Genomic DNA, 56,712 nt, shown 5'->3' on the forward strand with positions numbered 1-56,712 from the left:
ACCTGCGATCAGATTGTCGGCAATGGCGCGATAGAACGGGGCCGCCACGATCAGCAGTTTCACCGGCTTGTCAAATTTGGGTGTCGGCAGGATGCCATGTTCGTCTTGAGCAGCCATGTTCAGTCTTCCTTCAGGATCGAGCGGGTGCCGACGATGGACAAGCCAAACGCGTCGAGCCCCAAATACACGGTTTCAGGTGAGTCCGTCAGTAGAACCAATTCCTGAACGCCCAGCTTGGACAGGATCTGAGAACCGAGACCCGTTTGCTTGATGGTGCGCGGGCCTTCATCTTCGACCGCATAGAGCGAATTGCGCGGCTGGCGGAACAGGCAGACGACCCCCCGACCCTCTTCCGCGATCTTCTCCATCGCGCGCGGCAATTCGCGCGAAGATTTGGGTCCGAGGCCCAGAATATCCGGTGCTTCATGCAGGGCGTGAGTACGGGTCAGAACGGGCTCTGGCGTGGTGATGTTACCCTTGATCATTACGACATGCTCTATGCCATGAAGCTGATCGGTGAACAGGCGCATTTCCCATTCGCCACCATATTCCGACGTGACGGTCTCGCGTGAGGTTTCGACCACCAGATTATCATTGCGCGACCGATACGCGATCAGATCACTGATGGTGCCGATCTTCATGTCATGCTCTTGCGCGAATTCGACCAGATCCGGCAGACGCGCCATGGTTCCATCAGCCTTCATGATCTCACAGATCACACCCGATGGGTTCAGCCCCGCTAGACGCGAGATATCCACGGCAGCCTCGGTATGGCCCGCGCGCACCAGCACCCCGCCGCGCTTGGCCCGCAGCGGGAAGATGTGGCCGGGGGTGGCAATATGGGCCATCGTATTCTGTTCGTTGATCGCGGTGGCCACGGTCAGCGCCCTGTCTGCGGCAGAGATACCTGTCGAAACCCCCTCGCGCGCTTCAATCGAGACGGTGAAAGCGGTTTCGTGACGCGATGAATTGTTTACCGCCATCATCGGCAGGCCCAGATTGTCGATCCGTTCAGCCGTCATCGGCAGACAGACCAGCCCGCGCCCATGGGTGGCCATAAAGTTGATCGCGTCGGCATCGGCGAATTCAGCGGCAATCACCAAATCGCCTTCGTTTTCGCGATCCTCGTGATCGACCAGAATATACATCCGGCCTTTGCGCGCCTCTTCGATGATCTCTTCAATCGGGCTGATCGCGTCGCGCAGCTGGGCCTCGACCGGGCCCGGGGTTTCAAAGCTCATGGGGCAGCCTTTCACAAGAGCATTTCTGCAACGCGGGATAGACCACACCGCGCCCAAAGGCCAGAGCGCAAACGGCGTGCGCGGGTCAGGACGCGACGTATATTTGCCTCAGGACATCTCGGCCAAGCGCGCAACATAGCGGGCCAGCGTGTCGATCTCAAGGTTGACCTGATCCCCAACGGCGACATCACCCCAGGTGGTCACCTCTTTGGTATGGGGGATAAAGTTGATGCCAAAATCGCACCCTTTGACATCGTTCACCGTCAAGGATGTGCCGTTCAGCGCAACCGACCCTTTGGGGGCAATGAAACGGGCCAAGTCCTTTGGCGCACGCAGTGTCACGCGCGTGCTATCACCCTCATCCTGAACTGCAACGACTTCGGCGACACCATCCACATGACCCGAAACGATATGGCCACCCAGTTCGTCGCCAACCTTCAGGGCGCGTTCCAGATTGACACGTTTGCCGGGTGTCCAACTGTCCAGATTGGTCTTCGACACCGTCTCGGCACTGACCTGAACGTCATACCAGTTATCGCCCAGCGCAATCACTGTCAGGCAGACACCGTCGCTGGCAATCGAAGCACCGATATCAATGCCATCGGTCTCATAGGCTGTCTGAATGCGCGCCCGCAGATCGCCTTGCTGCTCTAACTCAGTAACGGTGCCGATATCCGTGACGATCCCCGTAAACATTCTGTTAACCCTCGATCCCTAACCTGATCCTGACTTCTCTGGCTGAGGTACGACCTTCACCGCGCGTGGGCAAGGACCGGCAGCTAAATTAAGGCATAAATGAGTAAAAAACTGAGACAATCAGGCATAGTTTCGCCCAGAAGATTGGATAATATGACGAGGATGACCCACTCCGCCACCCCATCAAGCGATCGCGTCTTTCTGTTCCTACAGGGGCCACATGGCCCATTCTTCAGCGCGCTGGGGCGTATGCTGCAAGAGGCCGGCGCGCAGGTCTGGCGGGTCGGGTTCAATGCCGGAGATCGGGCGTTCTGGTCTGACACATCCACCTATATTCCGTTTCGCGACAAGCCAGAGCTTTGGCCCGAAACGCTTATCGATCTGATCATCCGCAAGGACGTAACCGATATCGTTCTGTACGGTGACACACGCCCGGTTCATGCCCGTGCTGTTGAAATCGCGCGATCCCGCGGCATAACGATCCATGTCTTCGAGGAAGGGTATCTGCGGCCCTGGTGGGTGACCTATGAGCGTTGGGGGTCCAACGGAAACTCCCAACTGATGTCACTGGATGTCACGGATATGCATCAGGCGCTCGAGCAGTCTGATACGGCATCACCGCCTCCACCGTCACATTGGGGAGATATGCGCCAGCACATCTTTTATGGCGCGTTATACCATTGGTTCGTTCTGTTCATGAACCGCCGCTACCGCAACTTCCGCCCGCATCGCGATCTTTCGGTCGCCAAGGAATTCAAACTGTATTTCAAGCGCTTGGCCCTGATGCCGTTTCACCGGCTCCAGCGCGGCTGGTCCACATTACGGGTACGCCGCGGCGCGTTCCCTTATCATCTGGTACTGCTTCAACTGGGTCACGACAGCTCGGTCCAATCGCATTCCGACTACAACAGCATGAGCGCGTTTCTGGAACAGATGGTCGAAGGTTTCGCCAAGGGCGCACCGGGCCATCACCGCTTGGTGATCAAGGAACACCCGCTAGAAAACCACCGCGAACCGCTACGCCGTCGGGTTCGCGACCTTTGCCGCGAATATGGGATCGAAGGGCGCGTTCACTATGTGCCCGGTGGCAAACTTGCTAAGTTGCTGGATGAGGCGAACTCGGCCGTCACCATCAATTCAACCGCAGGTCAGCAGGTACTGTGGCGGGGCATTCCGCTGCGGATTTTCGGCAGATCAGTGTACGATAAGCCCGAATTTGTCTCTCAGCAGCCGATTGATGAGTTTTTTGCCGAACCCGAAATGCCGGATGCAAAAGCCTATCGCATCTACCGTCAGTTCCTTCTTGAAACCAGCCAAGTTCCCGGCGGATTTTATTCGCGAAGGGGACGCCGACAATTACTGCGACGCGCGGCAGATATGGTCCTGCGTGCTCATGACCCCTATCAGGCGGTGTTGAAAAACAACGAGGCACGCACGCCACAGTTGCGACTTGTCGAATGAAATAAGGCATCCTCTGCTGGATGTTGCTGCCCAATCGGGGTACTTTGCCCCCAACAAAAAAGAAGTTTGAGGATCAGAGGCAGTGCAGCGCTTTTCTACCCGAGCACGACGGGGAGTTACCCTTTTGGCTCTTTGCGGCCTTCTTGCCGCGTGCCAGCTTCCCAAATCCGGACCGAATAAATCAGAGATTTTGGCCGGATCGGTCGAAAATGGTGGTAACGCCTTCGTGGTCGAAGTGGATGACCGCGTCACCAAAGCCACGTCCAGCATCCCGCAATTTGGGTTTTCCTCATCCTTCCGCAGCGCATCGAGTGTTGCGGCAGATACCGTGCGCCCCGGTGACGTTCTGGGCCTGACGGTTTGGGAAAACGTGGATGATGGCTTGCTGTCGGGCGAAACCGGTGCCGCCACCGCCTTGGAAGAGGTTCAGGTCGACAGTGACGGGTTCATTTTCGTCCCTTATGCCGGGCGCTTACGCGCGGCGGGCAATACGCCCGAACAATTGCGTGTGCTGATCACAAACGAGCTAAAAGAACAGACCCCTGATCCACAAGTCGAAGTGCGCCGCGTTGCCGGTGACGGTTCGACGGTTTCGCTGACTGGCACAATCGGCGCGCCCGGTATTTACCCGATCGAACGTCCGACTCGCACCTTGCTGGGTATGTTGTCCCAGGCGGGGGGAGTAGCCGTTGGATCGGACATCGCACTGGTGACTCTGATCCGAGGAGACCAGAAAGGTACTGTTTGGTACGAAGACCTGTTCAAAAACCCCAATCTCGATGTCGCCCTGCGCGGTGGTGACCGCATCCTGGTTGAGGCTGACAGCCGCTCTTACATCGCGCTGGGTGCGACGGGTGGGCAGTCACGGATTGCGTTTGACACTCAGGATCTATCGGCACTGGAAGCGCTGGCGCAGGTGGGTGGTTTGCAAGGTCTCTCCTCGGACCCGACAGGGATTTTCATCCTTCGGAAAGAAGGTCAGGACATCGCCCGCAGCGTAACAGGTCGTGCGGGATTGCAAGGGGATCAGCGCATGATCTACTTGCTGAATCTGACCGCGCCCAACGGTCTGTTCATTGCCCGCGACTTTGTCATCCGCGATGATGACACGATCTATGTGACCGAAGCCCCCTATGCGCAGTGGAGCAAGTCAATCTCGCTTATCGCGGGTGGTCTGACCCCGGTCGCAAACGTTGCTACACTGACCGGGAACTAACCCGTGTATCCAGAAACGGACACCGCAGCCGGGGCAAATCGCACCCGGCTGTTTGTGTATAATGGGGGGTTTCTGACCAACCGTCGCATACGGCGCATCCTGTCGCTTGCCGGCTATGACATTCGCCTGGGCCTGCCCCAACAGGACGATACCATTGGGATCTGGGGCAACAGCCCAACCGCCCATCGCGGCATGAGCATAGCCGAAAAATACCGCACCCCGATCCTGAGGGTCGAAGACGCGTTTCTACGCTCTCTTCATCCCGGGCGCGCGGGCGAGGCACCTTTGGGGTTACTACTGGATCAAACCGGGCTGCATTTCGACCCGTCCGCCCCATCAGACCTTGAAACGCTCCTGGCGACCCATCCGCTGGACGATACGGCGCTGCTAAACCGCGCACGCGGTGCCATTGCGCGGATAAAGGACCTGCATCTCAGCAAATACTCGGCTTTTCACACTGACATCGCACCGCCTGATCCCGGATATGTTCTGGTCGTTGATCAAACGCAGGGTGATGCCGCCGTTACGGCGAGCGGAGGCGACTATGCCCGGTTCCGCGAAATGCTAGTGATCGCGCAGGAAGAAAACCCGGGCGCGCGCATCCTGATCAAGACCCATCCTGAGACCCAAGCGGGCCATCGTCCGGGATACTTCAGCGATCAGGACCTCTCTGATCGTGTCTCGTTCTTGCACCATGCGCACAGCCCGTGGCTTCTGTTGGATGGGGCGGTTGGGGTTTACACGCTGTCCTCGCAACTCGGGTTCGAGGCAATCCTGGCCGGTCACAAACCCCGAGTTTTCGGGCAACCCTTTTATGCCGGTTGGGGTTTGACCCAAGATGAAGTGCCGATCCCGCGCCGATCCCGGAACCTAACGCGCGCGCAACTATTTGCAGCAGCCATGCTGCTGTATCCCTCATGGTACGATCCCTATCGGGATGGGTTGTGTGAGCTGGAAACCGTTCTCGACACGCTGGAGGCCACGACCCGCGCCTGGCGTCAGGATCGGCTTGGCTGGACAGCTTCGGGTATGCGGCTGTGGAAGCGCAAACATCTGCAGCAAATGTTTGGCAGACATCGCAAGGTTCAATTCAAAACCACTATGCCGACGGCCCCCGATCAGCCGCATATGGTCTGGGCCAGTCAATCGCGAGATGCCGAAGGGGTCATTCGTGTCGAAGACGGATTTCTGCGTTCACGCGGGTTGGGTGCAGAGCTGATCCCTCCCCTGTCGCTGGTGACCGATGATCTGGGAATTTACTATGACCCCACGCGCCCGAGCCGTTTGGAAGAACTGATTTCCGAACGCGAGACATTGCGTCCAGATCAGGAACTGCGAGCAGAGCATTTGGTGGCGCAGTTGCTCTCGGGTGGTCTCAGCAAATACAACATCGGACAACCAGCTCCGACCTTGCCCGAAGGGCGTCGCATTCTGGTGCCTGGGCAGGTGGAGGATGACGCCTCAATCCTGTTGGGCACCAGCAACATTCGCACCAATCTTGAACTGCTGCGCGCCGCGAGGGATGCGAATCCGGACGCCGTCTTAGTCTACAAACCCCACCCAGACGTCCAGGCGGGGCTGCGAGAGGGCAAGATTGAGGCTGAAGGTCTGGCCGATCTGATTCTGGACGATTGCGATCCGGCCTCGCTACTGCCGCATGTGCAAGCGGTCTGGACCATGACCTCGCTGCTGGGGTTCGAAGCCCTGCTTCGTGGCGTCAAGGTCACGACATTGGGTGCACCGTTTTATGCCGGATGGGGTCTGACTCATGATCTTGGTACGGTCCCGGCGCGTAGGGGCGCACGGCCATCGCTGATGGGCTTGGTTCACGCAACGCTGATAGACTATCCGCGCTATATGGACCCGCTGACAGGGCAACCCTGCCCCGTCGAAGTCGCGGTTGAGCGTCTGGCGGATGGCGTACCAGCAGCAACAGGACCGCTGAACCGCCTTCTGTCAAAACTGCAGGGTGTTTTTGCCACGCATGCGCGCTTATGGCGCTAAGTCACTGTGTGGATCGTCGCCAGCGGTGCAGGATATCCGGACCAATCGTGCGTGTTTCGATCAGTTCAAACCGTGGTGCGGCCTCAAGTGTCTCAAGACCCAATCGGCCGACCGCAGCAAGCCCTTCGGCGCCAATGGTCAGACCAGCGGTGAAACCGACCAGTTCATCCACCATGTCCGCCTCAAGCAGTGATGCGGCAAGGGCCGCACCGCCTTCGCAGAACACCCGCGTTAGACCGGCCTGACCCAACTGCAGCAACAGATCGGTTGCATCGATATGGTGATCCCGCAGCGCGCAAGGGATCAGACGGGCGCCCAGCCCTTCCCACGTGCGAGCGCGATCCGGATCGGGGCTCGGACCATGGCATATCCAGACGGGAATATCCTTAGCCGTGCGTGCCAATTGGCCCATCAGAGGTAAATCCAGATGGCGCGATACGACAATCCGTGCGGGCTGATGTAAGACGCCCAAATCCCGCACTGTCAGCGAGGGGTCATCCGCACGCGCCGTTCCTGCGCCAACCATCACCGCATCATGGCGCGCGCGCATTGCGTGCACAGCGCGGCGGGCGGTTGGGCCTGTGATCCACTGGCTATGGCCGGTTTGCGTTGCAATCCGCCCATCGAAACTGCTGGCCAGTTTCAGGGTGACAAAGGGACGGCTCTGTTCCGTTTTCAGAAAAAAACCGGCCAGCTCCTGCGCGGCCTGATCGGCCAAAACACCTGTATCGACCTCGATCCCGGCCTCACGCAGCATCGCGAAACCCTGCCCTGACACACGCGGGTCGCTGTCCTCAAGCGCGGCCACGACGCGCGACACCCCGGCCTCGATCAAAGCGGTCGCGCAGGGGGGGGTTTTGCCATGATGGGAACAAGGTTCCAGCGTTACATAGGCCGTAGCTCCCTTGGCCGCCGATCCAGCCTGCGCCAACGCAACAGGTTCGGCGTGGGGGCGCCCGCCCGGTTGGGTCCAGCCCCGCCCGACAATGCGCCCTTCGCGCACGATAACGCACCCGACAGCCGGGTTGGGCCAACACGACCCTTGACCACGCTGCCCCAATGACAGGGCCAGCGCCATAAATCGCTTATCTGTTTCGCTCACTCGTCCGTCGGAGGTTGCGGCGGGCGCAACTCGTGGACAAACTCCTCGAAATCATCGGCCGCCTGGAAATTCTTGTACACGCTTGCAAAGCGAACATAGGCAACGGTGTCGATCCGCGCCAGAGCTTCCATGACGATCTCGCCGATTTTGTTGGACGGAATATCGGTGTCGCCCATGCTTTCCAGCCGGCGCACGATGCCCGAGATCATCTGATCGATCCGTTCGGGATCAACGGGCCGTTTCTGCATCGAGATACGGATCGAACGCTCCAGCTTGTCGCGGTCGAAATCTTCGCGTTTTCCGTTGGTCTTGATCACAACCAGATCGCGCAGTTGCACGCGTTCGTAGGTGGTAAACCGGCCCCCGCAGGCCGGGCAAAACCGGCGTCGACGGATCGCGACGTGATCCTCTGCCGGGCGTGAATCTTTCACCTGAGTGTCGATATTTCCGCAAAACGGGCAGCGCATCCGCCGTCTCCTCGTCCCTTGTTCGGCCTCTTTTGTAAGCACTTCGGCTTACTTATCCACAACTATAGGCCAGCCGCTAGGATTTGGGTAGTCGGAATTTTCAACCCCTAGATAAAGGGTTACCCAAGATGCGCTGCGATCGAGCGACGATGTGGTGCAGAGCGGTGTTCGAAGAGATAAATCCCCTGCCATGTCCCAAGAGACATGCGACCCGCCGAGACAGGGATCGACAGTGAGACGGGCATAAGCGTGGATTTGATATGCGCGGGCATATCATCCGGCCCTTCATAGGTATGGCGCAGATACGACATCGCCGGATGATCCGATGGCGGCACCAGCCTTTCAAAGAAAGCCTTCAGATCGGTCTGAACCTCCGGGTCGGCGTTTTCCTGTATCAGCAGTGAACATGAAGTATGGCGCACGAACAGCGTCAGAACGCCATCCCTCAAAGATGGGCCAAGCCAGCGATGCACGTTGTCGGTGAATTCATAGAGGCCTGCCCCTTGAGTTTGCATCGTGAATTCAGTCTGCATCGAAACTGGCTTAGACCTTATTATCTAAAGAACGGGCGGATATCGCATTTCGCATTTGCCCCTTGGACGGACATGCTGGAGCCTACGGCAAAGCTTGATAAGACAAAGCTGGGTTGTACTGGGGTCTCTGATGGCTCTTTGATTGTAAACTGTACCGCTGTTCTGCGTCCGGTGGTGACGCTGGGGCCATAGCCACGCAGAACATAAATGCGGTCTTGCCAGCCCAAGCCCAGCTTTCGACGCGCAAAATCTGCCGCCGCGCACCAATAGCCATCTGTGAATTGTTGAGCGCGCGGTATGACTTCGAAATCGGTGCTGTTGATCGGCTCGGTCCGATACCCGTTCGGCGCCGCACTTGTCTCAGCCGCCAAGCCAAGGGTTGCAGCCACCGACAGTGCAAATAAGATCGTCTGTTTCATCGTTTTATCTTTTCGTTGTTGCCTATGGGCTTAAGATAGGCCCCGGTGGACCAATAGCTGCTGGGTTCACGATCAATTTAGTCGATTTCATCTGCGTCGTGAACAGGCGTCAGCCAGCCGTGATATCGGATTAGCAGCCCAAGAAATGGGGCCTCAGCGGACACATCAAAGACGTACCTTCCCCGATCATCCTGCATCTCGAACGTCGACGAGCGCGGCAAAAGAATGGTCGGTATAGGCAGCCCCAACAGAGTCAAACGTTGGATGTCGATCTGTAACTTGTCCTCTACAATCACGGGTTTCAGCCAGATGGACACAAGCCCGAGCCTCTCTCGCACGCAACCCATCTTGGGGTCATAGCACAAGCGAGAGCGCGTGACATGGCCCGCAAAATCGCGAATCCAAAGCCAATGTTGGCCATCACGTACCACCGCCACTCGAACCGGCACGTCACGCCCGGTTCGAGGAAACCCGGCAACGTTCAGCAAAATGCTCACTAAACGCCCCTGTCCCCGCTGGACATCGCAGCGCCCCTCATGAACGCCCGGGTAGCTGTGCAAGGTCTGCACTGCTTGCGGCAGGTCTGATTGCGGCGGCAACGCCTGAAGAAACGGGTCCATTCGCGTCAGAACCCCTGCGCCGCAAAACGTGACCGAACCTCTGCATCCGGAACCATGCAACTGTCCGTCCGTCCAAAGATCGCATAGCGATTGCGCGCGATGGCGTGATAGAGCGGGTCTTTGACGAAGCGCGGCAAGTAACGGCAGAGCGACAGGGCGCTCCAAGGGCCAGGCAACTGCGCCATTGCCGCAGCAAACGCATCCAGGCGCTGATGTACCTTCTGGTTCACGATCACCAGATTGGTCTCGAAATCCTGTGTCGGCAGATCAAGCTGTCGGTACAGCCTTTGCCCCAAAGGTGATTGCGCCGTCGCAAACTGAAACACATGCGCCCGGTCATGCCGCAGCATGAACCGAAAGAAACTGGAACACAAAACGCATTCCCCATCGAAGATGATCAGGTTTCCAGCATCCCATTCATTTGAAATTTCAGAGCCTTGCATAGGATGGTTTCTCTCAGTCGAACCGCGCAAGGTAACGGTGTCATGCATCCTGGTGGTGGGCAATGCGACATGAAAGAAAACCGGACGTTTCCGCTCGGACGCATCTGACGGATAAAGAAAAAAGGCGCCGTGTGCCCGGCGCCTTTGACCTTATTGATCCAGGAATGATCGCAGTTTTCGGGACCGGCTGGGATGTTTCAGTTTCCGCAGCGCCTTCGCCTCAATCTGACGGATACGTTCGCGCGTTACGCTGAACTGCTGGCCCACCTCTTCCAGTGTGTGGTCCGTGTTCATCCCGATGCCAAAGCGCATCCGCAGAACGCGCTCTTCACGCGGAGTGAGCGAGGCCAGAACCCGAGTGGTCGTTTCCTTGAGGTTTTCCTGAATGGCGCTGTCCAGCGGCAGCACGGCATTCTTGTCCTCGATGAAATCGCCCAACTGGCTGTCTTCCTCGTCGCCAATCGGCGTTTCGAGCGAGATCGGCTCCTTGGCGATTTTCATCACCTTGCGGACCTTCTCCAGCGGCATCTGCAGCTTTTCGGCCAATTCTTCGGGCGTCGGTTCGCGACCGATCTCGTGCAGCATCTGGCGACCGGTCCGAACCAGCTTGTTGATCGTCTCGATCATGTGCACCGGAATACGGATGGTCCGGGCCTGGTCTGCGATCGAGCGAGTGATCGCCTGACGGATCCACCAGGTCGCATAGGTCGAGAACTTGTAGCCTCGGCGGTATTCAAACTTGTCCACCGCCTTCATCAGGCCGATGTTGCCTTCTTGAATAAGGTCAAGGAATTGCAGGCCACGGTTCGTGTACTTTTTGGCAATCGAGATGACCAAACGCAGGTTGGCTTCGACCATTTCCTTCTTGGCCTGCCGCGCCTCTTTCTCGCCTTTCTGAACCTGCTGCACGATGCGGCGGAATTCTGAGATATCAAGACCAACATACTGACCGACCTGAGCCATATCGTTGCGCAGTTCTTCAACCTTGTCAGTCGAGCGTTCGATGAACATCTGCCAACCCCGACCCGGCTTTTCGGCCATATCGGTCAGCCAATTCGGATCCAGTTCACGCCCACGATAGGCGTCGATGAACTCACGACGGTTGATCCGGGCCTGGTCGGCCAGTTTCACCATCGAGCTGTCTAGCGACATGACGCGGCGGTTGATGCCATAAAGCTGGTCAATCAGCGCTTCGATCCGGTTGTTGTGCAGGTGAAGACCGTTCACCAGCTCAACAATCTCGGCGCGCAGCTTTTGATAGGTCTCTTCGTCCTTGGCACTGAACGTGCCATCTTCGTTCAGAGTGGCCGAAATCCGGCTATCCTGCATCTCACTTAGCTGAGCGAAATCGGTCGAAATCCGCTCTAATGTGGTCAGAACCTGATCCTTCAGCGCGGCTTCCATCGCGGCCAGCGACATGTTGGCCTGATCGTCTTCGTCATCGTCATCATCACTGGCGATGGGGTTGCCATCCGCATCCAGCTCCGGGCCAGTATCTTCTTTTGGCTTGGAAGCCTGTACCGCAGAGGTATCAACGACGGGTTCCTCAACATCGCCGTCCTCGTCCATCTGGTTGCCAAAGGTGGTTTCCAGATCGATAACATCGCGCAGCAAAATGTCTTCGGACAGAAGCTCGTCATGCCAGATTGTGATCGCCTGGAAGGTCAGCGGGCTTTCGCAAAGCCCTGCGATCATCGTGTTTCGACCTGCCTCGATCCGTTTGGCGATCGCAATCTCGCCCTCGCGGCTCAGCAACTCGACACTGCCCATTTCGCGCAGGTACATGCGTACGGGGTCGTCGGTTCGGTCCAGTTTTTCGGTGGCGGCACCGGCCAGCGCGACCTCACGGTTGCTTTCCGTGGTGGTTAATTCGGTCGAGCCTTTGTTCTCTTCTTCTTCGGCTTCTTCATCTTCGATGATATTGATGCCCATCTCGGACAGCATCGACATAACGTCTTCGATCTGTTCCGAGCTGACCTGATCAGGCGGCAGAACCTGATTGAGCTGGTCGTAGGTGATGTAACCTTTCTCGCGGGCCTCGGCGATCATCTTCTTGACCTGGGCCTGGCTCATGTCCAGCGAGATTTCCTGTTCCTGCTCGTCGGATTTGCGGTCTTCGTTCGTATCCTTGGCGGCCATTCAATGCTCCTGCAGGGATGGGTGATTCGTTGAAACCGAATCATTAGCGCGTGAAAGTGATTCGGCCACCCGTTTACCCGTTTTTCTTTTCCAGTGCTTTATGAAAACATCACTTTATCGACGTTTCCGCTCGAATTTGATCCCGGACATGATTGCCTCGAACGCGTCCTTCTCGTCGCGGTTGATTCGCGCGCCGTTGTCGGCGATGTCGAAAAGGGCTTTGTCCTCGTTCTGGCTGCGGCTTGCGCGGTTACGCTCTTCGGCGGCCTGACCCACCCGATACGTCAATGACTCGTCAGCCAAGTCGGACATCTCCTCGGTCGCTTCGGCAATCTCAGCATCCAGCCCCCGGAGCGCTTTGATCTTTGCGAGTTCTTCGGCCAGCGTCATCTGAGCCTTTTCAACGTCGCCTGGTTTGAACACACAGGGGATCACAGCGACATGGCGAAGGCCCAGAAGGTTTTCAAGGGGCTCGGGTCCCAAAGTTTCAACGATGTGGTCTTTCAGGTTGTCCGGGTCGTTGATTGCATGGCGCAGAATGGCCTGGCGCAGCGCCGCATGATCCGGGTCATGGCAATCCATGTCTTCCAGCTGCGTTTCAAACTGAACCACGACCTGTGGATTCAGAACGGAGATGGCCAGTATGGCCGCTTCGCGCAGGTGGATATCGGCATTGTCTGAGGACGCAAGGAATGACGATCTTGCACCCGCTGACGCAGGCTGTTTCGGCGGCTGCCACTTGCCGCGCGGTTGCCAGGTCCGGCTTTGCGTCTGACGCTGCGGGCGGAACAGTTGCCAACGCAGGTCCTTGATTTCCTGCCCGTAGTGAGAGCGGATCGATGTGTCGCGGATCAGCTTGATCTTGTCGCGCAGCACCTTATCCAATGCCGCTTTGCGTTCTGGACTGTCAAAGACCTTCCCTTCGGTCTCACGTTGCCACAGCAGCTTGACCATCGGAATGGCGCCATCCAACACCTTTTGAACCGCCCCTGCCCCTTCGGCGCGCAGCAGATCATCCGGGTCCATGCCCTCGGGCATCAGCGCAAAACGCAGGGATTTCCCGGCCTCCAACAAAGGAAGGGCCAAATCAATTGCCCGCATCGCGGCACGCAGGCCCGCCGTATCCCCATCCAACGCGATGATCGGTTCGTCGGAAATGCGCCAGAGAAGCTGCAATTGATGTTCGGTTATCGCGGTTCCCAGCGGAGCCACAGACGCGCCGAACCCGGCCTCAGCCAGCGCGATCACATCCATGTAGCCTTCGGCCACAATCAAAGACTGCCCCTTGCCCGCCGCTTGCCGCGCGGGGCCGTGGTTGTAGAGGCTGCGGCCTTTGTCGAACAACGCAGTCTCGGGTGAGTTCAGATACTTCGCGTTGTCATTCGGGTCCATCGCCCGAGCGCCAAAAGCGATACACCGCCCTCGCGGGTCGCGGATCGGATACATGATGCGGTTGCGGAACGTATCATAGGGCTTTTTGCCCTTGTTTGATGGTTTGGCCAGCCCGGAGTCCAGGATCAAGTCTTCGGCCACGTTCTTAACACGCAGGTGATCCCACAACGCTTGCCAGCCGTCAGGGGCAAACCCAATCTCCCAACGATCCAGCGCTTGCGCATCCAGCCCGCGACCGGACAAGTAATCGCGTGCCGCGCCACCTGCCCCGGTCTTTAGTTGCAAACGGAAGAACTTCACCGCCTGTTCCATCACCTCGGCCAGTTCTGCGCGGCGATCCTGCTTTTCCTGCGCTTTTGGATCGCGCTCGGGCATGGGCATCCCGGCCTCTTGCGCCAGTATTTCAACCGCTTCGATAAAGGAAACGTTTTCAGTCTCCCTTACAAAGGTGATGGCGTCACCTTTGGCATGACAACCAAAGCAGTAGTAGTACCCCTTCTGATCATCCACATGGAATGAGGCCGTTTTTTCATGATGGAACGGGCATGGCGCCCACATATCCCCTTTGCCCTGATTGGACTTGCGCTGATCCCACATGACCTTGCGCCCAACGACCTGAGACAGGCTGAGCCGGGTGCGTAATTCATCCAGAAATCCGGGGGGCAAAGACATCTATCAAACCTGCCAGAAATGAAAACGCGCGCCAAGGGGATGGCGCGCTTATCCACAGCGAATTGATCCGGCTGTGGATTATTGCTGCAGGCACAGCTCCAGCCAAGCCGCGCCAAGGTCCTTTTTGCGAACATCCCGCATCTTCTGTTCATACACCCACGGCGTGATCAATGGGACCGCTGCGTTATAGTTTTCGGGCCAGGTGGGGCTGCTATCGGCAACCGCTTGTGGTACGTCTCGCTCTTTCACCCGATCAAGGCGCGCCTGCTGGATCGCGGCCACCACATCTGCCTGATACTGGCAGCTTTGTTCTTTGGTTTCTGCCGCAGCCAGAGGTGTGGCAAGAACGGCGGCAGCGATGGCGATACGCAACATTGAAGTCTCCGGGGAATCGTTGAACTGGCGGTAGCTTACCCGCCCTACTCCGGACCTGCCATTGCCCATTTCGGGCCGGTCCGACAGGATGGGGCGAGAAGCCCGCCCCATCCAAATACATTCAAAGACCTTTGGCCCTATAACTGTTCGCAACGCGGTCAATCGCAACGATATAGGCCGCAGTCCGCAGATCCTCGACATCATCGCGGCTATGCCAGACTTCGCGCATCGACTGGTAGGCAATCCGCATGGTGTCATCCAGGCCAGACCGGACCAGCTCCAGTTCATCCGCCCCTTTGAGATATTTTGTTTTGAAGTCCGGAGACATCGTCCAGGCATCACCAAGATAACGGTCCAGCCGCTCCAGCTCGCTGACGATCAGCTCATGCCGCGCTTCTTCCTGACGCCGCTGCATTCGACCAAAGCGGATATGGCTGAGGTTCTTGACCCACTCAAAATACGACACCGTCACACCACCGGCGTTGGCATACATATCGGGGATGATAACCGTTCCTTTCTTGCGCAGGATCTCATCCGCACCGGCGGTCACTGGTCCGTTCGCGGCCTCAATGATCAGCGGGGCCTTGATACGCTCAGCATTCTCAAGATTGATCACGCCCTCCAAGGCAGCCGGGACGAGGATGTCACATTCCGCTTCCAGTACGGCGCCACCCTCGGCCGAGTGCGTCGCATCGGGATAGTCTTTCACACCGCCGTGCTTGATGATCCACTGGCGCACCGCCTCGACATCAATGCCGTCGGGATTGTAGAGCGCGCCGTCCCACTCGATGATGCCTACGATGGTCGAGCCGTCTTCCTCGCTCAGGAATTTCGCGGCGTGATAACCCACGTTGCCCAACCCCTGTACCACAACACGCTTGCCGTCCAGCTTACCGGACAGGCCCGCCTTGGCTACGTCTTCGGGATGACGGAAGAATTCGCGCAGCGCATATTGGATACCGCGCCCAGTGGCTTCGACACGCCCGGCGATCCCACCAGCGTTCAAGGGCTTACCTGTCACACAGGCCCGCGCGTTGATGTCGGTCGTATTCATCCGCGCATATTGGTCGGCCATCCAAGCCATCTCACGCTCGCCCGTGCCCATGTCGGGCGCGGGTACGTTCTGGGATGGGTTGATCAAGTCGCGCTTGGCCAGTTCATAGGCGAAACGACGGGTGATCTGTTCCAACTCATGCTCTTCGTATTTTCTCGGATCGATGCAAAGCCCACCTTTCGAACCACCAAACGGCGTTTCGACCAGCGCGCATTTATACGTCATCAGCGCCGCCAGCGCTTCGACCTCGTCCTGGTTCACCGCCAAAGCGTAGCGAATACCGCCTTTCACCGGCTCCATATGCTCGGAATGAACCGAGCGATAGCCGGTGAAGGTATGGATGTCACCCCGTAGGCGCACACCAAAGCGAACTGTGTAGGTTGCGTTACAGACCCGTATCTTCTCTTCCAGCCCCGGGGGCAAATCCATCAGGGACGCCGCCCTGTTGAACATCAGATCAACACTCTCACGAAAGCTGGGTTCTTTGATACCGGTCATAAAATCCTCCATACCGGGAACTGACAAACGTCATGACGTTTTGTCGCACCACTTGCAGCGGGCTGCAATCTTCAAGTGCACTTTTTTTCACCACTTTATGAACGCAGGATTACCGAGCCCGCCCCTGAGTCGGCCCGTTAAGACTTTTGTCCAAATTGTCCACACGGGCGAAACAAAGCCTCACGACACCCCAAAACTGAGGCCGATTTTCATTCAATAATAGCATCATAGTGACGAAGGTGCCCAAATCTCGCCACGTTCCACGTCTAAAAAATTAAAGTTGGGAACGACTGGAATCAGTGTGCCTGACCGGTAGAGGAACGCGGTATGAAGATATTTAAAGCGAAGTCGATTCTGGGAAAATCAAAGCGAGCGGACGCATGTCGTTTGCCGGAGCACAGTTTCGTCCGGTCCGAGGATGGCACGATGACCATCTTTACCTTAGGCTTGATTATGGTCGTTTTTGCGGTCGGTGGTTTCGCGGTGGATATCCAGCGTTTTGATCATGAACGCGCACGACTGCAGTATTCGCTAGACCGTGCGGTGCTTGCGGCCACCGATCTTCGGCAAGATCTTTGCCCGACCGTCGTTATCAAAGATTATCTCGAGAAAGAAAACCTGGCCCAATATCTGATCGAGGACGAAATTGTTATCGAACCTGCCAATCTGTGTGGTTCGAGTGCCGTGACCATCGAAGGCTTCCGCCGTGTGCAGGCGCGCGCGGAAATGGATGTGGCGATGCACTTCATGCAGTGGTGGGATGTGGACTTCATCACGACCTCAGTATTCAGCGCTGCAGAAGAAGCTCTGGGCAATGTCGAAATCTCGATGGTTCTCGACGTTTCGGGCTCGATGAACAGCAACAGCCGATTGACCACACTAAAGCTTGCCGCGCAGGAATTCGTGCAAGAAATGGTCGACAAATCCGAAGACGGCAAAATGTCGATCTCGATCGTCCCTTACGCGACCCAGGTTGCCCTGCCCGACTCGATGATGGACTATATCAACACGTCTGGTGTGAACCCGCATGCCAACTGCATCAACTTTACCAGCAGCCAGTTTCAGGACGGCGAATTTGATCTGAACCTTGTTTATGATCGCACGCTTCACTTCACCGCTTGGGGCGACTACGACCAGCGTCCGGTAAACGACAACCTCGTCTACAGCGAAATCTGTGAGTCAGACGAGAACCGCGAAGCAATGGTGTTTCAGAAGGACGCCGATCTTCTGAAAGACAAAATCGCGTCGTTCCAAGCGGCGGGCAACACGTCGATTGACCTGGGCGTTAAGTGGGGCATGGCGTTGCTTGATGACAGTATGCAGCCTGTGATCGCCCAGATGGCAGCCGCGGGTGACGTACCAGCCGAGTTCGCCACGCGCCCGGACAACCCGCACAGCGGCGACACACTGAAAGTCATGATCCTGATGACTGATGGCGCGAATACGACTCAGTATTGGACCAATGACCCGTATCGCGACGGTAAGTCTGGGGTTTGGTGGAATGAGCGCATCAACGACTATGTGTCTTACGCCGAGCTTGATTCCAATGATGAAATCACAATCGAGTTTGGTACCGACTACATCTGGCCAGATGTGGACATGATCGAGTGGGACTCGTCGGATGGCGGGAACTACTGGGTCAGAGACCAATTCCAACCTAGCGGGTATGGCAACACGATTGTCAACAACGCCACCGTCACCTACGAAAACGTCGCCAGCGTCGACGAGGCATTGGTTGGCGACCCGACAGGTGACTATGTGCGCGGGTACATTCAATATCGTTGCCTGTCGTTCTCTTCTGGTACCTGCTACAACGTTGATCGGGATACCAAACGCGTCAAAACCTATCTGGAGCTGGACGTAGAACCCTCTGAACACCTGACATGGGCGGATCTTTGGGAGCGGACCACGCGCTACGAGCTTTATCAGCAGTTCTATGACCGCTACGGTTCAAGCTGGGCGTATGACTTCTACTATGATGCCGTTGAGTCAGCCGGTCGTAGCATCAAGGACCCGCGCGTAAGGTCGATGTGCGACTATGCAAAACAGCAGATGGGTGTCGTGATCTTTACGATCTCGCTGGAAGCGCCATCCGCTGGCCGCGCTATCATGCAACACTGCAAAACAACCGACGCGACCTACTACGAGGCCAGCCCAGACGATTTGCCTGATGTCTTTGCTTCGATTACGTCGAGCATCCGGAATCTGAGGTTGACGCAATGATCAGACGCCTGACCCAAAAACTGCGCCGGTTTCGCCGTAACGAAGATGGTATGGCCACGATCGAGTTCGTGTTCTGGTTCCCGATCTTCATGATCACCACCTATTCAGGCGTCGAAATCGGCATCGTGGCCTACAACCACGCAAACCTTGAGCGTGCTTTGGATGAAACCATCCAAGATGTCCGCATGAATCGGATCGAAGTCTATGATCAAACGCCCGGCGCGCAGTGGACTCATACTCTGTTGAAGCAGGTCGTTTGTGATAAGGCCGGCGCGATCCCGAAGTGCTTTGACAATTTGGCAATCGAGATGACCTCGATCAATCCATTCGCCGCCAGCACGGTTCTAAACGGCAGCTTTCAGCAGCCCTATTGCGTCGATACGCCCGAAGAAATTCGTGGTGGTGATGATGATGAGCCATTTTTTGATCCCGGGACCTCAAACCAGCTGATGATCATCCGGGCCTGTGCTGAAATCGATCCTTTGTTCTTTGGAACGACTTTGGGCCGTTTGACCCGGTTTGATCCGATTGATGACCAGTATGAACTGCATGTAGCAACGGTGTTTGTCCATGAACCGTTTTAACTTATCCCTGCCCCGTACCGCCGCCAGTTGGCTTGGTCGCTTTTGGCGTAAGGAAGACGGCGTCGTCAGTATTGAAGCGGTCATGGTTTTCCCGCTTCTGTTCTGGTCGATGTGGACATCTTACACCTATTTTGACAGCTATCGGCAAAGCGCCAGCAACCTCAAAGCTGCATTTGCTGTTGCGGATATTATCTCTCGTGAAGATCAGCAGATCACGAAGCAGTACATTACAAACCTGTACGAACTTCAAAAGTTCATGATCTCTGACCGCTCGGCAGTATCGATGCGTATCTCATTCGTACGGTATGATCAGGACCAAGATCGCCATTTTGTGCTTTGGACTTGCCCGCGCGGCGAGAGCTTTGAGAAACTCGACAATGCGACACTGCTGAACGAATACAAAGACAGAATACCTGTCATGGCCGACAGAGCGGTGATGATCCTTGTTGAAACAAAAGACTGGTACACTCGTCCGTTCAAGATCGGCTACGGAGACCATTCCTTTGCGATTAACAAATTCATGTTCACTCAGCCGCGTGGGCTGACCAATATCACAGTGGCCGACCCAGACGACTGCTAAGTCTCGTCCCTCTCAAGCAATAGGGCCGAGAGTATCTCTGACATAAACTTGGCCTCAGAGGCGGCAGTCATGCCGCCTACGCCAACGCGGCGTCCGAGGCGCCACCAAAGTCCCGGCGCCCAGCTGTTCGATTTTTTTGCCCGCGTACGCACTAGAAACCCGTTCGACGGTTTGAAGGCAAACACTCCCCGGTCGACAGCCTCAATCTCTTCGACAAGCGCAATCAGACACCCTGCCCCTGTGCGCAGTTCCGTGCGCGTCAGCTCGATCCGATCTTGGGTCGCCTGCCAGACACTATAGGCCAGCCAGAGCGCCGCCCCACCGACAACAATCAAAAACACCTGCCAGACCAGCTCAGGCGGCGTGGACAGCGCAACGTACAGAACCAAAACGCCAACCGTACCAAGCATAAGAACCCCGATCCAACGTCTTGGCGCTGAGGCCTCAATTGTGGCCAGTACTTCGTCCTGCATTCTTGTCTCCTGTCAGCCTGGGCCTTCGTTTATCCGCTTTCTGCGCTGAACAACAGGGGCTGAAACCTCTAAACAAAATTGCACAAAGCCGGTGAATCCATGCGAATTGACCACTACCGAGCAGAGGTTACATGCTGGGCAAAGGAATAGGAGGCACCCATGTCCCTGAGACCCACATTGGAAACCCGCAAAGCCATGCCAACAATGGAGGGCGCTGGCGTCAAACTACACCGCGCGTTTGGCTTTCAGGATCCGTCCGAACTGGACCCGTTTCTGTTGTTTGATGACTTCCGCAACGAACGCCCACAGGACTATCAGGCCGGTTTTCCCTGGCATCCCCATCGCGGGATCGAGACGATCACCTATGTGCTGGCCGGATCGGTCGAGCATTCAGATTCGCTGGGCAATAGCGGCACGCTAGGCGCAGGAGATGTGCAGTGGATGACTGCCGGGTCCGGTATTCTGCATCAGGAGATGCCACACGGAAACAGCACAGGCCAGATGCACGGTTTCCAGCTTTGGGGGAACCTGCCCTCGGCCCAGAAAATGACCGCGCCGCGCTATCAGGACGTGCAAAGCAAGGATATCCCCGAGGTCATCGATGATGACGGTACAATCGTGCGCGTGATTGTCGGAGAGTTCTGGGGCAAAACCGGCCCGGTGGATGGCATCGCGGCGGACCCTCAGTATCTGGACATTCAGATACCGGCCGGCGTCAAAAAGACCTTTCGCATAGACACTTATCGCCGCGCTTTTGCCTATGTCTTTCAAGGACAAGCTGCCTTTGCCGATGCCTCACAGCCAACTGGCGTGTTGCTAGAGAAAGAGGTCGCCGGGGAAGAGGTGAACATCCGCGACATGTCCGGGGATCGTACGCTGGTGCGCTTTGGCACAGGTGACGAAGTCACAGTTCAGGCCGGGCCTGAAGGTGTACGTTTTCTGCTGATCTCAGGCGCGCCTATTGATGAGCCTGTCGCTTGGCATGGGCCGATTGTGATGAATACGCGCGCCGAGCTGGAACAGGCGTTCAAGGAGCTGCGAAACGGAACCTTCATTCGTCCGACGCATTGATCACTTGGGCGGCCTGATCCCTGTCAGGCCGTCACCGCACGTCGCACCATGTCCCAATAGACCTGCTCGACCTCATCAAGCGACAAGCGCCCTCCAGCGCGATACCACGTCATCACACCGTTCAGCATGGCGATAACAGCGAGTGTGGCGATCTTGGTGTCCGCAATGGCAAAAAGCCCGGACCGCTGCCCATCACGCAGGATCTTTTCCACCGCGTTCTCATAGCTTCGGCGCAAATCCTCGATCTCTGTAAAATTCTCAGGGGTCAGGTTGCGCAACTCCATATAGGCGATGAAAACCTCATCCGGGCGTTCCAGATGGAAACGGATATGGAAGCCGACAAAGCCGCGCAATGCCTCTTGCGGATCAGAGGACGTATTCAACGCGGCATAGGCCTGCAACAGGTCGTGCATATGCTCGCGCATCAGGCGGAACAGCAGGCTCTGCTTATCCGGCGTATAGTTGTACAGCGCCCCGGCCTGCACGCCGACCTCTTTGGCGATCTGGCGCATCGACACCGCCGCATAGCCGTGGCGGGCAAAAAGCCTGAGCGCCGCGCTGCGAATACGCGGGCCTGTGATGTCGGAATGAGAACCCTGGGTACGTGCCATGGTAAACACCGTATCTGAACAAATGTTCAGATAGAAGCCCGCTTGAACCAATGCGTTAAAACGTGCATCACAGGATCACACTGTGACCGCGCGAGAGCCCATGCCGACCAAAGCCCTGCCCCTGCTGATCCTGACGCTCACCTTGACGGGCTGCGCGGATATTCCTGAGCTGGACGGTTCTGAGTCGCGTTCGGTGCAAAAGGCCGCTTATCCGCCCCTGATCCCGCTGCAGGACTCGCTTGGTACGACGGTTGATCCGGCCAGCGAAGCCACGGAGGTCGAGGAAGACCTAAACGCGCGCGCCGAAGCGCTCAGGAAAAAGGCCGAAGCGCTTCAAAGCGCACCAGTCAACTGACACCCGGGGCCGTGGCGCCGCCGTGACGGATTGCACCCTCGGCCCGAACCCGCTAAGGCAGCGCTGACCGGATGACAGTCCGGTTTCAGAATAGATCGAGCGGAAAGGAACCCACGGAATGACACAGGCGCTGCGGCTTGGAATTGCGGGCTTGGGAACAGTTGGCGTGGGTGTCGTCAAGATCATCCGTCGTCATGCCGATCTGCTGGAGGCACGTACGGGACGTCGGATCGAAATCGTGGCAGTGGCCGCACGCGACCCGAACAAAGACCGTGGTGTGAACCTGTCCGACTATGCATGGGAGACCGATCCGGTCGCCTTGGCCCAGCGCGATGATATCGATGTCTATGTCGAGCTGATGGGCGGCGAAAACGGCCCCGCAAAAGCGTCAGTCGAGGCAGCTTTGGCCAGTGGCAAAGACGTCGTCACCGCAAACAAAGCCCTTCTGGCCATCCATGGTCAGGCGCTTGCCGAACAGGCCGAAACTGCAGGCCGTGTGATCCGTTTTGAAGCGGCTGTTGCAGGTGGTATTCCCGTTATCAAATCCCTGACCGAGGGTCTGGCGGGCAATGAGATTACACGCGTTATGGGCGTCATGAACGGCACCTGCAACTATATCCTAACCCGGATGCAGTCTCAGCGTCAGGGCTATAACGCACTGTTCGATGAATGTGCCGAACTGGGATATCTTGAGGCCGACCCGAACCTGGATGTAGGTGGCATCGATGCGGCGCATAAACTGGCGCTACTGTCGTCAATTGCGTTTGGCACCAAACCGAATTTCGACGGGATCGAGATTGAAGGTATTCAACAGATCAGCCTGGATGACATAGATCAGGCACATGACATGGGCTTCCGCATCAAACTGCTGGGTGTGGCGCAACGCACCGCGCGCGGCCTTGAACAGCGGATGCAGCCTTGCCTAGTGCCCAGCGACTCGCCGCTAGGGCAGCTGGAAGGTGGCACCAATATGGTGGTGATCGAAGGCGACGCAGTGGATCAGGTTGTCCTGCGCGGCCCCGGCGCCGGTGAAGGCCCAACTGCCAGCGCGGTGATGGGCGATGTCTGCGATCTGGCACGCGGCCTTCAGATTTCGACCTTTGGCCGACCGGCAAGCTCGCTTGAAGCCGCAACCCCCGCCGTCACCGGCCTGCCTGCGCCCTATTACCTACGCCTGGCCCTGCTGGACAAACCCGGTGCGCTGGCCAAGATTGCCGCCATTCTGGGCGACGCGGGTGTCTCGATCGATCGGATGCGCCAGTATGGGCACAGTGAAAGCACCGCACCAGTTCTGATTGTAACGCACAAGACAACGCGGGCGACACTGGACGTGGCCCTGGATGGGTTCCGGGCAACAGATGTTGTTGCGGGCGAGCCCGTCGCGCTGCGGATCGAACAAGTCTGACCCCTTGCAGCCTGCGCCTCTTGCAGGCTATGCCAGACGTAACGTCATTGCCGACCAAAGGAATACATCGCATGAACGCTGCCAAAACCGATTTTAACGACCGCCTGCTGTCACTGGGGCTTGCGCGTGTCGCAGAACAGGCAGCGCTTGCCTCGGCCTCGCTGGTGGGGCGCGGCGATGAGAAAGCCGCAGATCAGGCCGCCGTCAATGCGATGCGTGAACAGCTGAATCTGCTGGACATCGCAGGCGTTGTCGTCATCGGTGAAGGTGAGCGTGATGAAGCTCCGATGCTGTATATCGGTGAAGAAGTTGGCACCGGAAACGGCCCCGGCGTTGATATCGCACTGGACCCGCTGGAAGGCACCACACTGACCGCCAAAGACATGCCCAACGCGCTGACGGTCATCGCCATGGGCCCGCGCGGCTCGATGCTGCACGCACCCGACGTCTATATGGACAAGCTGGCCGTTGGTCCGGGCTATGACGAAGGCGTCGTCTCGCTGGATATGTCCCCGCGTGAGCGTGTGGAAGCCCTGGCCAAAGCCAAAAGCTGTGAGCCAGCTGACATCACAGTCTGTATTCTTGAACGTCCGCGCCATGAGGCGATGATTGCCGAAGTCCGTGAAACCGGCGCTTCGATCCGCCTGATCACTGATGGCGATGTGGCCGGCGTGATGCATTGCGCCGAAAGCGAAACCACAGGCATCGACATGTATATGGGTCAAGGCGGTGCACCCGAAGGTGTCTTGGCCGCGGCTGCACTGAAATGTATGGGCGGTCAGATCTTTGGTCGTTTGTTGTTCCGCAATGACGACGAACGCGGTCGCGCCGCCAAGGCAGGCATCTCTGACCTAGACCGCATCTACACCCGCGATGAGATGGTGACAGCGGATGTGATCTTTGCCGCGACTGGCGTGACCGGCGGATCGCTTCTGCCGCGTATCAAGCGCGAGCCAGGCTGGCTTGAGACAACAACCTTGCTGATGCGATCCAAAACCGGATCAGTGCGCCGCATGTCATACCGCACACCAATGTGGTCACACGCCGACGCCTAAGCGGCTTGCGCCGCGACATTCGACAAGAGTAACTGTAAAGAGCCTAAGAGGCCGGATCCAAGCGGATCCGGCCTTGGCATATGAGGGGCAGGATGAGCTTTCTAGGGGTTGAGCAGTCATTGACAGGTCGCCGATGGGTCGGCCCCTCGCCCGAGGTTGAGCGCGCGACTGAAATGCTGGTGCAGCAGGCCGACTTGCCGCGCGCAGTCTGCCAGGTTCTGGCACGACGCGGCGTGCCTCCGATGGAAGCAGCAGGGTTTCTGGAACCAAAGCTCAAGGAACTGTTGCCCGACCCACGTAGCCTGAAAGACATGGAGATCGCGGCGGCGCGCTTTCTGACCGCGGTGCGCGAACGACAGCGGATCGCGGTTTTCGCAGATTATGACGTAGACGGTGGCAGTTCGGCGGCTTTGCTTTTGGTCTGGCTGCGTCAGATGGGATTGCAAGCGACGCTATATGTGCCGGACCGGATCGACGAAGGATACGGACCGAATGTGCCTGCCATGCAGGAACTGGCGGCAGCACATGACCTGATCATCTGCGTCGACTGCGGCACCCTCAGCCACGAACCCATCGCAGCAGCCAAGGGTGCGGATGTGATCGTGCTGGATCACCATCTGGGCGCGGAAACGCTGCCGGATTGCGTCGCCGTCGTGAACCCGAACCGGCAGGATGAAAGCGGTGATCTGGGCTATCTCTGTGCGGCTGGGGTAGTCTTTTTGATGCTGGTCGAGGCCGGGCGCCAAATGCGCGAGACGGGCCTCAAGGGGCCGGATTTGATCTCTCTGCTCGATCTGGTCGCGCTGGCCACCGTGGCCGACGTTGCCCCGTTGATCGAGGCCAACCGCGCGCTGGTGCGTCAGGGGCTGAAGGTTATGGCCGGGCGGCAGCGGCCCGGCTTGGTGGCCTTGTCCGATGTCGCCCGAATGGATGCCGCCCCAAACAGCTATCATCTTGGGTTTCTGCTGGGCCCTAGGGTCAATGCCGGAGGGCGCATCGGTCAGGCCGATCTGGGCGCCCGGCTGCTCAGCACCGACTCGACGTCCGAGGCCGAAGCACTGGCCGAACGGTTGGACGCACTGAACACCGAGCGGCGCGACATCGAAAACGCCGTGCGTACCGCCGCCTTGGAACAGGCCGAGGATCGTGGTCTGGATGCGCCTTTGGTCTGGGCGGCTGGCGAAGGCTGGCATCCCGGCGTGGTCGGTATCGTCGCCTCTCGGCTGAAAGAGGCGGCAAACCGGCCAGCGATTGTGATCGGATTTGACGGTGACGAGGGCAAGGGTTCAGGCCGGTCAGTCTCGGGCGTTGATCTAGGGGCTTCCATCCAGCGTCTGGTAGCCGAAGGGCTATTGATCAAAGGCGGCGGGCACAAGATGGCGGCAGGCCTGACGGTGATGCGGGATCAGTTGGAGCCTGCAATGACGCGCCTCTCGGAGTTGCTTGAAAAGCAGGGTGCAGGGCAAGGTGGACTAGCTGATGTCAGGCTAGATGGTGCCCTGATGCCCGGCGCAGCAACGGTGGATTTGATTGAACAGATTGAAAAGGCAGGGCCTTTCGGGGCCAGCGCTCCTGCCCCACGCTATGCTCTGCCTGATCTGCAGGTGCGCTTTGCCAAGCGTGTAGGCGAGACGCATCTGAAACTATCCCTGTCGGATGGAATGGGCGGCGGGCTGGATGCCATCGCCTTTGGCGCCTTCGACGGACCGCTTGGGGAACGGCTGTCAAATCATGGCGGTGCACGGTTTCACTTTGCCGGTCGGCTCGAGGTGAACACTTGGGGCGGACGGCAAAATGTGCAGCTTCGGCTGGAGGACGCAGCCGAAGCCAACTGATAAGGATTTTGTCTGCCCTTTCAGCCGTTCAAAAACTTTCACATCCCTGCATTTTTCGGCTTGCGGGGGTCGGGGTGAAACCGTAAAAGGCCCTCCACAAGCCAGCGTGGCCCGTTCGTCTATCGGTTAGGACGCCAGGTTTTCAACCTGGAAAGAGGGGTTCGATTCCCCTACGGGCTACCACTTGTGCTTGCGCCAGATACCAAATGGCCCGTTCGTCTATCGGTTAGGACGCCAGGTTTTCAACCTGGAAAGAGGGGTTCGATTCCCCTACGGGCTACCAATCGGTGAAACTTCTTCGACCTAGTTTAGGCACCTTGCCACGCAGGCTATCCCGACGATGCAACCTGTAGCTTGATCCCCCATTTCGCGATCTGGTCAGCAAATGCCTGCTTCGGCGCGCTGTCCGTGACCAACACATGAACCATCCGTGGGTCTGGCCCAACATAAGGCGCGGACGCATCGAATTTGTGCTGATCCGCTGCCATCACAACGTGATCGGCATGATTGGCAACTGTGGACGCTAAATCAGCCTCAGCCGCGCTTTGGTATAAAAACCCTTTACTGTCCGAGATCGCATCGGTGCTGAGGACCGCCAAATCGTACGCGTAGCGCTGCACCTGCTTGTGCGCGACATGCCCGAACGTGCCGCGTTCATCGCTTTGCATCTCACCGCCTAACAGATGAACCCGGTTACCGTTGACCCCAACCAATGTAAGCCCCACGACGATTGAATTTGTAACGATTGTCAGGTTCTGGGCCTGGCGCAATTCTTCCGCGACAAAGGCGGTCGTTGATCCGACATCCAGGAAGACAGTCATTTGATTCTCGACCATGGTCGCAACATGCCGAGCAATAGCGCGCTTTTCATCGGCGTGCTGCGAAATACGACGAAAGAAACCCGGATCGCCCTGCGCTCCGGCCAAAAACACGCCGCCATGGACGCGCTCGACAGTACCGGCCTTTGACAGGGCTTTGATCGTACGGCGCACGGTCTCTTCCGAGACGTCCAGCATTGTGGCCAGTTCAGTGTTTCGGGCAGTGCCACCAAGACGCTTCAACGCCTCAAGCAATTCAAGTTCCCGATGGGTGTTGAGTGCGTGTTTTTTCACATTCCGCTCCGAAGAATCGAACTGGCGCACAAACTACAAATCAGGGTTGGTAAATCCAGCGTTTTGGCTTTTTTGAGCATTCTAGGCTCAAGCCTTGGTTGTTTTGGCAACAGCAGGATCAACGAGGGTCGTGGTTGATAGCGTGCACCGACCTTGCTGGGTAGTATCGTAGGAATGCGTCTCCACTCCCATCCAGCCGGAAGCAAAATACCAGGTTTTTCAATTTATAATCAATGAATTATATGCACCTCTTTACCATTCCAACCTCATCATTTTTCACATCTCAGAATGCCCGTAGATCAATTACTAAAAATTTAGTTTGACACATACGCAAGAAATCGCTGATGCTTCCCCTCATCCGGTTTGCGCCGGACGCAACCAAAATCTTTGGGAGGAGACAGATGCGGAGACATCTACTTTCCGCAGTGGCGGCGGCTGCCGTCATTGCGGGGCACGGTCCTGCTTGGGCCGACGAAGCCGCAGCACAACGTTGGATTGACGACGAATTCCAGCCATCGACCTTGTCGAAAGACGAACAGATGGCCGAGATGCAGTGGTTCATCGAAGCTGCACAACCCTATGCGGGCATGGAGATTAACGTCCTGTCCGAAGGCATCCCCACCCACTCGTATGAATCCGAGGTTCTGACCAAGGCGTTCGAGGAAATCACCGGCATCAAGGTCAACCACCAGATCCTGGGTGAAGGTGAGGTGGTGCAGGCCGTTCAGACTCAGATGCAGACGGGTCGGAACCTGTATGATGGCTATGTCAACGACAGTGACCTGATCGGAACGCACTCGCGCCTGCAGCTGGCCTACCCGCTGACAGACATGATGGGCGGCGACTGGGCGGCGACAACCTCGCCGACGCTGGATCTGGACGACTTCATGGGCATTCAGTTCACCACCGGTCCGGATGGCAAGCTGTATCAGCTGCCCGACCAGCAGTTTGCGAACCTCTACTGGTTCCGCAAGGACTGGTTCGATGACGAAGCCAACAAGGCCGCGTTCAAAGAGAAATACGGCTATGATCTGGGCGTTCCGGTCAACTGGTCCGCTTACGAGGACATCGCCGAATTCTTCACGAATGACGTCAAGGAAGTCGATGGTGTGACAATCTATGGTCACATGGATTACGGCAAGCGTGCGCCTGACTTGGGTTGGCGTATGACCGACGCCTGGCTGTCAATGGCCGGTGCTGGTGACGTGGGTGAACCGAATGGCGTACCCGTTGATGAATGGGGCATCCGCATGGAAGCGGGCACCTGTAACCCTGTCGGGGCCTCCGTCTCGCGCGGTGGTGCGGCCAACGGTCCGGCTGCGGTCTATGCGATCCGCAAGTGGGATGAATGGCTGCGGGCCTACGCGCCTCCGGGTGCGGCGTCTTATGACTTCTACCAGTCGCTGCCGGCACTTAGCCAAGGCAACGTGGCCCAGCAGATCTTCTGGTACACCGCCTTTACCGCAGACATGGTGAAGCCGAAATCCGAAGGCAATAACACTGTCGACGACGAAGGCACGCCGCTGTGGCGCATGGCACCCAGCCCGCATGGCCCGTATTGGGAAGACGGTCAGAAGGTTGGCTACCAGGACGTGGGTTCGTGGACCTTCCTGAAATCAACCCCCGAGGATCGTGCTCAGGCCGCGTGGCTCTATGCTCAGTTCGTGACATCCAAGACTGTTGACGTGAAGAAGTCCCATGTGGGTCTGACCTTCATCCGCGACAGTTCGGTCAATCACGAGTCGTTCACAGAACGCGCACCCAAGCTGGGTGGTCTGGTCGAGTTCTATCGCTCGCCTGACCGTGTGGCATGGTCGCCGACCGGCATCAACGTTCCGGATTATCCGAAGCTGGCCCAAATCTGGTGGCAGCAGATCGGTGACGTGAACTCGGGCGCGTTTACGCCGCAAGAGGCGATGGATCGTCTGGCCGAAGAGATGGACATCACCATGTCCCGCATGCAGGCCGCAGATGAGGCCGCCAACGTCTATGGCGGTTGTGGTCCACGCCTGAACGAGCCGCAGGATGCTGCCTTCTGGCTGGAAAAGCCGGGCTCGCCCAAAGCCAAGCTTGAGAACGAAAAGCCGCAAGGCCAGACCGTCAACTATGACGAACTGGTTCAGCGCTGGCAGTCTCAGTAAGCTCGAAAGAACTGGGGGTGCCGTTTTCGGCACCTCCTTCCCAAGACCAGTGCGTGCACTGAAGGACCGGAACCCACGGACATGATCGAACTTCAAGACGCCACCAAACGGGTTGGCAACACCATCCATATCAAGCCCACGACCCTTACGTTGCGCACCGGCCATTTCAATGTGCTTTTGGGGGCGACCGGATCGGGCAAGACCTCTTTGATCAAGATGATGGCGGGGCTGGATCCAATTGCCTCGGGCAAGGTCTTTATGGATGGGCAGGACGTCACTAAGCTGAACACGCAAAAGCGGCAGATCAGCTTGGTTCATCAGTTCTTTGTGAACTACCCGCATATGACCGTTTTTGAAAACATCGCCTCGCCTTTGCGCGTGGCTGGCATGGCGAAATCCGAAATCGAAGGCCGCGTGGAAGAGGCTGCTGACCTCTTACAACTGCGCCCGATGCTGCACCGCCGCCCGCATGAGCTGTCGGGTGGCCAACAACAACGGACCGCCCTGGCGCGTGCGATTGCGAAAGAGAGCCGGGCTGTGTTCCTGGATGAACCACTGGCAAATCTGGACTACAAGCTGCGTGAGGAATTGCGTGAACAGCTTCCTGACCTGTTTGCAGGACGCGGTGCCGTAGTCGTTTACGCGACCTCGGAACCCGAGGAAGCCCTGCTTTTGGGCGGTTACACGGCTTTGATGGAAGACGGTCGCGTCACGCAATTCGGTCCGACCGCAGACATCTATCGCAATCCCGAAAACATCGCGGCCGCCCGCGTTTTCTCGGACCCGCCGATCAATGTTGCCCACATCACCGTATCAGGTGCGCAGGCACAATTGGCAGGCGGCGGAGGCTGGACGGTCTCGGACATGGCCGACGGAGACTACATGGTCGCCGTGCGCCCACATCGAGTGACACCGTTCCGCACATCGGATGCTGATGTGGAACTGACGGGTCGCGTGATCGTGACAGAACTGTCGGGTTCCGACTCCAGCGCGCATTTCCAGCATGGCTCGGATGACTGGGTTTCGCTCGCGGCAGGTGTGCATCCCTATGAAGTTGGCGAAGATCACAGTTTCTACATGAACCCGGCCCATTGCCGGTATTTCGGCCAAGACGGCCAAAGGGTGGCCTGACATGGCACAGATCAAGCTTTCCAACCTGCGACACAGCTATATGCCATCGCCGAAAGGCCCCGAGGATTATGCGCTGAAAGAGATCGACGTGACTTGGCGTGATGGCGGAGCCTATGCGCTACTGGGCCCCTCGGGCTGCGGCAAGTCCACTCTGCTCAATATCATCTCGGGGCTGCTGACGCCGTCTGAGGGGCAGATTCTGTTTGACGGTCAGGATGTTACAGCCCTGCCACCCGATCAGCGCAACATCGCGCAGGTGTTCCAGTTCCCGGTGATCTACGACACGATGACCGTGGGCGAAAACCTGGCTTTTCCGCTGAAGAACCGAGGCGTCGATGCCGCGACGATCAAGCGCCGCGTCGATGAGATTGCCGAGATGCTGGACGTCAAGGATATGCTGAACACCCGCGCCAGCGGCCTCAGCCCGGACAATAAGCAGAAGATTTCGATGGGGCGCGGTCTGGTCCGTGATGACGTGAACGCGGTGATGTTCGACGAACCGCTTACCGTCATTGACCCGCATCTGAAATGGAAGCTGCGCTCGAAGCTCAAAGAGCTGCACCAGCGCGTCAAAGCGACGATGATCTACGTGACCCACGACCAGACGGAAGCCCTGACCTTCGCCGATGAAGTTGTGGTGATGCAGGAGGGTGAAGTGGTGCAGATTGGCACGCCGGTCGAGCTGTTCGAGCGCCCTCAGCACACCTTCGTTGGCCACTTCATCGGCTCTCCCGGCATGAATGTTCTGCCCTGCGAGACCAAGGGCGACCGGGCCGTGTTTGAGGGCCATGAAGTGATGCTGGAAGGCCCTACCCATGGCGACGGTGGTCGCACTGATCTGGGTATCCGCCCCGAATATGTGGGCTTTGGCGACACTGGCATCCCGGCGCAGGTGACCAAAGTGTCCGACATCGGTCGCCACTACGTCGTCAGCGCCATGGTCGGTAACACCGCCCTTAAAGCCGTGACCGAACATAATGCACCCAATCCGGGCTCACAGGTCTTCCTGCAATTCAAACCAGAACAATCCCGCGTTTACCGCGACGGCTGGATCGCAACCGAGGAGCGCAGCTGATGAGAACAGAAAACCAAAAAGCCTGGTTCTTTGTCCTGCCGGTGTTGGCACTGGTTGCGTTCAACGCGCTGGTGCCGATGATGACGGTGGTCAACTACTCGGTGCAGGAAACCTTCGGCAACAACCAGTTCTTCTGGGAAGGTCTCGGCTGGTTCGAACAGATCCTGCGATCCGACCGGTTCCAAGCCGCGTTGGGGCGGCAGTTCCTGTTCACCTTTCTGATCCTGCTGATCGAGGTGCCACTGGGCATCATCGTCGCCCTGTCCATGCCGCGCAAAGGATTCTGGGTTCCAGTCTGTCTGGTCCTGATGGCCCTGCCGATGCTGATCCCGTGGAACGTGGTTGGCTCGATGTGGAACATCTTCACCCTGCCCAAGATCGGCCTGCTGGGCTACTTCCTGAATGATGTTCTGGGCATCAACTATGACATGACGCAACAGCCTTTATCGGCCTGGATCACCGTCATCGTCATGGATGTCTGGCACTGGACGTCGCTGGTTGTGCTGCTGTGTTATGCGGGCCTCGTATCGATCCCGGATGCCTACTATCAGGCCGCGAAGATCGACGGTGCCAGCCCATGGTCGGTGTTCCGCTATATCCAACTGCCCAAGATGAAGACCGTCCTGACCATCGCCGTTCTGCTGCGCTTTATGGACAGTTTCAACATCTATACCGAGCCCTTCGTTCTGACCGGCGGCGGCCCCGGAAACTCGACCACCCTGCTCTCGATCGACCTTGTGAAGATCGCGCTGGGACAGTTCGACCTTGGCCCTGCAGCGGCGATGAGCTTGATCTACTTCGCCATCACGCTGCTGGTCAGCTGGGTCTTCTACACTCTGATGACAAAGGATGACGCGCAATGAAGAAGCGGTCCCTTATCCCGATCCTCTATATCGCGTTTCTGATGCTGCCGATCTATTGGCTGGTGGCGATGTCCTTCAAGACCACGAACGAGATCCTGTCGGGCTTTTCCCTGTTCCCACAGACCTTCACGCTGGAGAATTACATCACCATCTTCACCGACCCGACGTGGTACTGGGGGTATATCAACTCGATCATCTACGTGACGATCAACACGGTGCTGTCGGTCTGTGTGGCGCTGCCTGCGGCCTATGCATTCTCGCGTTATCGGTTCCTGGGCGATAAGCAGTTGTTCTTTTGGCTGCTGACCAACCGGATGGCCCCGGCGGCGGTGTTCGCGCTGCCGTTCTTTCAGCTCTATTCGTCGATCCACCTGTTCGACACCTATCTGGCTGTGGCGCTGGCGCATACGCTGTTCAACGTGCCACTGGCGGTGTGGATTTTGGAAGGTTTCATGCGCGGTATCCCGAAGGAACTGGACGAAACCGCCTATGTAGACGGCTATTCCTTTCCACGCTTTTTCGTGACGATCTTCTTGCCCAATATCAAAGCGGGCGTGGGTGTAGCAGCCTTCTTCTGCTTCATGTTCTCGTGGGTCGAGATGCTTCTGGCCAAGACGCTTACGGCGGTTGAGGCCAAACCCATCGCCGCCGTGATGACTCGTACTGCATCCAGCGCGGGGTATGAATTGGGCTTGCTGGCAGCCGCCGGAACACTGACCATCATTCCCGGCGCCATCGTCATCTGGTTTGTCCGCAACTACATCGCGCGCGGGTTCGCGATGGGACGTGTATGAGGTTCGATATGCGCAAACTTCTTATCATCCTTCCCTTCTTTCCCTCTGTGGCATTTGCCCAGCAGGCGGGTTGGGGCAGCGTTGGCCAACAAGAGGAAAAAGGCTTTTCGTGGACCGACCCCCTGTGGCCCGACTTCTGGATGGCCTGGACACCGGCAACACTGGCCCTGTTCGTCAGCATCTTCTCGGCCATCGCGCTGATCGGCCTACTCGAAGGGTTCAAGTACCGCGACGGGATCGAACGGCGTGGCGTGTTGGGCCTGACAACCACGCTGGGCGATAGGCTGTTTATCACGTTATTGGGTTCGGCCTATATATTCCTCGCCTGGCTCGGGCTGGTCGGTCAGCCCGTCTGGACCCCGCTTTTCCTCTCCATCGGCTGGGGCATCTTCGTCTTCTGGAAAGTTTAAGCTTTGCGAAACAGCGAAAGGATGCTTGTCTGACAGGCAGACCAAACATGACGACACCGAGATCAATGCGTAAGAAAAAGACGACAAACCTGCTGACCGAAGTTGAACTGGAGTTCATGAACGAACTCTGGGCGCTTGGGCAAGGTTCGGTGCGTGATGTTTTGGGTCGCCTGCCCCCGGAACGGAATCTGGCCTATACATCAGGCGCCACGATCCTGCGCATACTCGACGAAAAGGGATTTGTCGAAAGCCGCAAGGACGGCAAGACCCTGATCTACCGGCCGCTTCTGGACAAGGACAGGTATCAGGCACGCTCACTTCAAAACCTGTCGCGGACGTTGTTTGACAACACGCCCGCCTCACTGGTCGCGCGACTGGTGGATGATGAAGGTCTGAGCGAAACCGATCTGGAGGAGATTCGAGCACTGGTAGAGAGGAGACTGCAACATGACCGCGGTTAAACCGGTACTCGACGCTTATCTAGAAATGAATATCGTTTTGGGCCTGTCCGCTGTGATCTGGGTGATCGCACGCGCTGCTTTGGCCCGCACATCACTGCGCGGCGGCTATATCGCTCAGCTGCGCGCGTTCAAGGTGTTGTGTCTCTGCGTTCTGGCCAGCCCGCTGCTGGCGTTTGGCGTGTCCGCCATGGCCAGCCTCATCTGGCCGGATCGGGCTGTAGCACTCGGCGATATTGCGGTAGCCGCCTATCTGCGCGGCGAGATTGCAATGCCCGCTACCCAATTCGAAGCGTTGCTGAACACCCGCGAGCGTTGGTTGGATCAGGTCCTGTCCGGTCAATCGACCGCCATCACCTTTGTGTTGTCCGTATTGGCCTGTGTAGCAGTTGTGCTGGCGCTGCGTGTCACACGTGACGCGCTTGCCATTCGCGCCACGGTCGAGACCAGCTTTCTCTGGCGGCAGTCAAACAAGGTTGATATCCGCCTATCTGATCGTATCACCGTTCCGTTCGCCGTGCGCGGCCTGCGCCGTCGTCACGTGGTGCTTCCCAGCCATCTACTGGATACCCCCCGCGAGTTACGCTTTGCGTTGGCACACGAATTTCAGCACATCCGCGCGGGAGATGTAGAGTGGGAGCTTGGGTTCGAACTGCTGCGTCCACTTCTGTTCTGGAACCCGGCCTATCTGGTCCTGAAATACCAGTTTGATCGCCTGCGCGAGCTGGCCTGTGATCAGTCCGTGGTCGCACGCAAACGGATCGACTCGCGCGAATACACCACCTGTTTGCTGGACTATTGTGCCCGCACCGTGTCAGTCGGCCACCCACGTGTCCTGAACGTTGCCCTGGTCAGCGGCGGCAAAGCCAAACATGTGTTGCGTCAGAGGGTTCTGGCCCTGACCGAAGCGCCGCAGGCCGTGGCCCCCCTGCCCGTTTTCTTCCTGGGTATGACGCTGATCTTTGCCAGTCTTCTAGCCGTTGGGTCGGCGTCCGTTCAGCAAAGGCACGACTGGAGCCATGATCGGCTGATGCTGTCGACCGTTGTGAACCTAGAACGGCTGCAAGCGCGCAATCAGGGGAACTGAGACCCCGCTACCAGCCCCGTCGACCAAATAGCGAATGGATGCGGTTCTGATCCGCGAAGGGCTCGGCCGTTTGTGTCCGCTGCAGGCCGGACACCACGCGCATGACCAGACCCCAGCTGATCACAGCGAAAATGACACCACCGAATGCTTGGCCCAGCAGAACACCAGATGCCCCGGCAAGGCTTGACCCCAGCGTCGCGAATATCCAGGTGCCCACCGTGTGACGACCCCAGTTGATCCAGGTTGAATAAACCGGATGACCCAGATTGTTGAAGCTGGCGTTTGCGACAAAGATGACCCCGTTGAAGAACGATGCGAGGGCCAGCGGGCCGCAGAACAGGTAAATCAGGGTGCGGGTTTCGCCTTGGGCCGCAAATAGATCTGCAATCGGCGCACGCAGCAAGAACAGGATCGCAGCCATACCAAAAACATAAATTGCAGTGAATTTGATGCCCGCCAGATAAGCTGCGCGAACACGGTCGAATTTCTCGGCCCCGTAGTTCTGTCCTATGATCGGACCAATGGCGCCCGACAGCGCAAAAATCACCGAAAACGCCACGGGTAGCAACCGCCCGATCACTGCCATACCGGCGACGGCGTCTGTTCCGTATTGTGCAATCTCGCGCACGACAATGGCATTGCCGATTGGTGTGGCCACATTGGTCAGCACCGCCGGAATCGCAATGGCCCGAACAGGCCGGATATCCTGTACCACTTGTCTCACAGAGGGTCGCGCAAAGGCCTGATGCACCCGCAAGGCGGGCCAAAGGGCGGCGGCCAGCATACATACGCGCGCGATCACGGATGCAATCGCCGCACCATCCAGCCCAAGCCCGACCCCGAAAATCAGGATCGGGTCAAGAACCGCGTTCACGACACCACCATAGATCGTCGCCATCATCGACCGGCGCGCATCCCCGTGCGCTCGCAGAACCGCCATGGATGCCATCGCAATCGACATCACCCACATCGTGGGCAGAATGATCGAGACATAGCGGGTTGCCAGCCTTAGAACCTCGCCCTCGGCTCCAAGCAAAGATAGCAGAAAGCTGATGTTTAACAGCACCAGAGCAGAGACTGCCAACCCCAGGATCAGACCAATCACAGCCACACTGGAGGCATAATTGCGGGCTTGTTCAGGCTGACCAGCACCAAGCTCACGCGCGACAAGCGCGCCTGCTGAAATAGACAGCCCGATATTGATCGCGTTGGTGAAAAACAGCAGCGTACCCGCATATCCCACCGCCGCAGCCAAGGCGTCATTTCCCAGCATTGAAATGAAGATCATGTCGACGAAATCAACGGCGAAAATGGCCATCAATCCGATACTGGTGGTCAGCGACATGCGCGTCACGTGGCGCATCAGACTGCCGTTCAGAAATATTGCCTCACGTGCAGAAGTCTCGGCCAAGGTCCCGTCCTGTTATTGCGGTTTTGTAATCGTGTTCCGAAACACCAGCGATGTGAAACACAAATTCTAATCCGAACCCTCAGTGTGAGGTTTTTACGCCAGCGTGTGACGCGTGAGTGATTTCTACCCAGTCCATCCCACTCGAGGGTCCAGGATCGCAGTCGTCGATCTCAATTTGTTTACAAATTGTTATGGGATTTCTGACCGACCCGCCCAATTTTTAAGGAGCGCCGCCTATAATTCGCCTTAAACAAGCTGTAAGCGTGGCGCTGCTTGGTTGCTTTTGGATGTCATCCCGCAACATCTTAGAGAGCCAAACAATGACAAAGTTTTACCCAGTGGATGAGTTTCAGGTTTAGTCATGGCGAACTATTCATATATCGGCTACGCGCCGGGTGTCATTTCAGTAAATTTTTTCGGCCAGGATACCATCACCTTATCCGCAAGCTATGACCCAGCGACGGATCGCAGGGTCTTTGATGTCGAGGACGCGGCAGGTGGCACCATTTTGAACGGGGGCAACCCGCTGCCTGACACGGGAACCGTGTTTAACGGCGATCGGTTCAGCAACGAAAACGGGGATGACGCGACGCAAACAGGCGTTGTTACCAATCTGGACGGGTCGACAACCTTTGCCAGCGGCGACATCTATCTCGAGGAATCTTACATCCTGACGGTGCCTGGTGGCGGCAGCATCACGGTCTATGCCGTTGAAGTCGAGGGCACCCTGGTCGGATACATCACGTCTGAGCCACTGGACCCGGGCGTGACCTACAACATTCAGGTCGTCAATGTCACGCCAACAAACGCGCCTGATACGACCGATCCAACCTCAATTATCGATGTGCCCTGTTTTGCCGCTGGCACTCTGATTGCAACGCCGTCGGGGCTGAAACCGATCGACTCCCTAAGTGCTGGTGATTCGGTTAGCACAGCTGATCACGGGGATCAGATCATTCGCTGGATTGGGTCAACTCAACTGGATCGGGCGGAGCTGGCGGCCAAACCCAAGCTCAAACCGATACGGATTGAGGCTGGTGCTTTGGGCCGAGGGTTGCCACATCGCGACCTCTTGGTGTCGCCTCAACACAGAATGCTGGTGCGTTCGCCCATTGCCACCCGGATGTTCGATGCCACAGAGGTTCTGGTGCCCGCTCATATGCTGACCGACCTTCCGGGTATCAACCGTGAAGACAACGCCCAGTCGGTCACTTACTACCACATGCTATTTGACCGCCATGAGGTTGTGTTTGCTGAAGGAGCTCCGTCAGAAAGCCTGTTTACGGGCCCGCAGGCCATGGACTGCTTACCCCAAGCTGCGCGCGACGAGATTCTTGAGCTATTCCCCGACCTTAGGCTGCCTGGGTATATGGTAAGATCCGCGCGACACATTCCATCCAAAGGTCGGCAAGTTCGCAATATGGTGCAGCGACACCTTAAGAACGACCGCCCTTTGATCTAAGGCTGACGGGCGTTCTGACCTGCCGCTTGTGCGATCTGAGTGACACCGATCTGGGCCATGGCGATGCTCATCTCATCGCTGAGAACCTGCCACAGCTGGTGCAGCCCCTCTTCACCCCCCGCTGCAATGGCGAATTGCAGGATCCGGCCGAAGAAAGTGAAGTTCGCGCCTGTGAAAAGGGCTTTCAACGCATCCTCGCCGGAACGTAGGCCGCTATCATAGAACAGCGGAAGTGTTTCTCCGACTGCGGCGCGGATTTCGGGCAGGATGGAAAATGGGGCGGGCGCGCTTTCAAGTTGCCGGGCGCCGTGGCTGGAGACCTGAATGGCATCCACCCCGGCAGCCTTGAGAGCAACCGCGTCTTCGACATCCAATACACCTTTGACCACCAGATGCCCCGACCACCGATCCCGAAGGCTTGCCAACGTGTCCCAATTTGCTTTGGCGCGGCTTTCGGTTCGGTCAAACTCGTACCCGTCCATCAGGAAATTGGCCATTTGCGGCTTGCCGTGCACGAGGGTCGACAAGGACCAGCGCGGATGCAGCGCGAAGTCCAGAAACTGACGTGGACCCAACCGGAACGGCATGCGGAACCCGTGCCGCAACTCTCGGGGCCTGCGCCCAACCTCGGGGACATCGACAGTCAGAACAAGTGTGTCGTATCCCGCAGCCTTCGCCCGATCCACAAGCTTAGAGGTTCCTGATCCATCCCCGCTGAAATATAGCTGAAACCAGGCATTGCCCTCAGACACCTCCAGCATCTTTTCCATCGGGGTGGAGGCCACAGTCGATACGCCCAACGGTACGGAATAGCGCGCAGACAGACGCGCCAGCATCAGATCAGCCCCCGGGCCCGACAGGTTGCACATCCCCATGGGCGCAATGCCAAAGGGACGTTGTGCGGATTTGCCAAAGACAGAGCTTGCCAATGAGCGCTCACTCACTTCCCGCAGGATGCGCGGACGCAGGGTCATCGCATCCAGGGCAGCCCGATTGCGCGTGGCCCCGACCTCAGCCCCCGCAGCACCATCGATATAGTCGAACACCATCCACGGTAAACGCCGCCGCGCAAGGCGGCGGGCGTCTTCGGCTGAATGAATGTCGCTTGCGGCCATCAGGCCTCGACAGCTTTCATAAAGCGGTCACGGATCACCACCGGGTCCATCGTGATAACCGGCATCTTGGCGTTGCCGCTTTCACATTTGCTGACGATAATGGTCATCTGTTTGCTATCCAGCGCCTCTTGCAGCACGCGACCCGTATCCTCGGCGGCACATTCGACTACCCGCTCACACCCGGCAGCCTGCGCCATTTTCGTCAGAGAGGTTTTCTGACCCGCATAGGTTGGCTGATCCCCGGTTGAGCCGTAGGAGCCGTTGTCGACGATCAGCAGGATATAGTTATCCGCCACGTTGTTGGCGATCGTCGGAAGCGTACCCAGATTGGTCAGGATCGAGCCATCCCCATCAATCACGATCACCGGTTTAGGCTGCGCTAAAGCCAGACCCAGACCAATGGATGAAGCCAAACCCATGGTGCCCAGCATGTAGAAATTCGTAGGCTGGTCATCGATAGCGTGCAGTTCCTGGCTGGGAATGCCGATGTTGCAGACCACCAATTGATCGCGCAGGATCGGGGCGATTTCTTTCAGAATCTCAGAACGGATCATTGGTCGCCATAGCCTCCCCAAAAGTTCGCATCGGTCAGAATGGCAACCGGTTTGTTGCACATGAATGTGTATTTCAGGATCATGTCGAGCTCTTCGACATCAGATTGATTGTGGAAGTGGTAGGTCGGGATGTTCATCTGTGCCAACAACGCCTTGGTATGCACAGCCATTTCGACCTGACAGGCCACCGGTTCACGCAATTCCCCACGATACGAGATCAGCATGGGCAGTGGCATTCGGTAATATTGGATCAGCGTCGCCAGAGTGTTGATGGTCACACCAATGGCCGTGTTCTGCATGATGATGGCAGGGCGTTTACCGCCCATCCAGGCACCTGCGCACAGGCCCATGCCTTCGTCTTCCTTGTTCGACGGGATGTGAAAAATCTCATCGCGCTGGTCGATTTCTTCTATCACTCCAGCCAATTGCTTGCAGGGGACGGTGGTCACGAACGAGATGTCGTTCGCCACCAGATCGTCAGTGATCTTCTTGTCTATGTTCATGGTCCAGCTTTTGGTCCTGTTTAGGGCGCGGTATGCGCGATTGACGATATTCAGGTTCTGCGATGCACATGCACTGCACAGTGTGCGTGGCGAACGACGCGCGAGGCGGTCGATCCAAGAAAATAGTCGCTCAGGTCCGGCTTGTGCGAGCCGATCACGATGCAATCGATACCGTTGCTGTCGGCATAGTCGATAATGGTGCGTGCCGTGTGTCCTTTGACAATCTCGGCAGTCACATCATCCAGCCCTTCGACCTTGTCCAGCAACTGGCGGCGGGCACGCTCGAACCCTTCGGCGACCAGTGTTTTGTCCAGATAGGCGCTGACCGAGCCCTGAGGCATCTCATAGACATGCAAGGCAACGATCTCGGCCCCGTCTTCAGACAGGGCGCGGGCAACCTCCAGCGTGTGCTGCGAGATGCCGTGATCCAGCGCCATAGGAACAAGAACTTTCTTATACATATCAATCTCCTTTTCAGCCCGGTCTATTCCCACGGGTCCAGGATAATCTTTGGCGCGGTAACCACGCCAGAGCGCAGGTCGCGAAACGCCTGCGCCCCTTCGGACAGAGGGCGCGCTTCGGTCCAGTCTAAGGCACCCAAACGCCCATCGAATATGGCCTGCGCCGTTTGGCGGAAATCTTCGGCGGTGTAGGTATACGTGCCGATAAAGGTGATTTCCTGCAATGTCATGCGACGGATATCTAGCCCGCCTGTATCCTCACCCAAGCCGACATGCGCAATCACCCCACCAGGTTCTGCACAGGCCGACGCCGTCGCGCGCGTGGCTGCATAACCGACCGCATCAATCACAATCGGATAGGTTCCCGCGGCTTCATCTAGGACGCGAAATCCTAGCCCTTGCAAGAATGTGCGTCGTCCAGAGTTCGGCTCAACCAGCGTCACATCCTCAATGCTCATCGCTCTCAAAGCCAATGCCGCAGCCAGACCAATGGCGCCGCCGCCCAAAACCAATGCGCGTTTTTCGCTGGTCGGATGCAATGCTTCAACGGCCAGTCGAACGGTGTGCCAGCTAACGGCCAAGGGTTCGGCCAAGGCGGCTTTGTCCAATGGCACACCATCTGGCACTTCAACCAGATTGCGGTCGGGCATCGACACATATTGCGCAAAGGCCCCTTCGCGTGGAGGCATCGAGATAATCTGGCGCTGCGGGCAAAGGTTTTCCCGGCCCGAGGTGCAAGCCGGACACAGCCCGCAGGACACCAGCGGGTTGATCGTCACGCGCGTACCATCACGCGGGCCGCCGACGATTACACCCGCGGCCTCGTGGCCGAGGATCAGCGGTGCCGGACGCCGGGCATCATGCCCCAGATAGGCATGCATATCCGAGCCGCAGATGCCAACCGCCTGGACACGGATCAGATACTCGTCCGTGCCGGGTACAGCGTCGGGCATATCCCGATACGCAACCTCTTCGACCCCCTCATACACAAGCGCTTTCATTTCGCAGTGAACCCCCCATCGACCATGAGGACCTGCCCAGTGACATAATCCGAGGCTTTCGAGCACAGAAACAGGATCGGCCCGTCGATATCTTCCATACGGCCGTTGCGCCCAGTGCAGGTTTGAGCGGCGTTTCGCGCGGCACGATCCGGGTTATCAAACACAGCCTGCGTCAGCTCAGTCGGGAAGAACCCCGGCCCAATGGCATTGGCGGTGATGCCGTAGGGCGACCATGCCTCGGCCATCGCGCGGGTCAATTGCCCGATCCCGGCCTTGGTCGCGCCATAGGCGATGCCGGCGGGAAAGGCGCGTGTGGTTTGCAGCGAGGCAAAATTCACAATCCGGCCCCAGCCTTTTTCCTTCATCGCGGGCACCATCGCCTGGCTCAGGAAAAATGGCGCGCTCAGGTTCAGGGCCAGAGTCGCATCCCATCCCTGCCCGGTCACATCATCCGCCGCCTCACGGGTATTTACACCTGCGGCGTGGACGATGATATCGGGTGCTCCAAAATGGGATGAGACCTCATTCACAAGCGCGTCCACATTCTCACGATCCGCAACATTCCCTGTTACTGAGGCGGCCATTGGCCCGATCTCATTGCACATTTGCGAAAGGGCATCGCCCCGCCGCGCAACGCCGACAACTTTGGCACCAGCCTGCGCCAGAACCAAAGCCACCCGTCGCCCCAGTCCCGAGCTTGCACCAGTGACACAGGCCACGCGCCCTGTCAGATCAAACAGCGCGCGTGGGTCATCCATCTGCGGTCAGGTCGAATTGCTCATCCGGGAAATACTTGGCCAGACGCACATCAGCGGCACGGGCGTGACCCTCCATCCCTTCCAAACGCGAAATACGCGCCGTTGCGACTGCGATAGGCTTGGATCCTTCGCGCGTTGCCCGCTGCCATGTCACGATTTTCATGTATTTATGAACACTCAGGCCACCGGTATAGCTGGCCGCGCCCGAAGTGGGCAGAACATGATTGGTCCCGGTGGCTTTATCACCGTAGGACACAGTGGTTTCTTCACCCAGAAACAGCGAGCCATAACAAGTCAGCCGGTTCAGCCACCAATCCAGATCCTCAGCCTGAACGGTCAGGTGTTCAGGCGCATAGTCGTCGGAACAGGCCGCCATTTCTTCACGATCCGCACAAACGATCACCTCGGCATAGTCGCGCCAAGCAGCAGATGCGTTTTCGCGGTTCAGTTCCGGCAGGTCCTCAATCAGCGCGGGCACAAGCTCCATCACTTTTTCTGCCAACTCCCGATCATCGGTCACCAGCCAGACGGGCGAGTTATACCCGTGCTCGGCCTGACTGACCAAATCGGTCGCGACCACATGTGCATCTGCGCTGCCATCGGCCAGGATCAAGCTGTCCGTCGGGCCCGCGATCATGTCGATACCGACCTTGCCGTACAGAATACGCTTTGCCTCGGCCACGAACTGGTTGCCAGGCCCGACAAGAATATTCGCGCGTGGCAATCCGAACAGGCCATAGGTCATGGCAGCCACGCCTTGTACACCGCCCATCGCCAAGATGCTGTCGGCTCCGCAGATATGCGCGGCGTAGACGATCGCAGGTGCGACGCCTTCGCCCGGACGGGGCGGAGAGCACGCGGTGATATGGCGACACCCTGCTACTTTGGCTGTGGTTACCGTCATAATCGCACTGGCGATATGGCTGTAGCGTCCACCAGGCACATAGCACCCTGCCGCATCTACAGGGATGGCTTTTTGCCCCGCGACAACGCCCGGCACGATCTCGGTCTGCACATCCGACACGGTGGCTTTTTGCGTTTCAGCAAAGCGGCGCACGTTGTCATGGGCAAATCGGATATCGGCCTTCAGTTTCTCGGGCACCAAGGCGATGGCCGCGTCGATCTCGTCCTGAGTCATCAGGACATTGCCTTCGAACTTGTCGAATTTGGCGGCATATTCCAGCGCTTTGGCGTCACCCCCGGCCTCGATATCGGACAGGATGGTTTTGACCGTATCGTGCACCTCGGACGCATGAGATTGCGCCGTCAGGGTTGCCTTTTTCAGATAGTCACGCGGCATATTCAGCAAATCCTATTGGTAGATTTCAGGGAGCAATGTGGTTGAAACTGCGGGTACATACGCGATCAACAGAACCACAATCAGCATGGTCAAGACAAAGGGAACGGCGCGGGCTGCGATTTTTAGGATTGATTCTCCGGTTATCCCGGAAACAACAAACAGGTTCAGGCCCAGCGGCGGGGTGATGAAGCCCACGCCCAGGGCGGTGATCATCATGATGCAGAACTGAATCTCGTTCATGCCGATATTGTCGGCCAGAGGTTTCAGGATCGGTGCAAGGATCACGATGTTCGGCGTTGTTTCCATCACACAGCCTGCCGCGATCAGGATGCCGATCATCAGCAAGATCAGCAAGTATGGGTCATCGGTCAGATTGGTAACAGATGTCACAAATCCCTGCGGCACACCCATGATCGCCAGCGCCTCGGCCAATGGGGCCGAAAAGGCGATGATCGGCAGGATCACCCCGTTGACCTTGGCCGAGCTGACCAGCATTGACGGGAAATCGGCCAGTGTCAGCGTGCGCAGGATGAAGCCCATGATGATGGTAACGACAACGGCGGTCGCCCCGGCCTCGGTGGGGGTCAGACGGCCTGAGAAGATGCCGTAGAAGATGATGCCCGGCACGATGAAGGCGTACCAGCCGGATTTCAGCGCCTTGCCCAGATTGGCCAGCCATTCACCCATCGTCATCATGCCGCCGCCTTCATAGGCATAAAGGCGGTTCATGATGATATTGGTGATCAGGATCGAGACCAGAATGGCCAGACCGGGGATCAGCGCCGCAAGGAATAGGGTCGAGGCAGATATACCCAGCACGAGCCCGATGATGATGTAGGCAATCGACGGCGGGATCAGGATGCCGGTGCAGGCCCCCGCCGCAACCAGTGCACAGGCATAGGGGCGCGGGTAGCCGCTTTCGACCAGACGGTTGATCGTCATCCGGCCCACGGCAGCAGCACCTGCCGCGTCCGAGCCCGAGATCGCCGCGAACATGCCGCAGACCAGCACGGTGGCCGAGCCGAAGCCGCCCTTGGCGAAACAGGTCAGCGCCTCGGCCACGTCCAGAAACTTGCGCGATAACCCGGTGCGCACGAGCACATCCCCGGTTAGAATGAACAAGGGCACAGCAGTCAGGGCAAAGGCATCAATGCCGGTGAACAGGCTTTCGCCCACGAGGCTCAGCGGCAGGTCGCCGGACATGACAAGCATCAGGATCGCAGCAGACCCGATCGCCGCCCAGACGGGCACTGCCATGGCGATCAGACCCACGAACAGGATCACGGGCAGATAAAAATCCCAGCCCAATTCGACCGTTTGATTGAGGGTATTCCAAAGCATCTCAGATCTCCTCAGTCAAACAGCTTGTCGCCTTCGAAGACGGGCGTACCGTCACGAAGGGATTTCAGGTCGCGCATCAGGGATTGGATCAGACGCCAGATCATCAGCGCAAATCCGGTTGGCACTGCCATCAGGAACCAGACTTTCGATATACGCAGCCCATCAGTGACCGAGCCGAACTTGGCCGAGACATGCACCGCCTCGTATGACCAATAAAGGGCGATGATCGCCACAACGAACATCACCAGATCGCCGAAGATATACAGTAATGCCTTAGGGCGCGGCCCGAGGTAATGCATGATCACATCGATGCGGATATGCGCGCGTTCCTTCACTGCGGCGGCGGCTCCGATCCATGCGAGGTAGATAAAGGAATACCGGACGATCTCTTCGCCCCAGATCGAGGAATAGGCGAAAATCTCGCGTCTTAGCACCTCGATTGCCATGGTGATGACCAGCATCACGTAGAACACCAGCAACAGCCAACGCTCGGCGTCCCGGTCTATTTTCTGAAGTACAGTCATGTCCGGTTCCAATTCTTGGCAGCACTTCAGAATGCGGTCACGGTAACCGCTTCAATATGCTGCTTATTGTGGAGCAAACGGGTGCGCCACGGCGCACCCGCCTAGATCGCATTAGGCGTCGTGGACGTAGTATTTGCCCTGCGTGCCGGCCGCTTCGACCAGTTTCTCGAAGTTGTCCATCGATCCTGCCAGCTCGGTCTTGAACGGATCCCAGTCAGCATTCTGATAGCCGCCTGCGTCCTGCCATTCGGCCAGCTGATCGTCGCTGAGTGAGTGAAACTGGACGCCCGCCTTGTTCAGCTCGGCCATGGCATAGGCGCGTGCTGAAGGAACCTTGGACAGGTTTTGGTGGCTGGTCATTTCCGAACCCCACATGATGCCTTCCTGCACATCGGCGGGCATCGAGTTGAACCATTCCAGGTTACAGGAATAAACCTGACTGTCTGGAACTGCCTGCGTAAAGGTCACATGGCTGAGTATGTCCTTGAAGCCAAAGACAAACAGCGCGCCCACCGATGGGTCAAGCGCATCCGCCACGCCCTGCTTGATGGCCGAGGGGGTCTCGCCCCAGGCGACAGGCGTCGGGTTGGCACCGACCATTCGGTAGTATTGCTGCAGCATCTTCGAGCCTGGCACGCGGAACTTGATCCCACTCATATCGCCGGGCGTGATCACGGCATCGCCGCCTTGACGCACTGCAACCACGCGAGGATCGATGACGACATAGAACAGCGCCTTAAAGCCCGCAGCCTCGACTTTCGGGTGAACCTCATTCTTCCAGGTGTCAGAGTGTACTAGATTGGTAAAGCGCTGGTTCGAGCCGCAGAGATACGGCATGTTGATCAGGTCAACCGTCGAGGCAAACGGCGCAAAGTTCGACAGCGAATGCTGCGCGGCCTGAATGGTTCCACCCTGCACTTTCTGTACAAGTGAGCCACCTGCGCCCAGCTGACCACCCGGTGCTAGTTTCACATACACCTTGCCGTTGGTTGCGTTCTGGATGTTTTCCTTCAGATCCAGCTGCATGATCGGATAGCTGCGGGACGCGCCCAGCACATAAGCGGTTGCAACGGTCATCACATGATCGGCTGCCTTTTCACGCTCGCTTTCTTCCTTGGCGGTTTGTGCTGCGGCCTCGGATGACCAAAGCACCCCACCAGCGCCCGCAACTAGGGCGGCTGTGAACGCGCCACTTGCGCTCAGTTTCAGGAAATTGCGGCGCTCCGCGGACGCCAGTTCGTTTTTGTCGTTGTGCATTAAGTGCCCTCCCAAGCAGAAAATTCAGCCGCCGCTCTCGGTGTCCCGGTCGGCCTCTTTTTTCAGAATTGCGACAACGAACAGGATCGACGCCGCGAACAGGACCAACATTTCTCCGACATCCCCGAAAACTGCAGCATTTGCGAAGGCCCCCAAGGCAACGTTCGCAAAATAGATGACGAACACGACAATTGAGGCTGCAAGAAACATTTCCGGGACTCCCTGTAGAATCGGCCCATCTTCATTTGTAAGCGCTTACATCACAAATGCAAGCGCTTACATTAGCGCTTCCCCAAGGCCCACGAAGAAGATAAAGTTCAAAGAAATCGAAGCTTGAGTTTGAAAATGTCAAAAACCCGGTCAGCGCCTACCTTGGATGACGTCGCCAGAAAGGCAGGTGTGTCTACGGCCACGGTGTCCCGGTGTTTGAACGACCCAAAGCGCGTGGTCGAGGCGACGCGCGCCCGGGTGATGTCTGCGGTTTCCGAACTGGGCTACACCCCCAATTTTGCAGCACGAGTGATGGCCGCAAAGCGATCCTTCACCATTGGTGCAATCATCCCAACTATGGAAAATGCGATTTTTGCCAGAGGGTTACAGGCCTTTCAGGAAGAGATTCATAACCAAGGCTATACCCTACTGGTGTCCAGCTCTGCCTATCAGCCCGAGGCCGAAGAAGAACAGATCCGCACCCTGGTCGCACGTGGAGCAGACGGGCTGTTGTTGATCGGTCATGACCGCGATCCGCGTATCTTTGACTATCTGGATCGGCAGAAAATCCCGGTGGTTGTGGCTTGGTCTTTTGCCCCGAACCAAAGCACCCCGTCGGTCGGGTTTGACAACTGCCAGGCAATGCAGGCGTTGGCAGAACAGGTGATACAACTTGGCCATACGCGCCTTGCGACGATATCTGCGCTGACGCAGGGCAATGACCGCGCGCGGTTTCGGATTGAAGGGATAAGGGATGCAATGCGGGCAAACGGCCTGCCAGAGACATCGCTGAACGTGATCGAAACGACCTACGAGATCGAAAATGGCGCGGCCGCTTTCGAGCAGCTGATGTCCCTGCCTCAGCGCCCGACCGCCGTTCTTTGCGGCAACGACGTTTTGGCCGTCGGTGCAGTACGTCAGGCAGAAAAGATGGGCATCTCTATACCGGACGAAGTCTCGATCACCGGGTTTGATGACATCGAATTGGCGCGGATCATACGCCCATCGCTGACCACCGTGCATGTCCCCCATCGTGAAATGGGCCGCAAAGCGGCAATCGAGCTGATTGATATGATCGAAACAGGCTCAACCGGCCAATCGCTGCGGTTGGAAACCAATGTGATCAACCGAGAGTCATTGGGCCGGGCCACCTGACTATTTACCCATGATCGACTTGCGGCGTTCCTGCATACGCTCGTTCGCCTCAACCGTGCCGTCATGGAACGATCCGAACCATTTATCCCAAGGTATCTCGAGCGAGCCGTAGTTACATTCAAAATACCGGTGGTGCATTTGGTGGTGGAACGTGCCCAAGGCCAACCGGTTCTTGTCTTTGATCACCAACCCCTGAAAGCCTGTATGCGTCGTCACCGCCGTCAGCGTGTAATATTGCAGGTGAAAGATGATATGCAGCGGGTGCGCTCCGACCACAAAGTGGATCAGGACCGAACCAAGGTAGATCGCATGTTCCGCCGGATGCATCGACAGCCCGGACCACGGCCCCACATTGATGTTCCGGTGGTGGACCGCATGAATGTGTTTGTACAGAAACGGGATGTGGATCAGCCTGTGAATCCAATAGAAATAGAAGCTTTCCCAAAGCGGTATCAGCAGGAAGATCGCCACAAACCAGATCGGATTCGCACCCCATGTCACCAATGGGACATAGCCATTTGCCAACGACCAAAACATCAACACTTCGTAAGCCGACCAGAAAAACACCCCTGACCCTAACGTCCAGAACATATTGTCGCGCACCTGCCCGCCCAGGGTAAATTGCTTACCCTTCAGCATCAAAGGCCGAGGATCATACTTTAGCTGGTCCCCCTGCGCCGAGTATTTGTAGAACCACAAATGCAGCAGCCCCGCGATACAAAAGATCAGAACCAGATTTCGAACATAAATCTGCGCGATCCACCCGATCTCTAGCTGCGCCGCCTCCTCTAAGCTGGGGCTGAGCCACAGATAGCAGGCACAGGAGATTGCAAGGATGATGAGCTTCTCAGAAATCAGAAGCCAGGATCCCCAAACCCAGCGCAGCATAGAAAGTGGTCTGAGCGGCCACCTGAAAAAGGGGGAAACCTGTATCGGAACCTCTGGGATATGGTTCCAGCCTTTCAACTTCGGTTCAGACATCTGCGCCATCCCGCTGCGTATGCGTGTCAGTCTGGCACGAACCAAGCCGTGGACAAAGGGATTGTTCGGTTCTGCACCTGCTCTTGCTACGCGGATTCGAGCGGCAAAACGCGAAAGTCCTGTTCGATCCAGCGATATCTGGTGCAGATTGGGTCACAATAGTTTTGCTTGATCAGTTTGCTCAGCACGCGGTGTATCAGCATCGACGTTGAGGACGGATAGACTTCGGTCGTGAACAAAGAGACGGTGCGCGCAAAGTTTCTGCCGGGAAAGGGCTGCACGTTGATGTTATCGTGAAACCTGCGCGCACGCCGAAAGCTGGCGGCGGTGGTCACGGCCCATCCACTGCCTTCGGCAACCAGACCGGCGATAGACTGGTTGCACTCTAGCTCGAACCTGTTGGGCAGATTGATTTTGCTGCGCGTCAGCTGAATTTCGATCTGCTTTCCGATCGTGTAGTCGCGGGAATACCGCAAGAACGGCAAATCAGCATCCGGTTTCAGAACGTCTTCTACCGTGCCGGAATAGGTCTTGGGCAGGATAACCAGGAACGGATCGCGCAGCAGCGGGTATTCGATCAGCCCGTCCGTGCGACCCGGGGGGCGTGTGGCAACACCAGCGTCCAGCTTATGCTCCTGCAACTTAACAATGATTTCATGGCTCGGACGGGTGAAATGCCGAAAGTTACATCGGGGAAGCGTCTGCGCCAGATAGCGGAACAGTTCCGGCGCGACCTGGTTGTCAAAATCATCAACCAACGCCAATCGCAGAGATGTGGCGTGCAGCCAGTTCCCAGACCGGATTTCCGCCTCACCCCGTTTCAGTACGGTCAGCCCCTCACGCACATATCGCGCGAACACTTCGCCTGCAGGGGTAAGGCCCATCGGGCGGCGCCCGTGATCAACCAGATCGATACCCAGCGCGGTTTCCAGACTGCGCAAATGGTTCGAAACGGTACTGATCGACAACCCCGTTTCAGACGCCGTTTGCTGGATGGATCCAGACTTGGCGATCAACTGGAACACCTCCAGCCAGCGCAAACTTAGCGATTTCGACATCCGCGTGTCTCCTCCCGCTTCACTGTTTCGGAAAAACCGAAACAGAGAATCGCAGAGACAGCAATGCGGAAATTGAATTTGAGGGCAAGAAGACGGCCTAAATAGCCAAATTGCGCAATTTAGTGCCTAGCTCTGCATTCGCTCAAACTGTGAATCATAGGGAGATGGCGCGATGATCATTGCTTCGACTCGCGTTCCACACATGTCGATTTCATGTTTAGTGCCGATGTCGGCACAGTCGGGCTCGACAAAGGCATAGGCCAGGTTCAACCCTGTCCGATGCCCCCACTCGCCCGACGTCACCGTCCCGACCACACGCCCCATTTGCATCACAGAGGCCCCGCCATGTGCGGGCGCTTGGTCGGTTTGCACAGCAAGCGTCGCGAGGCATTTGGACGGCCCCTTTTCGCGCCGCTCTACCAAGGCCTCTCGCCCGATAAAATCACCTTTCTGAGGTTTCACAAACCGGGCCAAACCGGTCTCATAAGGATCGAATTCGGTGATCAAATCCGCTTTCCAATGCAGAAAGCCTTTCTCCATTCGCATCGACTCGACCGCGCGCGCGCCGAACAAGCGCAAATCAAACGCCGCCCCAGCATGCCGCAAGGCTAAGTATGCGGCGTAGAGTGACGAATTGGGAACGTGGATTTCATAGGCAAGCTCGCCGGAAAAACTCAAGTTCAGTACCGTCGCGGGTGCAATACCGACAAAACACTCCCGCACGCTGAGCCATGGAAACGCGTCTGCTGACCAATCACCCCGGGCACATCCGGCCAAGACTGCACGAGCATTGGGGCCTGCCAAAACAAGGATCGTCTGGTCGTTGGTCAGGCTTTTGAGCTGCACATCTTCGCCCGCGCGCAGATGCTGGTTGAGCCAATCCATGTCATGGTATTCGCTGGCCGCCGCCGAGCCGTACCAGACCCGCGCAGGGCCGCGATCACTGGCGGGCAGGTTTACAACCGTCGCCTCGGCTTTGATCATTCCGTGCTGGTTCAGCAAGTATCCCAGCCCCACCCGACCTTCACCCTTCGTCACCGTGCCGCAGAACATGCGGTCCAGAAAAGCATGGCGGTCCGATCCGGTGATCTCGATCCGGTTGAACCCATTCACCTCCGCCAGTCCAACATTGGTTTGTACGTTCTGGACCTCGGATGCGACGATGTCGAAGCTTTCGTCAAAGTCGAAACCGAGGGTCGGTTCGAACTCAGGATGGGGTTTGATATAGTCGACGCGTTCCCACCCATTCACCACAGTGAATTCCGCCCCTTCCGCCGCCAAAACCGGGGTCAAAGGCGTGGTTTTGGCCGGGCGTCCCGCCGGGCGATGTTCGTGTGGAAAATGAAATCGGAATTCGTTTTGATAATCCTCAATTGCTTTAAGCGCCGTAAGCTCGGCATTGGCATGACCGGTGAACCGCCGCGGGTCGAGACACCAGGTGTCATAGCAGGCCTCACCATGCACGATCTGTTGAGCCAACAGCCAGCCGTGCCCGCCCCCCTCGCCCAGGCCAGCGCGTAGGCCGATAATACAGAATGCGTTGCGCTTGCCGGGTATCGGCCCAACCAAAGGCGCGCCGTCTATCGTGTAGGTGATCGGGCCGTTTACGACAGTATGAATCCCAACCTCCATCAGGGCGGGCATCCGGGCAAAGGCCCCTTCCAAAACGTCCGTTACGCGGTCCAGATCATCTGGGCACAAGGCGTTGACGAAATTTGGATCAATCCCGTCCATGCCCCAGGTCTTGCAGTCCTGTTCATAGAACCCGACCAGTAGGCCATTCTTTTCCTGACGGCAGTAGTAATCGCTGATCGGACATCTGAGCAGCGGCATCCGGTGGCCTGCATCGCGAATGGCTGCGATCTCTTCTGTCAGGAAATACTGATGCTCCATCGATGCGACCGGGTGCTGAACCCCCATCATCGCGCCGACTTCGTTCACGCGATAGCCGCAGGCATTCACGACGATGTCGCAGTCGATATCGCCATGTTCTGTCTGCACGGTCCAGGTGTCATCGCTGTGCTGGATTAGCCCTGTCACCGGTGTATTGCGATAGACCTCGGCCCCTGCCTTGCGGGCACGCCGCGCCAGAGCCTGACACAGTTGCGCCGGATCAATATCGCCATCCAGCGGATCCCACAGCCCTCCGGCCAGATTGTCGGTCGAAATCAAAGGATGCCTGCGGGCGCATTCCTCAGCGTCGATCACCTCGAAATGCACGTCCATCCCCCGCGCCATCGAGGCGAAATGGCGATAGCCTTGCATCTGCGCTTCGGTATTGGCCAGCCGAATGCCCCCATCGGCGTGGTGGTAGTTGATCGGATAATCCGGATCGTCAGCCAATTCCTTGTACAAACGGATCGAGTGGGATTTCAGCCCAACCATCGTCTGGTTCATGCCGAAATTCGTCACCTGCGCGGCAGAATGCCATGTGGTGCCCGATGTCAGCTCATTCCGTTCAACCAGAACCACATCGCTCCAGCCTTCCTGCGTCAGATGGTACAAGGTGGAACATCCGGCGATCCCCCCTCCGATCACAACGACCTTTGTGCGTGATTTCATCGCGCGCTCCCTCCTGCGTCTTTCAGATGGTGGCGACAAACCCGGCCTGTCAGCAACGCGGGTTTTGCGAGTTTGAAAAAATCGAAACTATGGTTTTAGATTTCAAAAGGCTGATTTCTGGTTTTGCGGGTAGCCATCTCTGAGTTCTACGGTGACCCCAGACAAGACGGAGGAGCGCCCTGCGCATGGCATCGGACGGAAACAGAAGAAGCGGCCGCAAGGCCCGCCATGCGCAACGAGCCGCCAAGCCCGAGGTTGATCCCTGTGCACCGGGACAGGTCGGCGGGTTCTACAAACCGCTGACCGAAGCTGAGATTTCCCGCGTCTATGATACCGCGCTTCGCCTGTTGGAAACGCTCGGTATGGGTGAAGTTCCGGATCGGCTGTGCAGGGATCTACTATCGGCGGGCGCGTTGGAGGCTGAACAAGACCGCGTTTTGCTTCCGCGCGGCATGGTCGAAAACGCAATCGGCACAGCCGCCAAAACCTTTACCCTACATGGCCGAGACGAAGCACGATCCATCGCAGTCGGTGGCGATCGGGTGTTTTTCGGTACCGGAGGGGCTGCGGTTCAGACGCTGGACCTTGAGAGCGGTGTTTATCGCCCCTCAACCCTTGCCGATCTGCATGATTTCACCCGCCTGCAGGACACGCTTGCAAATGTCAGTTGGTTCACCCGCTGTTGCGTTGCGACAGACGTACCCGATGTTTTGGATCTGGACGTAAACACCGCCTATGCGCTTGTCAAAAACACCACGAAACCCGTCGCAACCTCATTCACCCTGGCCGCGCATGTCGCCCCGATTGTCTCGCTTTTGGACATTGCCGCAGGCGGTCCCGGAGCGTTTTCCGAACGCCCGTTCCTGAAAGCCCATATCAGTCCCGTTATTTCTCCGCTGCGGTATGGCGAAGATGCGGTGGACGTTGTCTATGAATGCGTCCGTCACAACATCCCGATGTCCTGCATTACCGCCGCACAGGCCGGAGCAACCGCGCCTGCGACGCTGGCCGGGTTTCTGGCGCAATCATTGGCAGAAACGCTGGCGAGCCTTGTTATGGTCAACACGATCCAGCCCGGCTTTCCGATGGTGTTCTCGAACTGGCCCTTCATCGTCGATCTGCGGACCGGGGCCTTTGCGGGCGGCAGTGGCGAAACCGCCATCCTGAACGCCGCCTCGGCCCAGATCATCAACTGGCTGGGCCTACCGTCGGGCGTTGCGGCTTCGATGACAGACGCCAAGGCGATTGACGCGCAATATGGGGTTGAGAAGGGCATGACCTCGCTGGCGGCGGCTCTGGCCGGTGGAAACCTGATCTATGAAAGCTCGGGCATGACCGCGTCGCTGTTGGGTGCGAGTTTTGAAGCCTTTGTGCTGGACAACGAAATGCACTCTCATACCTATCGCGCGCTGCGGGGGATCGAAGTGACTGAGGAAAACCTTGGGTTTGACGCGATCTGCCATTCGGTTCTGGGTGATGGTCACTTCCTCGGCAGCTCTCATACCTATGAAGCGATGGAGCGGGATTATTTCTACCCCGCCCTTGCAGACCGAACCGAGCCGCGCACGTGGCAAGAGGACGGTGCAAAGGACGCCTGGACCAATGCCCGCGAGCAGGCCATCGAGACCTTGCAAACACATCACCCCACCTATCTGACGCCCAAGCAGGATGCAGAGATTCGCAAGCGGTTTCGTATTCTCTACTGACCGCAAACTATGGATTGGCGACGCGCCGCCAGCCGGTTAGGGTCGCAGGACGCTAAGGATCACTGGGGGCACCATGGCAGACGCATTTTTCCAACCGGTATCGGCGATGGACCTTGCCCGCTTTGCGGGAGTTCCAACCTTCATGCGCCTGCCGAACCTGACACCCGAGCATGAGCGATACAAAGACGTCGATTTGGCGCTGGTCGGCATCCCATGGGATGGCGGAACCACAAACCGGCCCGGCGCGCGGCATGGTCCCCGGCAATTGCGCGATTATTCCACCATGATCCGCGCCATGAACCCGGTCACCGGCATCAGCCCGTTTTCCTTGGTGAACTGCGCCGATCTGGGCGATGTTGCGCCCAACCCGGTGGACATTGATGACACGCTGGATCGCGTGACCAGCTTCTACGGGCGTCTGGTGTCAGATGGCATCACCCCGCTCACCGCGGGGGGGGATCATCTGACCACCCTGCCCGTCCTGCGGGCTTTGGCAGCGTCCGGCCCGCTGGGTCTGATCCAGTTCGACAGCCATACCGACCTGTTCGACACTTATTTCGGCGGCCACAAATTCACGCACGGCACCCCGTTCCGCCGCGCCGTCGAGGAGGGTCTGGTCGATCCCAAACGCTTTGTGCAGGTCGGCATTCGCGGCACCGCCTACAATACCGAGGACATCGAATGGGGCGAGGCGCAGGGCATTCGCATCATTCGCATTGAAGAACTGTTCGACCGCGGCATCGGCGAAGTGATGACCGAGGTTCGCCAGATTGTCGGCACAGCCCCGACCTATTGCACCTATGACATAGACTTTGTCGACCCGACCTACGCCCCCGGCACAGGTACGCCTGAAATCGGTGGGCCCAACAGCTTTCAGGCGCAGCAGGTCATTCGCCAGATGTCGGGCGTGAACCTAGTGGGCGCTGATCTGGTCGAGGTCGCCCCCCCGTTCGATCCGAACGGAGGCACGGCGTGGCTGGGGATTTCGCTGATGTTCGAACTGCTCTGTGTGCTGGCGCAGGCCGTGGATGCGCGGCGCTAGCTGACGTTTTCGGCAATCATCGAGATCATCTCGAACATCACCGCAGCCGCCGTCAGCGCGGTGATATTGTTCGGGCTGTCCTTGGTGGGCATCATACAGACCACGTCTCCTCCGATAATGTTCAAGCCGCGCGCGGCATGCAGAAGGCCCACAGCCTCATCAATATCGAAACCCTTCTCGCCGGGTTCCAGATTGGATACCGCAGGCGCAACGGTCGGGTCGAGGCAATCCAGATCGAAGGTGATATAGACCGGACGGTCGCCCAGCACTTCGCGCGTTTGCGCCAACACATCAGCAAGACCGCGCTGCCGAAACTCGCGCATTGTCACGATGTTATAGCCGTAGTCATAAGATGGCTGGAGCCAGTCCAGACTGCGCGGATGCCCCCGTAAGCCAATCTGCATGGATCGGCTTGGATCAACCTGCCCTTGATCAGCCAAATACGCGCCCCAATGCGCGGCCGATTTCTTGGCGCCCAGGAAGTGATCCACTTTGGTAAATACATCGGTATGCGCGTCAAAATGCAGAAAGCTCACCGGCTCGCCCCCCGCCAGCTTGCCACAGCCTAGCGCCTGAACAATTCCACCGGTGATCGAATGATCGCCACCAATCGAAACCGGGCGCGCACCTGCTGCATCAATATCTTTGTAGAACTTGGTGATCTGCTCGATACAGGCTTCGTTATCATTGGCTCGCGGAAACGGCACATCGCCCAC

General features: G+C 57.7%; 55 protein-coding genes and 2 tRNA genes (2 of these 57 cut by a window edge). 25 read left to right on the forward strand and 32 right to left on the reverse strand.

Translation table 11 applies throughout. The annotated features are described in order from the left end of the window. The 3 genes from ACR0JE_RS02310 to ACR0JE_RS02320 all read right to left on the reverse strand — a co-directional run. On the reverse strand, positions 1-117 hold the 5' portion of the coding sequence (locus tag ACR0JE_RS02310; RefSeq protein ID WP_480540983.1) for a 6,7-dimethyl-8-ribityllumazine synthase. Its footprint begins 435 nt before the window's first position; 117 of the gene's 552 nt are visible here — the first part of the coding sequence; its start codon is at positions 115-117; its stop codon lies off the left edge, out of view. Between the two features lie 2 nt (positions 118-119). Beyond that, positions 120-1,241 (reverse strand): 3,4-dihydroxy-2-butanone-4-phosphate synthase, encoded by a 1,122-nt coding sequence (ribB, locus tag ACR0JE_RS02315; RefSeq protein ID WP_480540981.1) that lies wholly within the window; start codon positions 1,239-1,241, stop codon positions 120-122. Positions 1,242-1,349: 108 nt separating this feature from the next. Next, a complete protein-coding gene (locus tag ACR0JE_RS02320) occupies positions 1,350-1,937 on the reverse strand; it encodes a riboflavin synthase (RefSeq protein WP_480862711.1) in 588 nt (195 codons plus the stop codon). Between the two features lie 162 nt (positions 1,938-2,099). Here ACR0JE_RS02320 and ACR0JE_RS02325 point away from each other — a divergent pair, with 162 nt between their 5' ends. The 3 genes from ACR0JE_RS02325 (at position 2,100) to ACR0JE_RS02335 (ending at position 6,618) form a co-directional block, all read left to right on the forward strand. Next, on the forward strand, positions 2,100-3,398 hold the full coding sequence (locus tag ACR0JE_RS02325; RefSeq protein WP_480862786.1) for a capsule biosynthesis protein: 1,299 nt from the start codon (positions 2,100-2,102) through the stop codon (positions 3,396-3,398). An 82-nt stretch (positions 3,399-3,480) separates the two neighbouring features. Further along, entirely contained in the window at positions 3,481-4,614 is a 1,134-nt protein-coding gene (locus ACR0JE_RS02330) for a polysaccharide biosynthesis/export family protein (protein ID WP_480862713.1), read from the forward strand. Positions 4,615-4,617: 3 nt separating this feature from the next. Further along, on the forward strand, positions 4,618-6,618 hold the full coding sequence (locus ACR0JE_RS02335) for a capsular polysaccharide biosynthesis protein (protein ID WP_480862715.1): 2,001 nt from the start codon (positions 4,618-4,620) through the stop codon (positions 6,616-6,618). Position 6,619: 1 nt separating this feature from the next. Here ACR0JE_RS02335 and ribD read toward each other — a convergent pair whose 3' ends face one another. The 10 genes from ribD to ACR0JE_RS02385 all read right to left on the reverse strand — a co-directional run bounded on the left by ribD (position 6,620) and on the right by ACR0JE_RS02385 (position 16,332). After that, positions 6,620-7,720 (reverse strand): bifunctional diaminohydroxyphosphoribosylaminopyrimidine deaminase/5-amino-6-(5-phosphoribosylamino)uracil reductase RibD, encoded by a 1,101-nt coding sequence (ribD, locus tag ACR0JE_RS02340; RefSeq protein ID WP_480540973.1) that lies wholly within the window; start codon positions 7,718-7,720, stop codon positions 6,620-6,622. After that, complete coding sequence (nrdR, locus tag ACR0JE_RS02345; RefSeq protein WP_050602693.1) at positions 7,717-8,187, reverse strand: transcriptional regulator NrdR; 471 nt, start codon at positions 8,185-8,187, stop codon at positions 7,717-7,719. The genes ribD and nrdR overlap by 4 nt, the downstream gene beginning before the upstream one ends. 119 nt (positions 8,188-8,306) lie before the next feature. After that, positions 8,307-8,720 carry a secondary thiamine-phosphate synthase enzyme YjbQ gene (locus ACR0JE_RS02350; protein WP_480540971.1) on the reverse strand — a complete coding sequence of 138 codons (414 nt, stop codon included), beginning with the start codon at positions 8,718-8,720 and terminating at the stop codon, positions 8,307-8,309. A gap of 20 nt (positions 8,721-8,740) precedes the next feature. Further along, the gene (locus tag ACR0JE_RS02355) at positions 8,741-9,139 is read right to left on the reverse strand and encodes a hypothetical protein (RefSeq protein WP_480547834.1); all 399 of its coding nucleotides are present in this window, start codon (positions 9,137-9,139) and stop codon (positions 8,741-8,743) included. Between the two features lie 77 nt (positions 9,140-9,216). Next, a complete protein-coding gene (locus tag ACR0JE_RS02360; RefSeq protein WP_480540968.1) occupies positions 9,217-9,759 on the reverse strand; it encodes a DUF4166 domain-containing protein in 543 nt (180 codons plus the stop codon). Positions 9,760-9,764: 5 nt separating this feature from the next. Further along, the gene (locus ACR0JE_RS02365) at positions 9,765-10,202 is read right to left on the reverse strand and encodes a thiol-disulfide oxidoreductase DCC family protein (RefSeq protein WP_480862717.1); all 438 of its coding nucleotides are present in this window, start codon (positions 10,200-10,202) and stop codon (positions 9,765-9,767) included. A gap of 150 nt (positions 10,203-10,352) precedes the next feature. After that, complete coding sequence (rpoD, locus tag ACR0JE_RS02370) at positions 10,353-12,341, reverse strand: RNA polymerase sigma factor RpoD (protein WP_480862719.1); 1,989 nt, start codon at positions 12,339-12,341, stop codon at positions 10,353-10,355. 114 nt (positions 12,342-12,455) lie between these two features. Next, positions 12,456-14,405, reverse strand: coding sequence for a DNA primase (gene dnaG, locus ACR0JE_RS02375; RefSeq protein WP_480862721.1), 1,950 nt, complete (start codon positions 14,403-14,405; stop codon positions 12,456-12,458). Between the two features lie 78 nt (positions 14,406-14,483). Further along, positions 14,484-14,780 (reverse strand): hypothetical protein, encoded by a 297-nt coding sequence (locus tag ACR0JE_RS02380; protein WP_170532469.1) that lies wholly within the window; start codon positions 14,778-14,780, stop codon positions 14,484-14,486. Between the two features lie 121 nt (positions 14,781-14,901). Further along, positions 14,902-16,332, reverse strand: coding sequence for a Glu/Leu/Phe/Val family dehydrogenase (locus tag ACR0JE_RS02385; RefSeq protein ID WP_480862723.1), 1,431 nt, complete (start codon positions 16,330-16,332; stop codon positions 14,902-14,904). A gap of 426 nt (positions 16,333-16,758) precedes the next feature. On the opposite strand from ACR0JE_RS02385, the gene ACR0JE_RS02390 reads away from it, so the two are divergent. From ACR0JE_RS02390 to ACR0JE_RS02400, 3 genes are read left to right on the forward strand one after another with little or no spacing between them, the layout of a single operon-like run. Further along, the gene (locus tag ACR0JE_RS02390; RefSeq protein ID WP_480547829.1) at positions 16,759-18,555 is read left to right on the forward strand and encodes a Tad domain-containing protein; all 1,797 of its coding nucleotides are present in this window, start codon (positions 16,759-16,761) and stop codon (positions 18,553-18,555) included. Next, complete coding sequence (locus ACR0JE_RS02395) at positions 18,552-19,139, forward strand: TadE/TadG family type IV pilus assembly protein (RefSeq protein ID WP_480540960.1); 588 nt, start codon at positions 18,552-18,554, stop codon at positions 19,137-19,139. The genes ACR0JE_RS02390 and ACR0JE_RS02395 overlap by 4 nt, the downstream gene beginning before the upstream one ends. Further along, positions 19,126-19,719: a hypothetical protein gene (locus ACR0JE_RS02400; protein WP_170532461.1), complete on the forward strand. Its 594-nt coding sequence runs from the start codon at positions 19,126-19,128 to the stop codon at positions 19,717-19,719. The genes ACR0JE_RS02395 and ACR0JE_RS02400 overlap by 14 nt, the downstream gene beginning before the upstream one ends. Here the strand turns inward: ACR0JE_RS02400 and ACR0JE_RS02405 are convergent. Continuing rightward, entirely contained in the window at positions 19,716-20,192 is a 477-nt protein-coding gene (locus tag ACR0JE_RS02405; protein WP_480862725.1) for a hypothetical protein, read from the reverse strand. The two genes, ACR0JE_RS02400 and ACR0JE_RS02405, sit on opposite strands and share 4 nt — an antisense overlap. 159 nt (positions 20,193-20,351) lie before the next feature. Here ACR0JE_RS02405 and ACR0JE_RS02410 point away from each other — a divergent pair, with 159 nt between their 5' ends. Continuing rightward, a complete protein-coding gene (locus ACR0JE_RS02410; protein WP_480862727.1) occupies positions 20,352-21,263 on the forward strand; it encodes a pirin family protein in 912 nt (303 codons plus the stop codon). A 23-nt stretch (positions 21,264-21,286) separates the two neighbouring features. Here ACR0JE_RS02410 and ACR0JE_RS02415 read toward each other — a convergent pair whose 3' ends face one another. After that, entirely contained in the window at positions 21,287-21,874 is a 588-nt protein-coding gene (locus ACR0JE_RS02415; RefSeq protein WP_480540955.1) for a TetR/AcrR family transcriptional regulator, read from the reverse strand. 82 nt (positions 21,875-21,956) lie between these two features. On the opposite strand from ACR0JE_RS02415, the gene ACR0JE_RS02420 reads away from it, so the two are divergent. The 6 genes from ACR0JE_RS02420 (at position 21,957) to ACR0JE_RS02445 (ending at position 26,807) form a co-directional block, all read left to right on the forward strand. Continuing rightward, a complete protein-coding gene (locus tag ACR0JE_RS02420) occupies positions 21,957-22,229 on the forward strand; it encodes a hypothetical protein (RefSeq protein WP_480862729.1) in 273 nt (90 codons plus the stop codon). Positions 22,230-22,347: 118 nt separating this feature from the next. Next, the gene (locus tag ACR0JE_RS02425; protein WP_480862731.1) at positions 22,348-23,634 is read left to right on the forward strand and encodes a homoserine dehydrogenase; all 1,287 of its coding nucleotides are present in this window, start codon (positions 22,348-22,350) and stop codon (positions 23,632-23,634) included. A gap of 71 nt (positions 23,635-23,705) precedes the next feature. Next, a complete protein-coding gene (glpX, locus tag ACR0JE_RS02430; RefSeq protein WP_480540949.1) occupies positions 23,706-24,689 on the forward strand; it encodes a class II fructose-bisphosphatase in 984 nt (327 codons plus the stop codon). 92 nt (positions 24,690-24,781) lie between these two features. Further along, the gene (gene recJ / locus ACR0JE_RS02435) at positions 24,782-26,524 is read left to right on the forward strand and encodes a single-stranded-DNA-specific exonuclease RecJ (protein WP_480862733.1); all 1,743 of its coding nucleotides are present in this window, start codon (positions 24,782-24,784) and stop codon (positions 26,522-26,524) included. A 108-nt stretch (positions 26,525-26,632) separates the two neighbouring features. Further along, a tRNA-Glu gene (locus tag ACR0JE_RS02440) sits at positions 26,633-26,707 on the forward strand. A 25-nt stretch (positions 26,708-26,732) separates the two neighbouring features. Next, positions 26,733-26,807, forward strand: a tRNA-Glu gene (locus tag ACR0JE_RS02445). 46 nt (positions 26,808-26,853) lie between these two features. On the opposite strand, the gene ACR0JE_RS02450 is transcribed toward ACR0JE_RS02445, so the two are convergent. Continuing rightward, a complete protein-coding gene (locus tag ACR0JE_RS02450; RefSeq protein WP_480827602.1) occupies positions 26,854-27,636 on the reverse strand; it encodes a DeoR/GlpR family DNA-binding transcription regulator in 783 nt (260 codons plus the stop codon). 401 nt (positions 27,637-28,037) lie between these two features. Between ACR0JE_RS02450 and ACR0JE_RS02455 the strand changes: the two genes are divergently transcribed. From ACR0JE_RS02455 to ACR0JE_RS02490, 8 genes are all read left to right on the forward strand, one after another. Next, the gene (locus ACR0JE_RS02455; RefSeq protein ID WP_480540943.1) at positions 28,038-29,777 is read left to right on the forward strand and encodes an ABC transporter substrate-binding protein; all 1,740 of its coding nucleotides are present in this window, start codon (positions 28,038-28,040) and stop codon (positions 29,775-29,777) included. 81 nt (positions 29,778-29,858) lie between these two features. Beyond that, positions 29,859-30,908 (forward strand): ABC transporter ATP-binding protein, encoded by a 1,050-nt coding sequence (locus ACR0JE_RS02460; protein ID WP_480862735.1) that lies wholly within the window; start codon positions 29,859-29,861, stop codon positions 30,906-30,908. 1 nt (position 30,909) lies between these two features. Beyond that, the gene (locus ACR0JE_RS02465) at positions 30,910-31,983 is read left to right on the forward strand and encodes an ABC transporter ATP-binding protein (protein ID WP_480540939.1); all 1,074 of its coding nucleotides are present in this window, start codon (positions 30,910-30,912) and stop codon (positions 31,981-31,983) included. Continuing rightward, a complete protein-coding gene (locus tag ACR0JE_RS02470; protein ID WP_170392846.1) occupies positions 31,983-32,846 on the forward strand; it encodes a carbohydrate ABC transporter permease in 864 nt (287 codons plus the stop codon). The genes ACR0JE_RS02465 and ACR0JE_RS02470 overlap by 1 nt, the downstream gene beginning before the upstream one ends. Next, positions 32,843-33,640, forward strand: coding sequence for a carbohydrate ABC transporter permease (locus ACR0JE_RS02475; protein ID WP_058280831.1), 798 nt, complete (start codon positions 32,843-32,845; stop codon positions 33,638-33,640). The genes ACR0JE_RS02470 and ACR0JE_RS02475 overlap by 4 nt, the downstream gene beginning before the upstream one ends. An 8-nt stretch (positions 33,641-33,648) precedes the next feature. Beyond that, on the forward strand, positions 33,649-34,050 hold the full coding sequence (locus ACR0JE_RS02480) for a DUF2160 domain-containing protein (RefSeq protein WP_480862738.1): 402 nt from the start codon (positions 33,649-33,651) through the stop codon (positions 34,048-34,050). 65 nt (positions 34,051-34,115) lie between these two features. After that, complete coding sequence (locus ACR0JE_RS02485) at positions 34,116-34,511, forward strand: BlaI/MecI/CopY family transcriptional regulator (RefSeq protein ID WP_170533094.1); 396 nt, start codon at positions 34,116-34,118, stop codon at positions 34,509-34,511. Continuing rightward, the gene (locus ACR0JE_RS02490; protein ID WP_480540935.1) at positions 34,498-35,595 is read left to right on the forward strand and encodes a M56 family metallopeptidase; all 1,098 of its coding nucleotides are present in this window, start codon (positions 34,498-34,500) and stop codon (positions 35,593-35,595) included. Before ACR0JE_RS02485 ends, ACR0JE_RS02490 begins: the two co-directional genes overlap by 14 nt. Positions 35,596-35,602: 7 nt before the next feature. Here the strand turns inward: ACR0JE_RS02490 and ACR0JE_RS02495 are convergent, their stop codons facing one another. Continuing rightward, on the reverse strand, positions 35,603-37,006 hold the full coding sequence (locus tag ACR0JE_RS02495) for an MATE family efflux transporter (protein WP_480862740.1): 1,404 nt from the start codon (positions 37,004-37,006) through the stop codon (positions 35,603-35,605). A gap of 361 nt (positions 37,007-37,367) precedes the next feature. Here ACR0JE_RS02495 and ACR0JE_RS02500 point away from each other — a divergent pair, with 361 nt between their 5' ends. Further along, a complete protein-coding gene (locus ACR0JE_RS02500) occupies positions 37,368-38,468 on the forward strand; it encodes a Hint domain-containing protein (RefSeq protein ID WP_480862742.1) in 1,101 nt (366 codons plus the stop codon). Here the strand turns inward: ACR0JE_RS02500 and ACR0JE_RS02505 are convergent. The 11 genes from ACR0JE_RS02505 to ACR0JE_RS02555 all read right to left on the reverse strand — a co-directional run bounded on the left by ACR0JE_RS02505 (position 38,465) and on the right by ACR0JE_RS02555 (position 47,492). Beyond that, positions 38,465-39,583 (reverse strand): alpha-hydroxy acid oxidase, encoded by a 1,119-nt coding sequence (locus ACR0JE_RS02505; RefSeq protein ID WP_480862744.1) that lies wholly within the window; start codon positions 39,581-39,583, stop codon positions 38,465-38,467. The two genes, ACR0JE_RS02500 and ACR0JE_RS02505, sit on opposite strands and share 4 nt — an antisense overlap. Continuing rightward, positions 39,583-40,137 (reverse strand): sulfopyruvate decarboxylase subunit beta, encoded by a 555-nt coding sequence (comE, locus tag ACR0JE_RS02510; protein WP_480498795.1) that lies wholly within the window; start codon positions 40,135-40,137, stop codon positions 39,583-39,585. The genes ACR0JE_RS02505 and comE overlap by 1 nt, the downstream gene beginning before the upstream one ends. Next, positions 40,134-40,640 carry a sulfopyruvate decarboxylase subunit alpha gene (comD, locus tag ACR0JE_RS02515; protein WP_170532433.1) on the reverse strand — a complete coding sequence of 169 codons (507 nt, stop codon included), beginning with the start codon at positions 40,638-40,640 and terminating at the stop codon, positions 40,134-40,136. The genes comE and comD overlap by 4 nt, the downstream gene beginning before the upstream one ends. A 50-nt stretch (positions 40,641-40,690) precedes the next feature. Continuing rightward, positions 40,691-41,101, reverse strand: coding sequence for a universal stress protein (locus ACR0JE_RS02520; RefSeq protein WP_480547813.1), 411 nt, complete (start codon positions 41,099-41,101; stop codon positions 40,691-40,693). A gap of 23 nt (positions 41,102-41,124) precedes the next feature. Further along, positions 41,125-42,102 (reverse strand): alcohol dehydrogenase catalytic domain-containing protein, encoded by a 978-nt coding sequence (locus ACR0JE_RS02525; protein WP_480862746.1) that lies wholly within the window; start codon positions 42,100-42,102, stop codon positions 41,125-41,127. Next, entirely contained in the window at positions 42,099-42,860 is a 762-nt protein-coding gene (locus ACR0JE_RS02530; protein WP_480862748.1) for an SDR family NAD(P)-dependent oxidoreductase, read from the reverse strand. Before ACR0JE_RS02530 ends, ACR0JE_RS02525 begins: the two co-directional genes overlap by 4 nt. Continuing rightward, complete coding sequence (gene hisD / locus ACR0JE_RS02535) at positions 42,853-44,160, reverse strand: histidinol dehydrogenase (RefSeq protein ID WP_480547810.1); 1,308 nt, start codon at positions 44,158-44,160, stop codon at positions 42,853-42,855. Before hisD ends, ACR0JE_RS02530 begins: the two co-directional genes overlap by 8 nt. Positions 44,161-44,172: 12 nt before the next feature. Then, on the reverse strand, positions 44,173-45,501 hold the full coding sequence (locus ACR0JE_RS02540) for a TRAP transporter large permease (protein WP_170532424.1): 1,329 nt from the start codon (positions 45,499-45,501) through the stop codon (positions 44,173-44,175). Between the two features lie 11 nt (positions 45,502-45,512). Next, positions 45,513-46,025: a TRAP transporter small permease gene (locus ACR0JE_RS02545; protein WP_170532422.1), complete on the reverse strand. Its 513-nt coding sequence runs from the start codon at positions 46,023-46,025 to the stop codon at positions 45,513-45,515. 111 nt (positions 46,026-46,136) lie between these two features. After that, a complete protein-coding gene (locus tag ACR0JE_RS02550) occupies positions 46,137-47,282 on the reverse strand; it encodes a TRAP transporter substrate-binding protein (RefSeq protein ID WP_353008037.1) in 1,146 nt (381 codons plus the stop codon). 24 nt (positions 47,283-47,306) lie between these two features. Next, the gene (locus ACR0JE_RS02555; RefSeq protein ID WP_480827611.1) at positions 47,307-47,492 is read right to left on the reverse strand and encodes a hypothetical protein; all 186 of its coding nucleotides are present in this window, start codon (positions 47,490-47,492) and stop codon (positions 47,307-47,309) included. Between the two features lie 135 nt (positions 47,493-47,627). On the opposite strand from ACR0JE_RS02555, the gene ACR0JE_RS02560 reads away from it, so the two are divergent. Next, a complete protein-coding gene (locus ACR0JE_RS02560; protein WP_480862750.1) occupies positions 47,628-48,647 on the forward strand; it encodes a LacI family DNA-binding transcriptional regulator in 1,020 nt (339 codons plus the stop codon). Here the strand turns inward: ACR0JE_RS02560 and ACR0JE_RS02565 are convergent, their stop codons facing one another. The 3 genes from ACR0JE_RS02565 to ACR0JE_RS02575 all read right to left on the reverse strand — a co-directional run bounded on the left by ACR0JE_RS02565 (position 48,648) and on the right by ACR0JE_RS02575 (position 53,248). Continuing rightward, entirely contained in the window at positions 48,648-49,535 is an 888-nt protein-coding gene (locus tag ACR0JE_RS02565) for a sterol desaturase family protein (protein WP_480827613.1), read from the reverse strand. A 179-nt stretch (positions 49,536-49,714) separates the two neighbouring features. Next, entirely contained in the window at positions 49,715-50,686 is a 972-nt protein-coding gene (locus ACR0JE_RS02570) for a LysR family transcriptional regulator (RefSeq protein WP_170532415.1), read from the reverse strand. Between the two features lie 126 nt (positions 50,687-50,812). Next, complete coding sequence (locus ACR0JE_RS02575; RefSeq protein WP_480862752.1) at positions 50,813-53,248, reverse strand: GcvT family protein; 2,436 nt, start codon at positions 53,246-53,248, stop codon at positions 50,813-50,815. Positions 53,249-53,433: 185 nt separating this feature from the next. On the opposite strand from ACR0JE_RS02575, the gene ACR0JE_RS02580 reads away from it, so the two are divergent. Further along, the gene (locus ACR0JE_RS02580; RefSeq protein ID WP_480862754.1) at positions 53,434-54,954 is read left to right on the forward strand and encodes a trimethylamine methyltransferase family protein; all 1,521 of its coding nucleotides are present in this window, start codon (positions 53,434-53,436) and stop codon (positions 54,952-54,954) included. 73 nt (positions 54,955-55,027) lie between these two features. Further along, positions 55,028-55,996, forward strand: coding sequence for an agmatinase (gene speB / locus ACR0JE_RS02585; RefSeq protein ID WP_480862756.1), 969 nt, complete (start codon positions 55,028-55,030; stop codon positions 55,994-55,996). Here speB and ACR0JE_RS02590 read toward each other — a convergent pair. Continuing rightward, positions 55,993-56,712, reverse strand: the 3' portion of a protein-coding gene (locus tag ACR0JE_RS02590; RefSeq protein ID WP_480547803.1) for an arginase family protein. The gene runs 255 nt beyond the window's last position; the window shows 720 of its 975 coding nt (coding positions 256-975); the start codon falls outside the window, past its right edge — the gene reads right to left on this strand; its stop codon occupies positions 55,993-55,995. The genes speB and ACR0JE_RS02590 overlap by 4 nt on opposite strands.

This window comes from Ruegeria sp. H3 (assembly GCF_056533095.1).

What these genes read in the sequence shown, in the direction of transcription:
- ribB (WP_480540981.1), bottom strand. Translation starts at nt 1,241, where the DNA reads ATGAGCTTTGAAACCCCGGGCCCGGTCGAGGCCCAGCTGCGCGACGCG.
- ACR0JE_RS02350 (WP_480540971.1), bottom strand. Translation starts at nt 8,720, where the DNA reads ATGCAGACTGAATTCACGATGCAAACTCAAGGGGCAGGCCTCTATGAA.
- ACR0JE_RS02390 (WP_480547829.1), top strand. Translation starts at nt 16,759, where the DNA reads ATGACCATCTTTACCTTAGGCTTGATTATGGTCGTTTTTGCGGTCGGT.
- ACR0JE_RS02475 (WP_058280831.1), top strand. Translation starts at nt 32,843, where the DNA reads ATGAAGAAGCGGTCCCTTATCCCGATCCTCTATATCGCGTTTCTGATG.
- ACR0JE_RS02555 (WP_480827611.1), bottom strand. Translation starts at nt 47,492, where the DNA reads ATGTTTCTTGCAGCCTCAATTGTCGTGTTCGTCATCTATTTTGCGAAC.
- ACR0JE_RS02565 (WP_480827613.1), bottom strand. Translation starts at nt 49,535, where the DNA reads ATGCTGCGCTGGGTTTGGGGATCCTGGCTTCTGATTTCTGAGAAGCTC.
- ACR0JE_RS02470 (WP_170392846.1), top strand. Translation starts at nt 31,983, where the DNA reads ATGAGAACAGAAAACCAAAAAGCCTGGTTCTTTGTCCTGCCGGTGTTG.
- ACR0JE_RS02570 (WP_170532415.1), bottom strand. Translation starts at nt 50,686, where the DNA reads ATGTCGAAATCGCTAAGTTTGCGCTGGCTGGAGGTGTTCCAGTTGATC.
- rpoD (WP_480862719.1), bottom strand. Translation starts at nt 12,341, where the DNA reads ATGGCCGCCAAGGATACGAACGAAGACCGCAAATCCGACGAGCAGGAA.
- ACR0JE_RS02365 (WP_480862717.1), bottom strand. Translation starts at nt 10,202, where the DNA reads ATGCAAGGCTCTGAAATTTCAAATGAATGGGATGCTGGAAACCTGATC.
- ACR0JE_RS02525 (WP_480862746.1), bottom strand. Translation starts at nt 42,102, where the DNA reads ATGAAAGCGCTTGTGTATGAGGGGGTCGAAGAGGTTGCGTATCGGGAT.
- ACR0JE_RS02465 (WP_480540939.1), top strand. Translation starts at nt 30,910, where the DNA reads ATGGCACAGATCAAGCTTTCCAACCTGCGACACAGCTATATGCCATCG.
- ACR0JE_RS02580 (WP_480862754.1), top strand. Translation starts at nt 53,434, where the DNA reads ATGGCATCGGACGGAAACAGAAGAAGCGGCCGCAAGGCCCGCCATGCG.
- nrdR (WP_050602693.1), bottom strand. Translation starts at nt 8,187, where the DNA reads ATGCGCTGCCCGTTTTGCGGAAATATCGACACTCAGGTGAAAGATTCA.
- ACR0JE_RS02500 (WP_480862742.1), top strand. Translation starts at nt 37,368, where the DNA reads ATGGCGAACTATTCATATATCGGCTACGCGCCGGGTGTCATTTCAGTA.
- ACR0JE_RS02530 (WP_480862748.1), bottom strand. Translation starts at nt 42,860, where the DNA reads ATGGATGACCCACGCGCGCTGTTTGATCTGACAGGGCGCGTGGCCTGT.
- ACR0JE_RS02415 (WP_480540955.1), bottom strand. Translation starts at nt 21,874, where the DNA reads ATGGCACGTACCCAGGGTTCTCATTCCGACATCACAGGCCCGCGTATT.
- ACR0JE_RS02520 (WP_480547813.1), bottom strand. Translation starts at nt 41,101, where the DNA reads ATGTATAAGAAAGTTCTTGTTCCTATGGCGCTGGATCACGGCATCTCG.
- glpX (WP_480540949.1), top strand. Translation starts at nt 23,706, where the DNA reads ATGAACGCTGCCAAAACCGATTTTAACGACCGCCTGCTGTCACTGGGG.
- comD (WP_170532433.1), bottom strand. Translation starts at nt 40,640, where the DNA reads ATGAACATAGACAAGAAGATCACTGACGATCTGGTGGCGAACGACATC.
- ACR0JE_RS02545 (WP_170532422.1), bottom strand. Translation starts at nt 46,025, where the DNA reads ATGACTGTACTTCAGAAAATAGACCGGGACGCCGAGCGTTGGCTGTTG.
- ACR0JE_RS02385 (WP_480862723.1), bottom strand. Translation starts at nt 16,332, where the DNA reads ATGACCGGTATCAAAGAACCCAGCTTTCGTGAGAGTGTTGATCTGATG.
- hisD (WP_480547810.1), bottom strand. Translation starts at nt 44,160, where the DNA reads ATGCCGCGTGACTATCTGAAAAAGGCAACCCTGACGGCGCAATCTCAT.
- ACR0JE_RS02325 (WP_480862786.1), top strand. Translation starts at nt 2,100, where the DNA reads ATGACCCACTCCGCCACCCCATCAAGCGATCGCGTCTTTCTGTTCCTA.
- ACR0JE_RS02320 (WP_480862711.1), bottom strand. Translation starts at nt 1,937, where the DNA reads ATGTTTACGGGGATCGTCACGGATATCGGCACCGTTACTGAGTTAGAG.
- ACR0JE_RS02540 (WP_170532424.1), bottom strand. Translation starts at nt 45,501, where the DNA reads ATGCTTTGGAATACCCTCAATCAAACGGTCGAATTGGGCTGGGATTTT.
- ACR0JE_RS02355 (WP_480547834.1), bottom strand. Translation starts at nt 9,139, where the DNA reads ATGAAACAGACGATCTTATTTGCACTGTCGGTGGCTGCAACCCTTGGC.
- ACR0JE_RS02575 (WP_480862752.1), bottom strand. Translation starts at nt 53,248, where the DNA reads ATGAAATCACGCACAAAGGTCGTTGTGATCGGAGGGGGGATCGCCGGA.
- ACR0JE_RS02400 (WP_170532461.1), top strand. Translation starts at nt 19,126, where the DNA reads ATGAACCGTTTTAACTTATCCCTGCCCCGTACCGCCGCCAGTTGGCTT.
- ACR0JE_RS02550 (WP_353008037.1), bottom strand. Translation starts at nt 47,282, where the DNA reads ATGCACAACGACAAAAACGAACTGGCGTCCGCGGAGCGCCGCAATTTC.
- ACR0JE_RS02405 (WP_480862725.1), bottom strand. Translation starts at nt 20,192, where the DNA reads ATGCAGGACGAAGTACTGGCCACAATTGAGGCCTCAGCGCCAAGACGT.
- speB (WP_480862756.1), top strand. Translation starts at nt 55,028, where the DNA reads ATGGCAGACGCATTTTTCCAACCGGTATCGGCGATGGACCTTGCCCGC.
- comE (WP_480498795.1), bottom strand. Translation starts at nt 40,137, where the DNA reads ATGATCCGTTCTGAGATTCTGAAAGAAATCGCCCCGATCCTGCGCGAT.
- ACR0JE_RS02460 (WP_480862735.1), top strand. Translation starts at nt 29,859, where the DNA reads ATGATCGAACTTCAAGACGCCACCAAACGGGTTGGCAACACCATCCAT.
- ACR0JE_RS02380 (WP_170532469.1), bottom strand. Translation starts at nt 14,780, where the DNA reads ATGTTGCGTATCGCCATCGCTGCCGCCGTTCTTGCCACACCTCTGGCT.
- dnaG (WP_480862721.1), bottom strand. Translation starts at nt 14,405, where the DNA reads ATGTCTTTGCCCCCCGGATTTCTGGATGAATTACGCACCCGGCTCAGC.
- ACR0JE_RS02425 (WP_480862731.1), top strand. Translation starts at nt 22,348, where the DNA reads ATGACACAGGCGCTGCGGCTTGGAATTGCGGGCTTGGGAACAGTTGGC.
- ACR0JE_RS02395 (WP_480540960.1), top strand. Translation starts at nt 18,552, where the DNA reads ATGATCAGACGCCTGACCCAAAAACTGCGCCGGTTTCGCCGTAACGAA.
- ACR0JE_RS02480 (WP_480862738.1), top strand. Translation starts at nt 33,649, where the DNA reads ATGCGCAAACTTCTTATCATCCTTCCCTTCTTTCCCTCTGTGGCATTT.
- ACR0JE_RS02560 (WP_480862750.1), top strand. Translation starts at nt 47,628, where the DNA reads ATGTCAAAAACCCGGTCAGCGCCTACCTTGGATGACGTCGCCAGAAAG.
- recJ (WP_480862733.1), top strand. Translation starts at nt 24,782, where the DNA reads ATGAGCTTTCTAGGGGTTGAGCAGTCATTGACAGGTCGCCGATGGGTC.
- ACR0JE_RS02455 (WP_480540943.1), top strand. Translation starts at nt 28,038, where the DNA reads ATGCGGAGACATCTACTTTCCGCAGTGGCGGCGGCTGCCGTCATTGCG.
- ACR0JE_RS02360 (WP_480540968.1), bottom strand. Translation starts at nt 9,759, where the DNA reads ATGGACCCGTTTCTTCAGGCGTTGCCGCCGCAATCAGACCTGCCGCAA.
- ACR0JE_RS02490 (WP_480540935.1), top strand. Translation starts at nt 34,498, where the DNA reads ATGACCGCGGTTAAACCGGTACTCGACGCTTATCTAGAAATGAATATC.
- ACR0JE_RS02505 (WP_480862744.1), bottom strand. Translation starts at nt 39,583, where the DNA reads ATGGCCGCAAGCGACATTCATTCAGCCGAAGACGCCCGCCGCCTTGCG.
- ACR0JE_RS02410 (WP_480862727.1), top strand. Translation starts at nt 20,352, where the DNA reads ATGTCCCTGAGACCCACATTGGAAACCCGCAAAGCCATGCCAACAATG.
- ACR0JE_RS02485 (WP_170533094.1), top strand. Translation starts at nt 34,116, where the DNA reads ATGCGTAAGAAAAAGACGACAAACCTGCTGACCGAAGTTGAACTGGAG.